This window comes from Serratia sp. OLAL2 (assembly GCF_002752475.1).
Lineage (GTDB): Bacteria > Pseudomonadota > Gammaproteobacteria > Enterobacterales > Enterobacteriaceae > Serratia > Serratia bockelmannii.
In genome coordinates this window covers 57672-115342 of the sequence record NZ_MSTL01000007.1, presented here as the reverse complement: position 1 = coordinate 115342, position 57671 = coordinate 57672, and the positions used below count along the sequence as shown (strand labels likewise).

The following is a 57671-nucleotide window of genomic DNA, read 5'->3' as shown; positions in this document are numbered from 1 at the left end:
AAAACGCACGCGGTGGCCGAAGCTGGCGACCGATCGGTAGCTATTGTAATCAATCTTGTACATCGTAAAGTCCCTCTCTCGTTTGATTTCACTGAGCGGCCCCTCATCATGACAGGCCGCCCCGCACAGGTGAACCCTTGGCTCACCCTTTTTGTTTTAGCTAATTGCTAAATCATGCGCAAGTGTTTTTTAGCAAAATCGTTATTTACCTTTTTGCTAAAGAGTGCGATCATTGCACGATGGAAACTAAAGAAATCAGGCGCAACAATCTGCGCGAATTGATGGCCCGCTACGCCCGGCAAGGCGTCAACCAGAATGAATTCGCCACGCTGGTTGAGTCTTCCGCGCCAACGCTGAGCCAAATCATCGGGGAGAAATCCTCCCGCAATCTTGGCGACAATCTGGCCAGGCGGATCGAGGCCAAGCTGAATTTGCCCAAGGGCTGGTTCGACGTGTTTCATGAAAAGCAGCTGGTGCGCCCGTTTGACAACGTGGCGGCGGAGTCGGACTTCCAGCCCGCCCGTTTAAAACCGGTGGTATGGGAAGATACCGAACAGGACAAGGAAGAGTTTGTGGAGATCCCGCTGCTGGATATTGATTTTTCCGCCGGCGACGGCTGCTACGAAATCGTCGATCGCGAGGAGTTTTCGCTGATCTTCCGCCGTTACTATCTGCACAAGATGGGGGTGGCGGTCAACGCCGCGCGCATTATCCGCATCTCCGGCTCCAGCATGGAACCGCGTCTGCAGGATGGCGACGTGGTCGGCATCAACACCGACGACACGCGCATCCGCGAGGGCAAGACCTACGCCATCCGCCACGGCAATTTGCTGCGGGTGAAGGTGCTGATCGAGCAACCGGACGGCGGCGTCATCATCCGCTCCCTCAACCGTGAAGAGTACCAGGACGAGCATCTCAGCTATCAGCAGCGCAAGGAGCAACTGGTGGTGCTCGGCCGCGTCTTCTGGTCCTCTTCGTCCTGGTAGCAGAGCAACCTCGGGCGCCCGCTGCGCCCGGCGGTTATTTGAAGTCCACCACCATCTGCTGCTGGATAGACAACCCGCGAGTCGACTGCACGCAACCGGCGATGTAGTCGGTGAAGCGCGGCGGTTTCGGCATGCCCAGCTTGAGGATCTTCTCGTTGCTGAAACGCACGTTGAGCATGGCGAACGAGCCGTACAGGCGCATCGCCTTCAGCATCAGCCGCTCGTTGCACGGGCCGAAAATGTCTTTCAGCTGACGGCGCATTTTCACCAACGCGTCATACGTCACCTGCGCATACTCATCGCCCACCGGCGCTTTTTCCAGCGCTGCCGCCATGGCGCGGTCGATTTCGGCAAAGCTGACGCTGCGCTCTTCACCGGCGGAGATGTGATAAACGTCGTTCTCCAGCGTTTCGCTGTTCATCAGCATCACCAGCGCATCCGCACAGTAGTCCACCGGGATCACGTCGATATTGTCCTGCAGCGAGCACATAAACTTGCGCAGCATCAGCGCCATGCCAAACACCCAGAAAATGCTGCTGGAAGGCTGGCAGCCCAGGCGGGTGTGGCCCACGACAATCGACGGACGAGCGATGGTCAGCGGCATTTGCGGGCAGCGTTGGCGCATCAGCTGTTCGATGGTGGATTTGGAACGCGTATATTCCACCAGATGCTCGGCATCTTCCTCAAATTCGCCGCTCTCCGCCACCAGCGAACCCGGTTCCGGGGAACAGGACATGGCGGTACCAACATGCAGAAAGCGTTTTAATCCCGGCACCTGCGCCATTCTTTCGGCAAAGGCCAGGGTGCCTTCTACGTTTACCTTCCAAATGAGCGGGTTATTACCAAATGAAGCAACGGCCGCACAGTTAATAACGTGCGTGACATTGTTAATACGTGCGTCAGTTAAAAATTCGGCCGGCTCGGAAAGGTCGCCCAACAATATATTTTCTATCGTAATTTTAGACAGCAGATTCGCGTCGATATTAAACTTTTCCATATTCGTGCGAATACGGGCCAATCCTTGCTGCGCATCATCGGCGCGCACCAGTAAAAGATAATTAATGGACTGATTTTCAATCAATAATTTTTCAAGAACTGCACCACCGAGAAAGCCGGTAGCGCCGGTTAACAGTAGCGTTTTCATCATTGTCACCCACATTGGTATTGAATGTGGGAGATTGTATCTGCGGATATTTAAACAAATATTAAATAGAATTACGGCGCCCAGAATCACTTCTCTTAATATTATCTTAAGGAATCTTTTGAAACATCCATCGTGGCTTTAGTAACAAAAGAAGCGCGTAGATTGGATGATTAATCTCTGCCGTTTAAATACCATTGATGTAGTGCCTGATTTAATTTAACGGTCAATGTTATTTCTCTTCTCGTCCGTGGAGGACCTATGACCTATAACCAAAAAATCTGGTTGGGGGTTTTACTGCTGTGCACCCTGTTTTGGGGGGCGGTGATAAGCGGCGCCTGTTCGCTGTATAACCGGGCAGATCGCCTCAATGCGCACCAGGCGCAGAGCGAGTTCGCCGCGCGCCACAGTCTGGCCCCCAGCTCGAAGCAAAGCGCGCAGGCGTCCACCTCCCCTCGGAATGGGTAGGGACAAGACCCGCTAACGATCCTATTATACCCTAAGGTTAACAGGGAGATAACGATGGTTCGAAAGCTGGATAGCTTACCGCAGGCGCAACGCGAGAAAATAGAAGCCGATTTGCTGGCCATCAGCGTGATCTACAACGAGCGCTACGGCATCGCTTCGACCCAGGCGGAAACAGAACGACAGATCCCCGACCACCTGCTCCCCTACTTTCACCAGCGGCTGGATTTCTATCGCCGTGCGTAATTGCGCGCATTTCGCTAACCGCCGCTTGGCATCGCTCCCTACGCCGTTACAATAGAGGCATATTGTATCCGCCACTGAAGAGACGCGATTTTGAGCAGCAAGGCACCGGCCACATTTTATATCCACGATTACGAGACCTTCGGCAAGAGCCCGTCGCTGGACCGCCCGGCGCAGTTCGCCGGCGTGCGCACCGATATGGATTTCAACATTATCGAAGAGCCGCTGGTCATCTACTGCGCCCCGGCCGATGACTACCTGCCGGAACCCGAGGCGGTGATGATCACCGGCATCACGCCGCAGGTGGCGCGTGCCAAAGGGGTTAACGAGGCCGAGTTCACCCGCCAAATCCATCAGGCCTTCAGCGTGGCCGGCACCTGCATTCTCGGTTACAACAACATCCGCTTCGATGACGAAGTGAGCCGCAATATCTTCTATCGCAACTTCTACGATCCCTACGCCTACAGCTGGCAAAACGGCAACTCGCGCTGGGATCTGCTGGATGTGATGCGCGCCTGCTACGCTCTGCGCCCGGACGGCATCGTTTGGCCGGAAAACGAAGACGGTTTCCCCAGCTTCCGCCTGGAACATCTGACGCGCGCCAACGGCGTCGAGCACTCGCAGGCTCACGACGCGATGTCGGACGTTTACGCCACCATCGCCATGGCCAAGCTGGTCAAACAGGCACAGCCGCGGCTGTTCGATTTCCTGCTGCAGCACCGCAACAAGCACAAGCTGAACGCCCTGATCGACGTCGCCGACATGACGCCGTTGGTGCACGTCTCCGGCATGTTCGGCGCGGCGCGCGGCAATACCAGCTGGGTGTCGCCGCTGGCCTGGCACCCGGACAACAAGAACGCGGTGATCATGTGCGATCTGGCCGGCGACATGACGCCGCTGTTGACGCTGAGCGCCGAGCAGCTGCGTGAACGGCTGTATACCCGCCGTGACGATCTGGCGCCGGATCAGGCACCGGTGCCGATCAAGCTGGTGCACATCAACAAATGCCCGGTGCTGGCGCCGGCCAAAACCCTGCTGCCGGAGAATGCCGAGCGGCTGGGCATCGATCGTCAGGCGTGTCTGCAAAATCTGCAGCTGCTGAAACAGCATCCGGAAGTGCGCGAGAAAGTGGTCGCGCTGTTCGCCGAAGCCGAGCCGTTCAAAGGCGCCGACGACGTCGACGCCCGCTTGTACGACGGTTTCTTCAGCGACGCCGACAAGGCGGCGATGAGGATTATCCAGCAGACCAAACCGCAGAACCTGCCGGCGCTGGATCTGGCCTTCAGCGACGGCCGCATGAAAGAGCTGCTGTTCCGCTTCCGCGCGCGCAACTACCCGAATACGCTGGACGACGCCGAGCAGCGTCGCTGGCTGCAACACCGCCAGGAAGCGCTCAGCGCAGAGCGCGTGCAGAGTTACCTGCTGCAGCTCGAATCGCTGTATAACCTGCACGAAGGCGACAAAGAGAAAACCGCCCTGTTGAAAGCGCTGTTCGATTACGGCAAAGAGTTGGTGGGATAAACCCCGCAGCAAGCAGAAAAGGAAAAGGCCGCGAAAGCGGCCTTTTTTGTGGCTGAGGAGACGGCTCGCGCTTAGGCGGCGTCTTCGCTCGCTTGCGGCACCGGCAGACGGAAGCTGCGGGTGACGAAGGCCAGGTAGATCAAACCGATGGCCGCCCAAACCAGGCCCAGCGTCATCGAGCTGGCTTCCAGGTTGATCCACAGCGCGCCGACGGTCAGTGCGCCCATCACCGGCAGGATCAGGTAGTTAAATGTGTCCTTCACGGTGCGGTTCATCTTGTCGCGAATATAGAACTGCGAGATCACCGACAGGTTAACGAAGGTGAAGGCCACCAGCGCACCGAAGTTGATCAGCGCGGTCGCGGTCACCAGGTCAAACGACACCGCGGACAACGCGATGGCGCCTACCAGCAGCACGTTCAGCGCCGGGGTACGCCACTTCGGATGCACATAGCCGAAGAAGCGAGTCGGGAACACGCCGTCGCGGCCCATCACGTACATCAGACGCGAAACGCCCGCGTGCGCCGCCATGCCCGACGCCAATACCGTCACGCAGGAGAACACCAGGATCACCGACTGGAAGAACTTGCCCGCCACGTACAGCATGATTTCAGGCTGTGAGGCGTCCGGATCCTTGAAGCGCGAGATGTCCGGGAAGTACAGCTGCACGAAGTAAGACACCACGATAAAGATGATGCCGCCGATCAGCGCCGTCAGGAAGATGGCTTTCGGGATCACTTTTTCCGCGTCTTTGGTCTCTTCGGACAGCGAGCTGATGCCGTCGAAGCCCAGGAACGAGAAGCACAGGATGGTCGCGCCGGTAATCATCGGCACCACGTGGGCGTTATCGGACCAGAACGGGCGGCTGCTGACCAGCGTACCAGCGCCTTCGCCGTGGTAAATGCCGTTGATCACCAGGCCGAGGAACACGATCATGATCGCCACCTGCACCACCACGATGATGGAGTTCAGGTTAGCCACCAGCTTGATGCCGCGCAGGTTGAAAATCGTCATCAAGCCGACCAGCACCGCCACGAAGATCCAGGACGGTACGCCCGGGAAGATCGCTTCCAGGTAAATCTTGGCCAGCAAAATGTTGATCATCGGCATGAACAGGTAGTCCAGCAGCGATGACCAGCCCACCATAAAGCCGACGTGCGGGCTGATGGCTTTCTGGGCGTAGGTGTAGGCGGAACCGGCGGAAGGGAATTTCTTCACCAGCTTGCCATAGCTCAGGGCGGTAAACAGGATCGCCAGCAGAGCGAAGGCGTACGCGGTCGCGACGTGACCATCGGTCAAACCGGATACGATGCCGAAGGTATCGAAAATGGTCATTGGCTGCAGGTAAGCCAAGCCCATCATCACTACCGGAACTAATGTCAGGGTTTTACGCAGCTGAGTGCGCTGAGCCGGAGCGGCGTTGATGGTGTTATCGGACATTGTTCAGCCCCCCCTTACCTTGAGCCTTGCGGATGGCGGACACGCCAAGACTTAAGGTTGCGGGGAAACTTCGCAACGAGCGACTTAATTCTAAAAGAAGGGGGTTGTAAGCTGGATAACGGGTCGAGGTAACCTCGGCTGCTCCATAGTCGCTGCGGCCACAGCGGAAACCGGCGGGCACCGGCGCTAAAGTGAAAAATTGCCCCATCTTTCTAATCCTCATGAGTCACGACCATAAAGTTTTGTTTGATCGTGCACGAAACTATTTATCTATCCGGATCGGTGTCCGGCCTCGCTTGGTGTATGAAACGCTACGTTGGTAAAACATAATGCAAAAAAAATAACCGACGCTTTCAAAACGTCGGCTATCTGCATTTGAGATATTTTGCACCAGAATGCCTCCGAATGACAAGATCCGGAAACCCTCAAATACAAATTCTTTTTGTCGATCGCACGGAAAACCAGCCCGGCAGGCGAATTATTCCGCTGCCGGCAGGCCAGTCACCCGCACATACCTCTTACTTTATACGCCCATTCAGGCATTTTTCAACATCCAGTCGATCTCGGTTTCCGTCACCCGCCGTTCAAACTGCAGCAGTTCGTCGGTCTTGCAGGCGTGATACACCTGGGTGAAACGCTCGCCCAGATAGTGCGTCAGCGCGTGCTGATGTTCAAACTCGTACAGCGCGTCGCTCTGGCGGATCGGCAGCGGCAGCCCTTCCTGCTCCAGCCCGTTGCCGGTCACCGGCTCAGGCAACGGCAGTAGGTTGTCCAGCCCGTACAGCATGCCGGCCAGGATCGCCGCCATCACCAGATAAGGATTGGCATCGGCGCCGGCCACGCGGTACTCCACCCGGTGGTTCTCCGGTTCGCCGCAGGGAATGCGCAGCGCCACGGTGCGGTTGTTGTGGCCCCAGGCGGCCTGGATCGGCACATACATCCCCGGCTGGAAGCGCCGGTAGGCGTTGACGTTCGGCGCCAGCAGCGCCATCGACGCCGGCATCAGGGTGATCATCCCGGCCAATGCCTGTTTCAAGAGCGGCGAATCCTCGCCTTCGGCGTCGGCAAACAGGTTGTTGCCCGCACTATCCTGCATGCTGACATGCACGTGCATGCCGCTGCCGGCGTAATCCTCATAGGGTTTGGCCATAAAGGTGGCGTGCATGTCGTGGTTCTCGGCGACCAGCCGCACCAGCCGCTTCAGCGCCAGCGCGTGGTCGCAGGCCAGCAGGATGTCGTCGGTATGACGCAGGTTGACCTCGAACTGCCCCGGCGACGCCTCCGCCACCGCGCCGTCCGCCGGCAGCCCCTGCAGCTTCGCCAGCGCGTCGATATCGTTCAGCACCTCGGCGAAATGGTTCAGGTTATCGACGGAGTACACCTGGCTTTGGGTGTTGCGTTCCTGAGTGCCGGGCGCACACGGCGGCTGCAGATCGCCTTCCGCGTCGCGCAGCCTATCGATGAGATAAAACTCCAGCTCTACCGCTGCCACCGGAAACAAACCGCGCTGTCGCAGCGCCTGCCACACGCGGTTCAGCACATTGCGGGGTTCAACGTCAAAGGGAGTGCCATCTTCATCCAACATGGTGAGCAGCACCTGGCCGATGTGCTCCGGATCGGCGGCTGACGGCGTCAGCGAACCGGGCACCGGCAGGCAAATGCGGTCCGGTTCGCCGAGCTCCTGCCCAAGGCCGGTCTCCTCCACCACGTTGCCAAGGATGTCCATGGCGAACACCGACGCGGGGAAGTAGCTGCCTTTTTCCAGTTTTTTTAACCCAGAGACGGGTATGCGTTTGCCGCGGAAGGAACCATTAAGATCGGTGAGAAGGATATCGACATACTGCGTGGCGGGATGGCGTTCCAAATAATGAGCAACCTCATTTTGGAACGCGCTACTTCGCCTCTCTTCATGATGCTGTGCAAAATGTTCAACTGCTGCGCTATTGGTTTGCATACGTCACCCGCCATTATGCTATGAAGGCGCGTTGGCGCCCGTCCACCGTTCGATTCAACACATGATTGGATTTCTCGTCAGGCCGCGCCGCTGCCGGGCGCTCAAAATAACATCCACAATATGAAACATAGTATTAACAGAATGGGTTTGCAAATGTTACAATCCTGTTTGATTATTCGCCATCGGCTGCTAAATTGATAAAATATTGACCGAAAAGGCCTTACTGCCATTTTCACGTCAACTATTTTGTCCAACGCACCAAGAGTGAACATGGGCAATATATTTTCCAAACCCACCCTAACTACCGATATCATGCAGTATCGTTATCGACCAGACAGGCACCCGATAGCGATCTTCATTTCTGCCTGTCGCCCTTACCAGAAGGAAGTACCGCTATGAGCGAAGTCAGCTTGGCACCGGGCAAACGCCTGTCGCAGATCCGTCAGCAATTGGGTTTGTCACAGCGCCGGGTCGCCGAACTGTCCGGGTTAACCCACAGTGCGATCAGCACCATCGAACAGGACAAGGTCAGCCCGGCCATCAGCACGCTGCAAAAGCTGCTGAAGGTGTATGGCCTGTCGCTGTCTGAATTCTTTGCCGAACCGGAAGCCGCCGACGAACCGCGCGTGGTGATCGACGCCGAAGATCTGATTGAGATCGGCAGCCAGGGGGTGTCGATGAAGCTGGTGCACAACGGCAGCCCGACGCGCAACCTGGCGATGATGCTGGAAACCTACCAGCCCGGCACCACCACCGGTGAAAAGATCAAGCACCAGGGCGAAGAGATAGGCACCCTGCTGGAGGGCGAGATCGTGCTGACCATCAACGGCCAGAGCTACTGCCTGACCGCCGGCCAGAGTTACGCCATCAACACCGGCATCCCACACAGCTTCAGCAATACTTCGGCGCGCATCTGCCGCATCGTCAGCGCACATACCCCCACCACCTTCTGACCGCTTATCGCTCCGGCGCAGCCTGACAGGGTTGCGCCCCCTGCCTCTCGACGTTTTTCATCGTCGTTATGCCATTTTGTTGGTTGCCAACGGCGCAATCTGTGTTACAACAGAGCAAAACAGCCATCTAAACATCTAAACGGCCTTACTACCCTATGTCAACCGCAACGCCTTCACGCCTCGAGATGCGCAATATCTCGATCGCCTTCGCCGGCTTCAACGCGCTGCAGGACGTGGACTTCACGCTGCAGGGCGGTTCAATCCATGCGCTGGTCGGCGCCAACGGCGCGGGCAAGTCGACGCTGATGGCGATCCTCTCCGGCGCCCACGATCACTACCGCGGCGAGATCCTGATCGACGGCCGGGCAGTGGAAATTCATTCCCCGCTGCAGGCGCGCCGCCACGGCATCCACGTGGTACAGCAAGAGGTCGACGTCGCGCTGATCCCCACGCTGTCGGTGGCGGAGAACATCATGCTGGACTGGCTGAACGAGCCGGGCCACTGGCTGAACTGGGCGGAGCTGCACCGCCGCGCCGCGCAGCTGCTGCAGCAATGGGCGCTGCCGCTCAACCCGCGCAGACGCCTGGCGGACTGCACGCTGGCGGAAAAACAGCAGGTGCTGCTGGCGCGCGCGCTGTCGCACCGCTGCCGTTTTTTGGTGCTCGATGAACCGACCGCGCCGCTCGATCGCGCCGAGAGCAAGCGCCTGTTCAACGTGGTGTGCCGCCTGCAATCCGAAGGCATCGGCATCGTGTTCATTTCTCACCGCATCCACGAACTGAGCGACATTTGCGATCGGCTGACGGTGCTGCGCGACGGGCGGCGCGTCAGCGAAGACGCCATGCGCGGGCTGAGCGGCGAACAGATCGTCGAGAAAATGCTCGGCCATCGGCTGGACGACATTTTCCCGCCGCCGCGCCCGCCGCACGCTGGGCGTAAGCTGCTGCAGGTGGAGGGCTTGCGCGATCGCCATAAGCTGCGCGACGTTTCGCTGCGGCTGCATGAAGGAGAGATCCTCGGCATCGCCGGGCTGGCCGGAGCGGGCAAAACCGAACTGTGCAAGGCATTGTTCGGCGCCAGCACCGTGCAGCTCGAGCGCGGCGAACTGCGCGGGCAGCCCTGGGCGCCACGCGCGCCGCACCTGTCGGTCGAACAAGGATTGGCGCTGGTGCCGGAAGAGCGCCGCAAAGAGGGCATTTTCATCGATGAGGCGATCCCGATGAACCTGAGCGTCAGCGCCGACGACAGCTTCTCACGCTGGAGCCTGTTCAGCCGGCGGCAAGAGCTGCGCTGGGCGCGCGAGATCATGCAGCGTCTGAACATTCGCGCCTCCGGCCCGCAACAGCGGCTGGCGCGCCTGTCCGGCGGCAATCAGCAAAAAGTGGCGATCGGCAAGTGGCTGCGCGGCAACGCCGAGGTGCTGATCTTCGATGAGCCGACCAAGGGCGTGGACATCAAGGCCAAGCAGGAGCTGTTCAGCCTGATCGACGGCCTGGCTCACGCCGGCAAAGGCGTGATTTACGCCTCGGGCGAGTTCGCCGAGCTGATTGGCCTGTGCGATCGCATCTGCGTGCTGTGGGACGGCCGCATCGTGGCGGAGTTGAATGCCGCCGACATCGACGAAGAAGCCTTATTGCTCTATTCCACCGGAGGAACCCCTGCGTGAGTAAAGAATTTGCCTTGCGGCCTGCGCTGCCCTGGCGCCAACAGCTGTTTGATTTCCTCTACAAGTGGGGCATGCTGCTGACCGTCGCGGCGCTGATCGCCCTGTTTGGCCTGGCGTCGGACAACTTTCTCGATGCCAACAACATCATCAATATCCTGCGTTCGATCGCCATCGTGACGGTGATCGCCATCGGCGTCTCTATCTCGCTGTCGGTCGGCGGTTTCGATCTGTCGGTCGGCTCGACCGCCTCGCTGGCCAACGCGCTGGTGATTTCACTGTTCGTCTGGCACGGGTTCGGCACCACCGGCGCCATCGTGGTGACGCTGCTGCTGTGCACGCTGGTCGGCCTGTTCAACGCCCTGCTGATCGTGGTGCTCAAAATCCCCGACATGCTGGCGACGCTGGCCAGCCTGTTCGTGATCCAGGGCGTGGCGATGACCTACAGCTACGGCGGCTCCATCACCCAAAACATGGTGCTGCCGAATGGCGACATGGCGGAAGGCCTGATCCCAGAGGTGTTTTCCGCCCTCGGCCAGGTGCCGGTGATCGTGCTGATCATGTTGGCGGTCACCGTGGCGGTACAGCTGTTCCTCTCGTTGACCAAGCACGGCCGCCGGATGTACGCCATCGGCGGCAACCCCGAGGCTGCGCGTCTGTCGGGTATCCGCACCGTACGTTACAGGGTTGCCGCTTACGTCATTTCTTCCTGGCTGGCGGCGCTTGGCGGCATCTTGCTGGCGTCACGTATCGGCTCTTCGCAGGTCAATGCCGGCGGCGGCTATCTGATGGACGCGGTGGCGGCGGCCTATATCGGTTTCTCGCTGGCGGGCTCCGGCAAACCCAATGCGCTCGGCACCCTGATCGGCGCAGTGATCCTCGGCGTGCTGCAAAACGGCCTGGTGATGCTGTCGGTGCCCTACTACGCCATGGATATTATCAAAGGCCTGGTGCTGGCGCTGGCGCTGGCCATCACCTACATCCAGAAACGCTGATCCTCCCCGGCGCACGCCCGCTGCGCCGCTTTTCCCTTTAATTCATCCGGTTACCCTTTCCCGTCAGTAGAACAAGCATACAAATGATATGAATTATCATTATCGTTTACATTCAGTAAAAAATCCTTACAATACCCTCACGCAACGCTGACGAAGCGAAGTATTTCTCAGCGAACGATGAATAATTTCAATAGAAATTCAATTGGTTAATTACTTTCACTTCAATCCAGGAAAGGTTCACCTCATGGAAACGCCACGTTACAGCAAGCTCGCCGCTCTGGTGATTGCCTCACTCAGCGCCACCGCCGCACTGGCCGCGCCGCAGGACGACAACCAGGACACCATGGTCGTCACCGCCTCCGGCTTCCAGCAAAAAATTCAGGACTCCGCCGCGTCCATCTCGGTGATCCCGCGCCAGCAGATCGAAGACAAGGCCTATCGCGACGTGACCGACGCGCTGAAAGACGTGCCTGGCGTGGTGGTCACCGGCGGCGCCAGCAGCAGCGACATCAGCATCCGCGGCATGTCCTCCAAGTACACGCTGATCCTGGTGGACGGCAAGCGCGTTGACACCCGCGGAACCCGTCCGAACAGCGACAACGCCGGCATCGAACAGGGCTGGCTGCCGCCGATGGAAGCCATCGAGCGCATCGAAGTGGTGCGCGGCCCGATGTCTTCGCTGTACGGTTCCGACGCCATGGGCGGCGTGATCAACGTCATCACCCGCAAGACTTCCCGCACCGAGTGGAAAGGCTCGCTGCACGGCGACGCCACCCTTCAGGAAAACCGCGATTCCGGCGATCTGTTCCAGACCAACGCCTACGCCTCCGGCCCGCTGATTGAAGGCCTGCTCGGCGTGCGGGTCAACGGCCTGCTGTCGCGCCGCGCCGAAGATAAAATCACCAACGGTTATAACGAACAGCGCATGCGCAGCGGCACCGCGGTGTTCACCCTGACGCCGGACGAGAAGAACGAATTCGACTTCGAAATCGGCCGCTCGCTGCAGGATCGTAACAGCCATTTGGGCAAGTCGCGCAGCCCCACCATGACAGGTGATAACCTTGAGCGACACGAACGAACCAACTATGCGTTAACCCATAACGGATATTATGACTTCGGTAATACCACCAGCTACATCCAGCGCGAGGAAACCAAAAATCCAGGGCGCCAAATGAAGATGAATAACACCATCTTCAACACCCAGAACCAAATCGAACTCGGCAATCATATGCTGAATGTCGGCGGACAATATCGCTACGAAGAGCTGCATGACAGCGAACCGCCTGTCAAACCTATCGACAAACTGACGCGCTGGAGCTGGGCATTGTTCGCCGAAGACGAATGGGCAATGACCAATGACTTCAGCCTGACCAGCGGCATTCGTTTCGATAAAGACCAAAACTATGGCAATCACTGGACACCTCGCATGTACGGCGTCTGGCACTTGACCGAACAGTGGACGCTAAAAGGCGGCGTTTCCGCCGGCTACCGTTCGCCGGATCTGCGCCAATCCTCCGCAGGCTGGAACCAGATTACCGGCAGAGGCACCGGCATCATTCGCGGCAATCCGGATCTGAAGCCGGAAAAAAGCCTGAGTGAAGAGATCGGGCTGATGTGGGATAGCCTCGAGGGTATCAACGCGGGTGTAACCGTATTTAATACTGATTTTAAAGATAAAATCACCGAAGTACGCACCTGCGATATCAAGCAAGGCGATAAGGAATGCCTTGCCGGCAATACCAGCTATAACTTTATCAGCGATCGCGTCAACGTCGACAAAGCCAATATGCGCGGCGTAGAAGCCACCTTCGGCTGGCAGATCAACAAAGACTGGAAATGGAACACCAACTACACCTACACCGCTTCCGAGCAGAAGAGCGGCGAGTTCCAGGGCAAGGCGCTCAACCAGATGCCGAAGCATATGCTCAACACCGTGCTGGACTGGCAGGCCACGCAGGACCTCAGCCTGTGGTCGCGCGTTAACTTCCGCAGCCGCACCTCAGACTACCTGAGCCGCACGTCGATGGAGACCAGCACGCCGTCCTACACCTTTGTCGATGCGGGCCTGAGCTATCAGGCGGCGAAAAACCTGCAGTTGACCGGCGGGGTTTACAACATCCTCGACAAAACCGTGGATTACGATCACTACCGCACCACGCTGGACGGCCGCCGTTACACCGTCGGCATGACCTACAACTTCTGATGCCCCTGGGCGCGCGCTGCGCGCCCTTTTCATTCCATCACCGTGAGGAAGCTCCATGAGATTACGCCGCTCCCCCCTGATGATCGCCCTGCTGGCCGCGATGGCGCTGGCGGGTTGCCACAGCAAAACCGATACGCCGATAGCCGCTACTCCGGCCACCGTCAACGTCCAGCACCTGAACGGCAGCACCGAGGTGAAGAAGCACCCGCAGCGCATCGTGGTGCTGGATTACGCGTCTCTGGAAACGCTGCAGCTGCTGGGCGTCGAACCGCTGGCGCTGCCCGGCAACCGCAAGAACTTGCCGGATAGCCTGAAGCGCTATCAGGATGACAAATACCTCAATGCCGGCACCCTGTTCGAACCGGATATGGCCGTGCTGCGCGCCGCCAAGCCGGACCTGATCCTGATCGCCGGCCGGGCGTCCAAAGCCTATGACGAGCTGAACGCGCTGGCACCGACGTTGAACATGTCCGTCGATCAGCAGGATCAGTTGGGCAGCCTGAAACAGCGCACCCTGCAGCTGGGCGAGCTGTTCGATAAGCAGCAACAGGCGCAGGCGGCGATCGATAAGCTGGATGCGCAGATCGCCGCAGTCAAACCACAGGCCACCCAGGCCGGGCGAGGGCTGGTGGTGCTGTTCTCCGGCGGCAAGATCAGCGCTTACGCGCCCAAGAGCCGTTTCAGCTTCGTCTATGACGCCCTCGGCTTCTCGTCCGCGCTGCAGTCCGACGAAAAAGACGTGCGCGGCAACAAGCTGACGCCTGAGCAGGTCGCCAAACTGAATCCGGACTGGCTGTTCGTCATCGACAGAGACGCCGCGACCGGGCGGCCGAACGCGGTGGCACCGCAGAAAATCCTCACCGGCACCGCGCTGAAGAAAACCACGGCGGTGAAAAAAGGCCAGGTGGTCTACCTGCCGGCAGCCGAGGTGTATCTGTCCGGCGGCATCGTCACCGCCCAGCACGTCGTCGAACGCGTAAGCGAGGCGCTGAACCGCGCTGCGCGATAAAAAAGCCCGGCGATGCCGGGCTTTTTCTTGGATTAAATCGTCGGCTGGTTCACCAGACCGTCTATCAGCACCTGCGGCGTGCCCTGCGAACAACGCTCGATGCGCCCGCGCACGCCGTAGACCCGCGCCAGGCTCTGCGGCGTAATCACCTGATCCGGCGCGCCATCGGCGATCAGATCGCCATCCTGCAGCATCAGCACGTGGTCGCCGTGACGCAGCGCGATGTTGATGTCATGCACCACCACTACCGTCACGATATTGCGCTTGCGGGTTTCGCGGCGCACCAAATCCATCACGTGGAACTGGTAGTTGAGATCGAGCGCGCTCAGCGGCTCATCCAGCAGCAGCAGCGACGGCTGACGGATCAGCGACTGCGCCAATCCCACCAGCTGTTTCTGGCCGCCGGACAGCTGATCGAGATAACTCAACGCCAGATGGGCGATGCCCAGCTGTTCCAGCAAAGCCATCACTTCCGCTTCGCTGCCGGCGTTGCTGCGGCCGCCCGAGGCGCGCTGCGCCACGATGATCGACTCCAGCACATGCAGGTGCACCCCGGCAGGCAGCGACTGCGGCAGGTACACCACTTTCTCCGCCCGACGGGCGAACGGCATCTGCATCAGATCGCCGTCGTCCAGCCACAGCTTGCCCTGCGCCGGGTTCAGCCCGGCCAGCGAGCGCAGCAGCGTCGATTTGCCGCTGCCATTCGGCCCCAGCAGCACGGTGATTTGCCCGCGCGGCAGCATCGGCACCGAGAGATTGTCGATCACCTGGCGTTTCGGGTAGCCCGCCGAGAAGTTTTCTATCCGTAAACCCTGGCTCATACGTTCCCCCGGTGGCGCAGAATAATGCTCAGGAAGAACGGCACCCCGACCAGCGACGTGACGATGCCCACCGGAATGATCACGCCGGGCACCAGGTTTTTCGACGCCACCGAGGCCATCGACAACACCAGCGCGCCAATCAGCGCACTGGCCGGCAGGTAGAAACGGTGATCTTCGCCGAAGATCATGCGGGCGATGTGCGGCGCCACCAGGCCGATAAAGCCGATCGGCCCGACGAACGCCACCGCCAGCGCCGAAAGCATGCTGATGCGCAGCAGCGTGGTCAAACGCAGACGACGCACGTCGATACCGAAGCTCACCGCCCGGTCTTCCCCCAGACGCAGCGCGGTCAGTTTCCACGAGCTCATCATCGACAGCGGCAGCAGCACGGCGAACACCCCGAACAGAATGCCCAGTTTGTCCCACGAGGCGCGCGCCAGGCTGCCCATGGTCCAGAACACCAGCCCCTGCAGCGTGTCCTCGCTGGCGATGAATTGCATCATCGAGACCAGCGCGTTGAAGGTAAACACCAGCGCGATGCCGAACAGCACCACGCCGGAGGTGGCGACCCGCGTCCAGCGCGTGATGCCGTCGAGCATCAGCGCAGCGAACAGCGCGAAGATAAAGGCGTTGGCGGAGATGAACCACTGGTCGGGAATCCCCGGAATGCCGATGCCAAGCACGATCGCCAGCGCGGCGCCAAAGGCCGCGGCGGAAGAGACCCCGAGGGTAAAGGGGCTGGCCAGCGGGTTATTCAGGATGGTCTGCATCTCCGCCCCGGCCAGGCCGAGCGCAAAGCCCACCACCACCGCCATCAGCGCGTAAGGCAATCGGATGTCCCAGACGATCACCCGCGTGCCGGCATCGGCCGCGGCGGGGTCAAGCAGCGTGTGCCATAAGGACGACAGCGACAGGCCGGACGGCCCCATGGTGAAATCCAGCAGCAGCGAGCCCAGGATCGCCAGTGCCAACACGCCCATCATCATCAGGCGATGGCGAAGAATATGCTGATAACGCCCCATCACGCCGGCGTTGGGTTGCCCCTTGGCGTCAGTCATGGGATCGGTGGATACGCTCATTCGTTAAGATACCTGTTACAACCATCATGACAGCGGCGCGAAGGCGTCCGCCGTGAACCGGAAAGTGTGCGGCAGCAGCCTGCGCGCAGCCGTCCACAATAAAGCAAACGATAATACTTATCAATCATATCAATCGGTGAAAACAGCGTTATCGAAATGTAACAATTTGTTTTTACACGCCATTTTTCAAACCACCACGCTTACCCCCGCCAGCGGCCAGTAGGTTCATTATTCTGAAAGTGATCCCTGATCCGACCAGACTCTGACAAATAACGGCAAAACCACATAGAATCCAAAGCCACAGCACCGCGCGTGCAAAAAACCTTCAGGCCGCCGCAAGAGCGGCCTTATTGACGAGGCTGTAATGAGAAGTCCATCTCCGGCGACAACGCCCAAACGCCCGGCGCTGCTGAACTGGCTGTTATACAGCCCGCTGCAGGCCGATGACGAGCCGTTTCAACGCCAGCTGCGTCTCACGCTGACGCCCTCTCCTCTCACTCCCTGGCTGAATGCCGCAGGGCCGGTCGCGCTGTTGGTGGGGTACGCCTGGCTGAACCGACCGCTGGTCGGTATCGGCCTGCTGCTGCTGTTGCTGCTGTTGACCGCCGGGCGAGCCTGGCTGGCGCGCCGGCGTCAACCCGCCTGGCCGGACGCCATGCTGGTGACGGTGTTGCTGTGGACGCTGCTGGTCGGCGCCAGCGCCGCGCTGGCGATGCTGTCGGGCCGCTTCGTTTTAATACTTTTCGCCGGCCTCACCATCACCGCTCTGGCCTGCTGGCTGATGCAGCGCCACGCCGCCGCGCCACGCTTCGCGCTGCTTGAGGTGATCGCGCTGACGCTGCCTTACCTGCTGGCGGCACCGCTGTCGCGCGTGCAAAATCTGTTTGTCCTGGCGGACCTCGCGCCGCTGTGGCTGGTGCTGGCCCATGGCATGATCGCACGCTACCACCGCCAACTGGTGCAGCACGTCACGCTGGCCTGGGAGAAGCAGCAGGCGTCGCACCGCGATCGCCTGACCGGCTTCCTCAACCGCGCGGGCGGCGAGGTGGTGATGCGTAGCATCTGCCGCCCCGCAGCGGCACAGACGATCTCCCACCTGTTCATTCTTGAGTTCGGTCCGCTGGCGGCGCTCTACCAAAGCCACGGCGTCCAGATCGGCGACGACGTACTGCGCACCGTCGGCGAGCGTCTCAAGACGCTGATCCGCCCGAGCGACTACGTCTGCCGCTATACCGGCGGCCTGTTTTTGATTCTGGTGCACGATCTGCCCTACGGCGCGGAAAGCGAATTCCTGGCGCGCATCGTGCCGCCGCTGGAGGCACCTTACGATTTTGGCGCGTTCGGCGAGGTGAACATGCAGCTCAACGCTGGCATTGTGGCACTGACGCAGCATTATGCGACGGTGGAAGATTTGATGAGTTCGGCGCAGCAGGCGCTGGCGGAAGCCAAAGGCGGGAAAAAGTAAAGCCAAACGCGGCGGGAACCCCCGCCGCGTATCACTCACCGAAAATTACTTCACGTCCATCTTCGGGAATTCCATTTCGCTGTACTTCACGACACGGGTGCCTTGCGACAGCTTGTAACCGAACCAGATCAGCAGGAACAGTGGAATGCCGATGTAGGTCGCGGTCACGCCGTACCAGTCGATCTTATCTTGCAGGAAGGCCTGGTAGTTCTGGCCCAGGGTAATGATCAGGCACAGCACGAAGGCGAAGATCGGCCCCAGTGGGAAGAACCCGGAACGGTACGGCAAATCGTTCAGATCGCGCCCCTGCAGCATGTAACCGCGACGGAAACGGTAGTGGCTGATAGCGATGCCCAACCAGGCGATGAAACCGGTCATGCCCGAGGTATTGAGCAGCCACAGGTAAACCGATTGGTTGCCGAACATTGACGTCAGGAAGCACAGGCCAGCCACCACGCAGGTCGCATACAGCGCGTTACGCGGCACGCCGCCTTTCGACAGCTTGGCGAAAATCCGCGGCGCCTTGCCTTCCGACGCCAGGGTGTACAACATGCGGGTCGATGCGTACATGCCCGAGTTACCGGCCGACAGCACCGCCGTCAGGATCACCGCGTTCATCACCGCCGCCGCCGACAACAGCCCGGCGTGCTGGAACACCAGGGTGAACGGGCTGACGCTGATGTCTTTCACGTCGTTGCGCAGCAGGCTCGGATCGGTGTACGGAATGATCAGGCTGATGATCAGAATGGCGAAGATATAGAACAGCAGGATACGCCAGAACACCTGACGCACTGCGCGTGGGATGTTTTTACCCGGATTCTCCGATTCGCCGGCCGCGATACCGATGAGCTCGGTGCCCTGGAACGAGAAGCCGACGATCATGGCCACGCCGATCATCGCCGAGAAGCCGCCGGCAAACGGCGCGTCTCCTACCGTCCAGTTCTGCCAGCCGGCATGCTCGCCGCCCTTCAGAATGCCGACGATCATCAGCACACCGACGGCGATGAAGATAATCACCGTGCTGACCTTGATTAACGCGAACCAGTATTCCGCCTCGCCGAACCCTTTCACCGAAATGTAGTTCAGCAGGAACATCAGACCGAGGAACAAGGCGCTCCAGATCCAACCTGGGGTGTCCGGGAACCAGTAGTTCATCACCAACTGCGAGGCCACCAGGTCAACGGCGATGGTCACCGCCCAGTTGTACCAGTAGTTCCAGCCCAGCGCGAAGCCGAAGCCTTCTTCCACGTATTTGGCGCCGTAAGTGGAGAATGAACCGGAGACCGGCATAAAGGCCGCCAGTTCGCCCAAGCTGGTCATCAGGAAGTACACCATCAAACCGATCAGAGCGTAAGACAGCAGCGCCCCGCCGGGGCCTGCCTGAGAAACCGTGGCCCCCGAGGCCACAAACAGGCCGGTGCCGATGGAGCCGCCGATGGCGATCATGGTCAAATGCCGGGCTTTCAGCTCGCGGCGCAATCCGGGTGCTTGCTGCCCCGATGTTTTTATATCCTGCTGAGCCATTCGTACCCTATCTGCTCTTTGAAAAAATGAGGGCGGATTGTAACAAATACCCGCCGGTGAACTAGCAACATTGCACTGATATAAGATAGCTTCATAATTCAGAGGCAATTATTAGCCGCGGCCCTTATGGCCTTACTTACTCTCATTAATGTGAGCGCGCGCAGGTTTTTATGCTTTCTTCGGCCTGCGCAGCAGCAGAGGACGTGACGCGCTGTCGATTACAGCGCGCAATAGCTGAGAAAACGCTGCAAGGCGTTGGAAATGTGCTTTTGCCGATGGCGGATCAGGTACAGGGTGCGCCGCAGCGGCGGCAGCGGCACCGGCAGTTCTACCAGTGCGCCGCTGGCCAGCTGTTCTGCCACCACGCGCCGCGACAGGCAGCTGATGCCGATACCGTGCCGCACCGCGTGCTTGATCGCCTCCGAGTTGCCGAGTTCCATCACCAGCTGGAAGTGCGGCAGGTGCGCCAACAGCAGATGATCCAGCACCTCGCGGGTGCCCGAACCACGCTCGCGCAGGATCCAAGGCGCATTGGCCAGCGCCTCCAGCGTCGGCGGTTGGTGGGTCAAGGGATTGTCCGGCGCGGCAAACACCACCAGCTCGTCCTCCAGCCACGGCTGCGTCACCAGCTCCGGCATATGGCAAGGCCCTTCGATCAGCCCCAGATCGACGCGAAAATCCGCCACCGCCACGATCACGTCCTGGCTGTTGCCGACGTTCAGCTCCAGCGGCGTGGCCGGAAAGTCCCGGCGGTAACGGGCGATCATCTCCGGCAGCATGTAGTTGCCGATGGTGCTGCTGGCGGCGATGCGCAGCGCCCCGCCATCATGGCGAAACAGCTGCTCGATCTCCCCCGCCTGCTCCAGCAGCGCCAGCGCCTTGGGATACAGCAACCGGCCGTGCTCGTTGATCACCAGCCGTTTGCCGACGCGATCGAACAGCTGCACCCCCAGCTGCCCCTCCAGATCCGCCAGCGCCGCGCTGACCGCCGATTGCGACAGCGCCAGCACCACCGAGGCCTGAGTGGTCGAACCGCTTTTCAGCACTTCGGTGAAAACTTCCAGTTGACGCAACGTGATATGCATAGCCGTCCCGGTATTGAAAGAAGGTTCTGCCAGAGAACCCAACATGGTGATGTGGGCAGCCCGGCCAGGCTACCCTGTTTGCGGCCAGATCGGCGCGCTATTTGCCCAACGCGACCAGCTGCGCCGCCGCGGCCAGCACCGGCTCGCGCGGCGTGCCGGCTTCGTCCCGCAGTATCAATTGCAGCATCGCCACCAGGTGATCGCGGTCGATCGCCTTGTTTTCTTCAATCAACCGCCGCACCGCGCGCCCCACTTCCTGATCTACCTGCTCTCTGCGTTGATCGTCGGTATCCATCGCCTGCTCCTGTGAGTTGGAAAGTTGACGGCGGCTCGCCGCTCCTCCACACCCTAGCCGCAATGCGGCGTTATGCCAATGCCTGATCCCATACCACTTATTCAGATAGGTTATAAATATATAATCAATTTCTCTTTTATTCAGCCCAAACGTACTCTTAGCAGCAAGAAACAGACTGAAGGACTGACTTTTATGGCGACTGATACCACTCACACCTATCCCGAGCGACGCTTTCCGCTGTTTGGCCTGCCACGGCTGGTGCCGGGGCTGGCGCTGACCGGCGCGCTCACCGCGCTGGCCGTCTGGGCCGGCGATATTCCCTGGGTGGCGGAGCTGGGGCTGGGGGCGCTGACGCTGGCGATCCTGCTCGGCATTCTGGTGGGCAACACGCTGTATCCCCGCTGGCAAACCGTTTGTCACAGCGGCGTACAGCTGGCCAAACAGCGGCTGCTGCGTCTGGGCATTATCCTTTACGGCTTCCGGCTGACCTTTCAGCAGATCGCCGACGTCGGCGCCAGCGGCATCATCATCGACGCACTGACCCTGATCACCACTTTCCTGCTGGCCTGCTGGCTCGGCAAGAAAGTGTTCGGCATCGACAGCCAGACCGCGATACTGATCGGCGCCGGTAGCAGCATTTGCGGCGCGGCGGCGGTGATGGCCACCGAGCCGGTGCTGAAGGCCGATTCCAGCAAAGTGGCGGTAGCGGTCTCGACCGTGGTGGTATTCGGCACCCTGGCTATTTTCGTTTATCCCTGGCTGTATCAGTTGAATGAACACTTCCAGTGGCTGCCGTTCAGCCAGGAAACCTTCGGCATTTACGCCGGCTCCACCATCCACGAAGTGGCTCAGGTGGTCGCCGCCGGGCACGCCATCGGGCCGGACGCCGAAAATGCGGCGGTGATCGCCAAGATGATCCGCGTGATGATGCTGGCGCCGTTCCTGCTGCTGCTGTCGGGCTACATCAGCCGCGGCAGCGCAGGCAAGGCGGAAAAATCCGCCATCACCATTCCGTGGTTCGCCGTGCTGTTTATCGCGGTCGCCGGGCTGAACTCCTTCAACCTGCTGCCGGCCGCGCTGGTGCGCCATCTGATCACCGCCGATACCTGGATGCTGGCGATGGCGATGGCGGCGCTGGGGTTGACCACCCACATCAGCGCCGTGCGCCAGGCCGGGATGAAACCGATTCTGCTGGCGACGCTGCTGTTCGTCTGGCTGCTGGTCGGCGGCGGCGCGATAAACCAACTGGTGCAACACCTGCTGTAATCCCCCTCGGCGGTCCGCTTCGGCGGGCCGCCGCTTTTCGCCATTCAATCCGCCCGCCATCAATGCCATAATGTCACCGATAACACAGGAGAATGAAGATGAAGTTTGTCGGTGCACATGTCAGCGCGTCAGGCGGCGTGGATCAGGCGGTTATCCGCGCGCACGAATTGGAGGCGACCGCGTTCGCCCTGTTCACCAAAAATCAGCGTCAATGGAAGGCCGCACCGCTGGCCGCCGACGTGATCGATAAGTTCAAGAGCGCATGTGCCCAGTACGGCTTCGGGCCGGGGCAGATCCTGCCGCACGACAGCTACCTGATCAATCTGGGCCACCCGGTGGCCGAGGCGTTGGAAAAATCGCGCGAGGCGTTTATCGACGAACTGCAGCGCTGCGAACAGCTGGGGCTGACGCTGCTGAACTTCCATCCCGGCAGCCACCTGCTGCAAATCGATGAAGGCAAGTGCCTGGCGCGCATCGCCGAATCGATCAATATCGCGCTGGATAAAACCGCTGGCGTGACGGCCGTGATCGAGAACACCGCCGGCCAGGGCAGCAACCTGGGCTTCAAATTCGAACATCTGGCGGCGATCATCGACGGCGTGGAAGATAAGAGCCGCGTCGGCGTTTGCATCGACACCTGCCACGCCTTCGCCGCCGGGTACGATCTGCGTACCGAAGAAGACTGCGAGCACACCTTCAAGCAGTTGGGCGACATCGTCGGCTTCAACTACCTGCGCGGCATGCACCTGAATGACGCCAAGAGCGAGTTCAACAGCCGCGTCGACCGCCACCACAGCCTGGGGGAAGGCAACATCGGCAAAACGGTGTTCAGCTACATCATGCGCGATCCGCGCTTCGACAATATTCCGCTGATTCTGGAAACGGTAAACCCGGATATCTGGGCGGAAGAGATCGCCTGGCTGAAAGCACAGCAGTAACCCTCCCTTGGCCGCTCGCCTATGCGCGAGCGGTTTCCCCCACCGTGTGCTCTGCCGCCAGCATGGCGCCGAACTGACACAGCGTTTCTTCATCCAGGCCCGCCGCCCTAAACACCGCGGTGGTAAAGCTGACCGGCGCCGAGCCTGGTGCCGTAATGACACGGTCATCCACGACGGCGGCGGCGCTCGCAACGTAATGGCGCTGCCCGCTGTAGCCCTCAACATTGCCCGTCAAGAACTCGGCAGCGTTGGAGGTATGCGCCCTGCCGTTCAACAGGCCAGCCCGCGCCAACGCCAACGTCCCGCCGCAAATGCCCGCCAGAGTCGCGCCGCGTTGAGACTGCTCGTTGAGCAACGCGCGGATATCCGGCGCCCGTTCGGTTTCCCACAGGGTGCCGCCGACCACCACCAGCACCTCGGGGCGCCAATCCGCCAGTTCGGCCACGCTTTTTTCAACCTCGACCGTCAGCCCGCCCTGTGAGCGAAGCGTTCCGGCCTGCGGCGCAAAAAACGCCACCTCCAGCCCATAAAACGGGCCGCCAACGCCGGCAATCAGCGCGTATTCCCAATCGGCGAAACCGGGTGTGAGTACGATCGCCACTTTTTTAGCCACGGATGAATCTCCTTGAGTCATTGCTTGTTCGCAGGAACAAAGTCGCGCTATCAGCTTAGAAAGCGTTGTGGTTTCTGACCAGGGGTAAATCGTGCTAACTGCCTAAGGCACAAACAAAAACGCGCAGCTCGGGGCTGCGCGTTTTGCGGTATCGCGAGGCTTACGCCGCGGCGGTAACCGGTACTTCAGCACGTTTCAGCAGGGCATAAGCTACGCCCGCCAGCAGCGTACCGGCGGCGATCGCCACCAGGTACAGCAACACCGGCGAAATCGCGCCCGGGATCAGCAGCACGAACAGCCCGCCGTGCGGTGCCATCAGTTTGGCGCCGAAGGCCATCGACAGCGCGCCGGTCAGCGCCCCGCCGGCGATGCAGCACGGCAACACGCGCATCGGGTCGCGGGCGGCGAACGGAATCGCCCCTTCGGTGATGAAGCACAGCCCCAGCACCAACGCCGCCTTGCCGCCTTCCTGTTCGGATTTCGGGAACTTGCGGCGCGCCAGCAGCGTCGCCAGACCCATCGCCAGCGGTGGCACCATGCCCGCCGCCATGATCGCCGCCATCGGCGCATACACCGAAGAGCTGAGCAGCGCCACGCCGAACGCGTAGGCCGCTTTGTTCACCGGGCCGCCCATGTCGGTACACATCATGCCGCCGAGGATTGCCCCCAGCAGTACGGCGTTGGCGGTGCCCAGCGATTGCAGCCAATGGGTCAGACCTTCCATGATTTTCGCCACCGGCGTGCCGACCACGTAAATCATGATGAGGCCGGTGATCAGGCTGGCGACCAGCGGAATGATCAAGATGGGCTTCAGCGCTTCCATACTTTGCGGCAGGCGCAGCTTGCTGCTGATCCCCTTGGCGACATAACCCGCCAGGAAGCCGGCGATGATGCCGCCGAGGAACCCGGCGCCGGTGCTCACCGCCAACATGCCGCCGATCAGGCCCGGCGTCAGGCCCGGACGATCCGCGATGGAGAAGGCGATGAAACCGGCCAACACCGGCACCATCAGCGCAAAGGCGGAGCCGCCGCCGATCTGCATCAGCGCCGCCGCCAACGTGCCTTTGACTTCAAACGCCTTGATGCCGAACACGAACGACAGCGCGATGCACAGACCGCCGGCCACCACCATCGGCAGCATGTAGGACACGCCGGTCAGCAGGTGGCGATACGGGCCGCTGCCCTCTTTCTTTTTCGCCGCCGGCGCCGCGCTACCGCGCTGCTGCGGCTGGAACACCTCCGCCTCGGCCTGCGCCTTGTCCAGTTCCTGCGCGGTTTTCTTCAGCGCCAGACCGGTGGAAGTACGATACATCGGCTTACCGGCAAACTTGTCCAGATCCACTTCGATGTCCGCCGCGACGATCACCAGATCCGCCGCCGCCACTTCTTCCGGGGTGATGGCGTTGCCGGCGCCGACGGAACCGCGCGTTTCCACCTTCACCCACCAGCCGCGTTTCTTGGCTTCACTTTCAATGGCTTCGGCCGCCATAAAGGTATGCGCCACGCCGGTTGGGCAAGCGGTGATCGCCACGATGCGTTTTTGCCCATTGGCTTTCACCGGTGCCGCCGCCTGCGGCACCTGATAGGTTTCAGCTTCGGCCTTGGCACGCGCCAGAAAAGCGTCCGGTTCCCGCACCGCCTGTTCGACATCGCCCACATACACCAATTTGCCGTTCAGCCCGGCGTCAGCAGGAGCAGCCTGCCCCGCCACCACCACCAGTTCGGCGTCCTGCAGTGACTCGACCAGCGTCAGGCCAGTTTTGGCCGCGGCGGCCTCCAGCATGCGTTTCGCCAGGTGGCCACGGGCCTGCCCCAGCGAACTGTCTACCATCAGCAGCGTTTTCATTCTGCCTCCTGCTATTGATTGAAAGGTTTCAGATCGACGCGCGCCATCATCGCGGCCAACTGGGGACGATCGGTCACGCCGACGTTGCTTTGGCTGACCGCCAGCGCCGCTACCGCCGTGGCCAGACGCAGAGTGTGTTCGCTGGATTCGCGCATCAGCAGGCCGTAAATCAGGCCGCCGACCATCGAATCGCCGGCACCCACGGTGCTGACCACCTCACAGGACGGCGGTTTGGCGATCCAGGCGCCGGAGGCGTTAACCCACAGCGCGCCTTCCGCGCCGAGGGAGATGACCACGTGGGCGATGCCCTGTTCACGCAGCGCATGCGCGGCCTCGACCACGTCCGCCAGCGTCGGCAGCGGGCGACCGGCCCAGATTTCCAGCTCGCGGCGGTTCGGCTTCACCAGCCACGGCGAGGCCTTCAGCCCGGCGACCAGCGCTTCGCGGCTGCTGTCGAAAATGATGCACGGGCACTTGGCGCGCAGCTGGGTCATCCAGTCGGTAAAGGCGTCGGGATCGACACCGGCCGGCAGACTGCCGCTCACCGCCACCATGTCGAACTGGCCCAGCCAGCTCAGCGAGTCGCTGACGAAGCGATCCCAGTCCTGTGATGTCACTTCAAAGCCGGAGAAGTTGAAATCGGTCACCTCGCCGTCTTTTTCCGTCAGCTTGACGTTGATGCGGGTGCGGCCCGGCACCACCTGAAAGCGATTGGCGATCCCCAGATCGCTGAACAGCAGTTGGAAACCGTCCTGATTGTCTTTGCCCAGAAAGCCGCCGACGGTGACGTCGATGCCTAAATCCTTCAACACTTTGGCGACGTTAATGCCCTTACCGGCGGCGTGCAGGCCGGCGGTTTTTACCCGGTTGACTTCCCCGCGCTCGATCTGCGGGCAGAAACCCACCAGATCGTACGCCGGGTTCAGGGTGATTGTTGCTACTCTTCTGCTCATGCTGCGCCCTCGCCCAGTCCTTCATTAATCGCTTCGCCAATCGCCTTCAGCGCGGCTTCAGCATCTTCTCCATTGGCGGTAAAGCGCAGGTGATGCCCTTTCTTCACGCCCAACGCCACCACCTTCATCAGGCTGCGCCCGTTGGCCGGCTTGCCGCTGCCGTCCAGGTTGGTGACGGTGATGTCACTGTTAAAACTTTTGATCACGTTGACCAGCGCCGTGCCCGGCCGCGCGTGCAGGCCATGCTCGTTGCGGATCACGAATTCGGCGCTCAGCACGCTGCTCTCTTCCGCCACGTCGCTGGTCAGCAGCGCCAGCACCCCGGCGGCATCCGCCTTCAGCAAGCGTTCAGCTTTGTTGGCCAGCAGCAGATCGCTGAGGTAGTTGAGCACCGCCAGCGGCTGCGCGTCGGCGACCGACACCGTCAGCAGCAGCGCCACCGGCTCGCCGTCTTCCACGAAAGCCTGCGCCGGGCGGCTGACGGTGGCCGCGCTGGCCAGGTTGCCTTCAACGCTGTCGCTCAGCCAAATGCCCTGCCCCAGATTCAGCGGCCTGCGGGTGATGACATCGCTGACGAACTGCGCGTTGACCGCCCCGATTTTTTGCAGACGGCCGGCGTTCAGCGCCTGCAGCGTCATCAGGCTGTCGGCCGCGACGTCGAGCGCAATCAGCGAAACGTCGAACTGGAATTCAGCGCTCTGCTGTTCGCCCATCAACAGGCTGCGCAGCTCTTCCGCGGAGGTGGTTTTCGCCAGCCGCTCCGCCACGCTGTCATCACTCAGCACGTGGGTGAGCTGACGCAGCAGTGCCAAATGCTCGTCGGAACGGGCGGCGATGCCGATCGCCACATAGGCGGTCTGGCCTTCCCCCCACGCGATGCCCTGCGGGAACTGGAACACCTGCACGCCGGTTTTCAACACCAGATCGCGGGTATCGGTGGTGCCGTGCGGAATGGCGATGCCGTTGCCCAGATAGGTGGACGTCTGCAGTTCGCGCTGCAGCATGCCGTCCACGTAACCGGCGCTGACGCAGCCGGCTTCGGTCAGCGCGGCGGCCACCTGACGGATGGCCCCCTGCTTATCGGCGGCAGCGGCGCCCAGATGAATGTCTTGCGGTGACAACTGGAACATGATTCTCCTCTCCTGCTGAATTGAATCGTTTCAGCTTTATTGAGAAAAAGGAGCGTTACCCGCTGCCCACAAGCGGTCGGATAACGCTGAAACGTTTCAAGGAGTGTGTAAGCAGCGCAAGATGAAAGCAAGCTTTCTCCCTTTCGCCATTGCAGATTTTTGAGCTTACGCACACTTTCATCGGCGCATTGGTCAGCGCCGGGGCAAAATGACATACTGTGCTGAAACTTTGCTGACGGAGAAAAGCATGAATGTAGTGACGGGCGTCGGGGTGATCATCGTCAACCCGCAAGGCGAGATTTTGCTGGGCAAACGCTGCGGCTCCCACGCGCCCTTTTGGTCGATCCCCGGCGGGCATCTGGATGCCGGTGAAACCTTCGAGCAGTGCGCCCAGCGCGAAATTGCCGAAGAAACCGGGTTGATCATCGATCCGCCGCGCTTCGTTGGCGTCAGCAACAATCTGCAAACCTGGCACGCCGAAGGCAAACACACCGTGTCTATCTGCCTGCAGGTGGATCACCCCGGCGGCGAAGCGGAGCTGAAAGAACCCGAAAAATGCGCCGAATGGCGTTGGTGCGCGCCAGACTCTCTGCCGGAACCCCATTTCGAAGCCAGCCGCACAGCGATCCGCCTGTGGCTGAGCGGCCAGGCCTATCTGCCCACGGCCTGACCCATCGCGAGCGCGTGCTGCGCCGCCCCACCGCTATATAAATTAGAATATAACGCTATTTTTTGCGATATAAACCATTTTTTTGACTACGGATAACCCCATGGGGTTAACCCTCTTCTATTATTACCCCTGCAATCGACGTGGCATTCTGACCTCCGGTCGGTGGCATTTTGGCAAGATTTTATTTTAAATTCATAATTATAAGCGGGTTTACCATGAGCAAAAAACTGACTGGCTTTGAAAAAAAGCGCCGGTGGGGATGGTTATGGCTTTTGCTGCTGGGGATTATCCTCGGCGCGGCGCTGTTGGCCGGGACTGCCACCGTATTCCATAAAACCAGCGATACCGCCTTCTGCGTTTCCTGCCACACCATGCAACAACCGCTGGCCGAATATCAGGGCAGCGTCCACTTCCAAAACACCAAGGGCATCCGCGCCGAGTGCGCCGACTGCCACGTCCCCCATCAGCCGATCGATTACCTGTGGACCAAGATCCGCGCGGTAAAAGACATCTACGGCGAGATGGTCGGCACCATCGATACGCCGGAAAAATACGAAGCGCACAAGCTGGCGATGGCGCAGTCGGTCTGGAAGACGCTGAAAGAAAACGATTCGGCCACCTGCCGTTCCTGCCACAGCTACGACGCCATGGACATCACCGCCCAGCGCCCTGAGGCGCGCCTGCAGCACCCGGTGGCGATCAAACAGGGCGAAACCTGCATCGACTGCCATAAAGGCGTGGCCCACATCCTGCCGGACATGAGCGGCGAAACCCAGGCTGGCGCCGCCGAGCTGGCCAAGGCCGCAGCGCTGACCGCACCGGGCGCCACCACCCTCTACACCATCGCCACCGAACCGTTCTTCCTCAGCGCAGACGACAGCCATAATGCCGGCAACCTGATGCCGTCCACCGAAGTGCAGGTGGTGAAACAGGAGGGCGACAAGGTGCTGGCCACCGTGAGCGGCTGGCAGCAAGACGGGGTCAGCGAAGTGTTCTACGCCGCGCAGGGCAAGCGCATCCTCAGCGTGCTGCTGGGTGAAGACGCGCGCAAACAGCTGAAGACCGCGTCCACCCAGACCGATGCGGAAACCGGCCTGGTCTGGCATCAGGTCTCTCTGCAGGTGTGGCTGCCGCGCAAGCAGCTGATCGACGATCAGCAAAAAATCTGGCGCTACGCCGCGGACATGATGTCGGCCAACTGCACCGGCTGTCACGGGCTGACCGCGCTCGATCGCTTCAACGCCAACCAATGGATCGGCGTCATCAAAGGCATGGCACCGCGCACCTCGCTGACGCAGGAACAGCTGCGCGTGCTGACACAATACGTACAAAAACACGCCAGCGACATGCCACCTGCCGCACCGGCCAAGCTTTAAGGGAGAAGCGCAATGAGCAACCAACAACCGTTAACCATGAGCCGCCGCCGCTTTCTGACCGGCGCCGCCGCGCTGACCGCCGCCCCGCTGCTGGCGGGCTTATGGCCCAAAGCGGCACTGGCGCAGGCCATCAGCGAAGCGCTGCCGCAGTTCATCGTCTTGCGTCAGGCGCAAAAAGGCATCCTGACCGGCGCCCACTGGGGCGCGTTTGAGGCCATCGTGCAGGACGGCAAGATGGTCGGCGTGCAGCCGGTGCAGGACGATCCGTATCCCAATGAGCTGATCACCATGGCGCCTTATCAGGTGCACGCCGAGAACCGCATCAAATACCCGATGGTGCGTAAAAGCTGGCTGGAAGGCGGCCCCGGCAGCCGTACCGAGCTGCGCGGCCGCGACGAGTGGGTGCGCGTCAGCTGGGATAAAGCGACCGAGCTGGTGTGCAATGAGATCACCCGCCTGCAGAAAGATCACGGCCCGCAGTCGATCTACGCCGGTTCCTACGGCTGGAAAAGCGTCGGCATGCTGCACAACAGCCGCACGCTGCTGCAGCGCCTGATGAACCTGACCGGCGGCTTCCTCGGCTACGCCGGCGACTACTCCACCGGCGCGGCGCAGGTGATCATGTCGCACGTGGTCGGCTCGATGGAGGTCTACGAACAGCAGACCGCCTGGCCGAACGTGATCGAAAACAGCGAGCTGGTGATCCTGTGGGGCTGCAACCCGATGGTCACGCTGAAAAACAGCTGGAACGTGCCGGATCACGTCGGCCAGACCGGTTTCGAAGCGCTGAAGAAAAAAGGCACCCGGGTGATCAGCATCGATCCGGTGCACAACGACAGCGCCAAGTTCGTCAATGCGCAGTGGATCGCCCCGCGCCCTTACACCGACGGCGCCATGCTGATCGGCATCGCCCACACGCTGCTGACCGAGAAGCTGCATAACCCGGACTTCCTGAAAACCTACACCGTCGGCTTCGACAAGTTCCAGGCCTACCTGCTGGGCGAGAGCGACGGCGTGGCGAAAACCGCCGAATGGGCGGCCGACATCAGCGGCGTCGATGCCGACACGCTGCGCGCGCTGGCGCGCGAGATGGCGAAGAGCCGCACCATGATCATGGGCGGCTGGGGCATTCAGCGCCAGCACCACGGCGAACAGCAGCACTGGCTGCTGGTGACGGTGGCGGCGATGCTCGGCCAAATCGGCCTGCCGGGCGGCGGCTTCGGCTTCAGCTACCACTATTCGTCCGGCGGCAGCCCAACCGCCAAGGGTGGCATCATCGCCGGCATCTCCGCCGGCAATGCGCCAAAAAACTCGCCGGCGCCGATCCCGGTGGCGCGCATCGCCGAATGCCTGAGCAACCCGGGCAAAACCATCGACTTCAACGGCGCCAAGGTCACCTACCCCGAGGTGAAAATGGTGTATGTGGCGGGCGGTAACACCTTCCACCAGCATCAGGACACCAATAACCTGGTCAAAGCCTGGCAGCGGCCGGACACCATCGTGGTCAACGAACCTTATTGGACCGCCACCGCCAAGCATGCCGATATCGTGCTGCCGGCCACCACCAGCTACGAGCGCAACGATCTGGAGATGGGGGGTGACTATTCGCAGCTCTATGTGTTCCCGATGCATCAATGCGTGCCGCCGCAGCACGAATCGCGCAGTGACTTCGACATCTTCTCGGCGATGGCGGCCAGGCTGGGCGTGCAGGAGGCCTTTACCGAGGGCAAGGATGAAACCCAGTGGCTGAAAGGCATGTATGACGACATGAAAAACCAGGCGCGCGCCGCGCGGGTGGCGCTGCCGCCGTTCGACATGTTCTGGCAATCCAATAACTACGTGCGTTTCCCGGTGCCCGAGGCCAATAAGCAGTGGGTGCGCTTCGCCGATTATCGTGACAACCCGCTGCTGAACCCGCTGGGCACGCCGTCGGGCAAGATCGAGATCTACTCCGACGCGATCGCCAAAATGCATTATGCGGATTGCCCCGGCATCCCGACCTGGATGCCGCCGCACGAGTGGTATCGCGGGCCCGAAGCGGCCAAGTATCCGCTGTCGCTCAATACCGCGCACCCGACCAACCGGCTGCACTCTCAGCTCGACAACACGCCGCTGCGCGAGAAATACGCGGTAGCGGATCGTGAAGCGATCCTGATCCACCCGCAGGACGCGCAGCCGCGCGGCATCAGTGGCGGCGATCTGGTACGGGCGTACAACGATCGCGGCCAGATCCTGGTGGGCGCGGTGGTCAGCGAAGACGTGCGGCCCGGCGTGGTGCGCATCAGCGAAGGCGCCTGGTTCGATCCGGCCGATCCGGCGCAGCCCGGCTCGCTGTGCAAGAACGGTAACGTCAACTGCCTGACCTTCGACATCGGCTCTTCCAGCCTGGCGCAGGGCAACTGCGGGCAGATGGCGCAGCTGCAGATCGAGAAATATCAGGGGCCGGCGCTGAAAAATACCGCGCACGCGGTGCCGCAAGGCGCCTGATTTACCGGCAAGCAAGGGGGCGCAACGCGCCCCTTTTTTCTCGTCGCCGCGCGACATATCCGTTTACCCTTCGCCGCAAAGGAGCGGTTTGCGTTTCATTTCAACGGGCGTATGATGCGCGCGACCTTCCTTTTTCGACGAATTCTCAACCACCATGCCGACTTCATCCGCAGTAACGCGACGCGCGCCCGATCTCACTTCGCTGGCCTTTTTGGCGGTGGCGTTCCTGACCGGCATCGCCGGTGCGTTGCAAACCCCGACGCTGAGCCTGTTTTTGGAAACCGAAGTCAAGGTGCGGCCGGCGCTGGTTGGGCTGTTCTTTACCGGCAGCGCGGTGATCGGCATTCTGGTCAGCCAGTTTCTCGCCGGCCGCTCGGATAAAAAAGGCGACCGCAAATCACTGATCTTCCTCTGCTGTATGCTGGGGGCGCTGGGGTTCACGCTGTTCGCCTGGAGCCGCAACTATTACCTGCTGCTGCTCGTCGGCGTGCTGCTCACCAGCTTCGGCTCCACCGCTAACCCGCAAATGTTCGCTCTGGCGCGCGAACACGCCGATCGCACCGGCCGCGAGGCGGTCATGTTCACCTCCATCATGCGCGCCCAGGTCTCGCTCGCCTGGGTCATTGGCCCGCCGATCGCCTTCGCGCTGGCGCTGGGCTTCGGCTTCAAGGCCATGTATCTGGCGGGCGCGGCGGCCTTTGTGCTGTGCGGCCTGCTGGTGTGGAAACGGCTGCCTTCCATGCCGAAAACTGCCGCGGCGAGTGCGCCCCTGGCCGCACCGCGCCAGCATCGCCGCGATGCGCTACTGCTGTTTGGCGCCAGCACTTTGATGTGGACCGCCAACAGCATGTACCTGATCAACATGCCGCTGTATATGGTGCACGAACTGCGGCTGCCGGAGCGGCTGGTCGGCGTGCTGATGGGCACCGCCGCCGGGCTGGAAATCCCGATCATGCTGATCGCCGGTCTGGTGGCGAAACGCTGCGGCAAGCGTTGTTTGATGCTAGGTGCTGCCGTCGCCGGCGTATTATTCTATTGCAGCCTGCTGTTTATCACCGGCAGTGTCCAACTCATCGCCCTGCAGCTGCTGAATGCGGCGTTTATCGGCGTGTTGGCGGGGATCGGCATGCTCTACTTCCAGGATTTGATGCCCGGCCAGGCCGGCACGGCCACCACGCTGTTCACCAACACCATTCGGGTCGGCTGGGTCATTGCCGGCGCCATCGCCGGTGCGGTGGCGGAAATCTGGAACTACCATGCGGTATTTTACGCCGCGCTGGCGATGGCGGCAGGTGCGACGCTGTGTCTGTGGAAGCTGAGGGAAGTTTAGGGCGCGGTGTCCGCTTCCAGCCTGGCGAGGTAGATCAGCGCCTGATCGCGGTGATCGTGGCACATATCGCGGCTCGGCTGCAGGCTGCCGCACACTTTCGGCCGCAGCGGCGAATGAAACAGGCCGCAGCGCAGCTGTTCATCCAGATGAATGCAGCGGGTATTGGCGGGCTTACCGTTCGGCATGCCGGGGATCGGGCTGGATATTGACGGCGCGATACAGCAGGCGCCGCAGTCGCTGCGACAGTCCATCAGCGCTACTCCTGGTGGGCTGGGGAAAAGAAGCGCGACAATAGCAGCCGCGCGCGGTGGCCGCCAGCAGAATCCCTGCGCCCCTGCGATCTTTACACTCGTCCCGCAACCGTCTTACCCCGCCTGATTCGCCGCCTGATTCGCCGCCTGATTCGCCGCCTGATTCGCCGCCTGATTCGCCGCCTGGCGAGTAAACGCCCAAAAAGCCGCAATTTAAAGACAAAAACGCGTGAAACGTGCAATCCCCCCGCTTTACATGCGCCATGCACCAATGTACCATTGAGCTAGTACAAAAGAACTTCTTCCATCAGGAGCACGCATGTCTACGGACACCATCCAGAAGCTGGCCCGCCCTTCCGTCCTCGGCGGCGCGATGATCATTGCCGGAACCGCCGTTGGCGCCGGCATGTTTTCCATTCCGATCGTCACTTCCGGTGTCTGGTTCAGCGGCTCCGTCGCGCTGCTGGTGTATACCTGGGCCTGCATGTTGCTTTCCGGCCTGATGATCCTCGAAGCCACGCTGCACTACCCGAGCGGCGCCAGCTTCAACACCATGGTCAAGGATCTGCTGGGCAAAGGCTGGAACGCCGTGAACGGCCTGTCGGTGGCGTTCGTGCTGTACATCCTGACCTACGCCTATATCTCCGCGGGCGGTTCGATCATCGCGCATACGCTGGAGGGCATCGTCGGCGTCGGCCAGACCACCGCCGGCCTGGTCTTCGCACTGGTCGTGGCGTTTATCGTCTGGCTCTCCACCCGCGCGGTCGACCGCCTGAGCACCATTCTGATCGGCGGCATGGTGATCACCTTCGTGATGTCCGTGGGCGACATGTTCACCCACGTGCAGCCCGCGGTGCTGTTCAACACCGACGATGACCAGGCCAGCTATCTGCCTTACGCCCTGGCGGCGCTGCCTTACCTGCTGACCTCGTTCGGCTACCACGGCAACATTCCCGGGCTGGTGAAGTACTACCACAAGGACAGCAGCTCCGTGGTGCGCAGCCTGGTGTACGGCACCCTGCTGGCATTGGCTATCTACATCCTGTGGCAGTATGTGATTCAGGGCAATATCGCGCGCGATGCCTTTAAGCAGGTGATCGCCGAAGGCGGCAATATCGGCAGCCTGCTCAAGCAAATGGGCAACGTCTCCAGCAGCCAGACCGTCAGCCAACTGCTGAACGCCTTCTCCTATATGGCGCTGGCCAGCTCGTTCCTCGGCGTGTCGCTGGGCCTGTTCGACTACCTGGCGGACTTCTGCAAGTTTAAGGACGACGCCGTCGGGCGCAGCAAGACCGCGCTGGTGACCTTTGTGCCGCCGACCCTGGCCGCGCTGCTGTTCCCGAACGGTTTTCTGTACGCCATCGGCTTTGCCGGGCTGGCGGCCACCATCTGGGCGGTGATCGTGCCGGCGCTGATGGCGCGTGCCAGCCGCCGCCGCTATCCGCAGGCGGGTTACCGCGCACCGGGCGGTAACGGCGTGATCCTGTTCGTCATCCTGTTCGGCTTGATCAACGCCGCCGCGCATATTCTGTCGCTTTTCGGCCTGCTGCCGGTCTTCCACTAATCCCCGACGGGAGGGCGGCCGCCCTCCCTTTCCCGCACTGTTTTTGCGCCGGGCTATTGCCTGAAATCGGTGGCGCGAGTACCTTGTCGCAACTTCTCTAATACTCTTCATTGCGGATGAATTGAAATGGCAAGAGCTAACGAAATTAAACGCGGCATGGCGATCAGCTACAACGGCAAGCTGCTGCTGGTAAAAGATATCGACGTGCAGAGCCCGAGCGCCCGCGGCGCCAGCACCCTGTACAAAATGCGCTTCTCCGACGTGCGCACCGGCCTGAAAGTGGAAGAACGCTTCAAGGGCGACGATATCCTGGACACCATTTCCCTGTCGCGCCGCAAGGTGAACTTCTCCTATATCGACGGCGAAGAATACGTGTTTATGGATGACGAAGATTACACGCCGTACATCTTCAAGAAAGACCAGATCGAAGACGAGCTGCTGTTCATTCCGGAAGGCGGCCTGCCGGGCATGCAGGTGCTGACGCTGGATGGCCAGGTGCTGGCGCTGGAGCTGCCGCAGACCGTAGATATGGAAATCGTCGAGACCGCGCCGGGCATCAAAGGCGCCTCCGCCAGCGCCCGCAACAAACCAGCCACCATGGCGACCGGTCTGGTGATCCACGTGCCGGAATACCTCAGCGCCGGCGACAAAATTCGCATTCATATCGCCGAACGCCGCTACATGAGCCGCGCTGACTAGTCGCGCCAGCGGGGCCGAGTCTCGGCCCCGTTTCATTTTCCGCTACGGCAATTCCGGGAAAAAGCGCCGCTTGAGCGCCAGCTCGACGCCGCGCAGCTCCGCCAGCCCTTTCAACCGCCCGATGGCCGAATAGCCCGGATTGGTTTTCTTTTTCAAATCGTCCAGCATCTGATGCCCATGATCGGGGCGCATCGGGATCGGCCGCCGATCGCCGGCCCGTTGCCGACGCAGCTCTTCGGTCAGGATCGCTTCGATCACCGCCACCATGTCCACATCGCCCTGCAGGTGCGCCCCCTCGTGGAAGCTTTTCGGGTTCTCCTCGCGGCAGGTGGCGCGCAGGTGGGTGAAGTGAATGCGATCGCCGAAGGTTTCAATCATCCGCACCAGATCGTTGTCGGCGCGCACGCCGTAGGAACCGGTGCACAGGGTGAAGCCGTTATGAATGCTGTCGACGGTCTGCTTCAGCCACTGCATGTCTTCAATCGTGGAGACGATGCGCGGCAGGCCGAGGATCGGCCGCGGCGGATCGTCGGGATGCACCGCCAGCCGGATGCCGGCCTCTTCCGCCACCGGCACGATGGCGCGCAGAAAGACCGCCATGTTTTCGCGCAATTGCGCCTTGTCGATGCCGTCGTATTCCGCCAGGCGGCGGCGGAACTGATCCAGCGTATAGCCTTCTTCCGCTCCCGGCAGGCCAGCGATGATATTGCCGGTCAGCGTGGCTTTCTCCTCCTCGCTCATGGCGGCGAAATAGGCTGCCGCCTGACTGCGCTCTTGCGGCGTATAGTCCACCTCGGCGCCGGCGCGCTGCAGGATATGCAACTCGAACGCGGCGAAGGCGATCTGATCGAAACGCAGCGCCTTGGCGCCGTCCGGCAGCAAATAGGCCAGATCGGTACGCGTCCAGTCGAGGATCGGCATGAAGTTGTAGCAGACGGTATCGATGCCGCAGGCCGCCAGGTTGCGCAGCGTCTGCTGGTAATGGGCGATATGCCGCTGCCAGTCGCCGCTGTGGGTTTTGATCTCCTCATGCACCGGCACGCTCTCCACCACCGACCACACCAGCCCCTTTTCCGCCAATAGCGCCTGCCGCGCGCGGATTTCGTCGATCGGCCAGACTTCGCCGTTCGCGATATGATGCAGCGCCGTCACGACTCCGGTCGCCCCGGCCTGACGCACATCATCCAAAGAGACCGGATCGTTCGGGCCATACCAACGCCATGTTTGTTCCATGTTTTGTCCTTATGCCTGTCTCGCATCGCGATGCTGTTATACCAGTTTAACGTAGATGTCAGTTATCTTTAAGGTACTCTTTCGCAACGCGCTGTCAAAAGTGAACCGCGCATTGGTTGATCCACTTCACGATTTTGGCTTATTTTGGACTGACCAATTCCTTTAACCTGTCGACAGACCTACACTGGTCGCAGTTTTTTATCGCCAGCGCCATCCTGCCCATACGGCGGCAAACTGGTCCGCTAACTTGATGCAAGTGGCCCGCCAGCTGTCCTACACGCTTTGGAGATGAGATGAAAACGATCGCCAACACCCCGCTACCGGGCACCGTCCGGCAACCGAACTATGATCGCCGTGCCCTGCGCAGCCGTATCGTGCACCTGGGTTTCGGCGCGTTTCACCGCGCACATCAAGCGCTGCTGACGGATCGGGTATTGAACGCCCAGGGCGGCGACTGGGGCATTTGCGAAATCAGCCTGTCTGGCGGCGTGCCGCTGTTTGAGGCGCTGCGGCAGCAGGATCATCTGTACAGCGTGCTGGAGAAAGGCGCGGACGGCCATCAGGCCATTGTGATCGGCGCGGTGCATGAAAGCCTGCACCGCAAGCTGGAGGGCATCGCCGCAGTGCTGGAGAAGCTGGCAGAGCCGCAGGTGGCAATCGTCTCGATGACCATCACCGAAAAAGGCTACTGCATCGAGCCCGGCAACGGGCAACTGGATTGGCAGCATCCGGGGATCGTCGCCGATCTGGCGGCGCCGCATCAGCCGCAGACCGTGCCCGGCATTGTGGTAGAGGCGCTGCGGCTGCGGCGCGAACGCGGCCTGCCCGCCTTTTCCCTGCTCTCCTGCGACAATATTCCGGAGAACGGCCACGTGCTGCGTCGGGCGGTGCTCGATCTGGCGCAGGCGCGGGATCCGTCGCTCGCCGATTGGATCGTCGCCGCCGCCACCTTCCCCTGCACCATGGTGGACCGCATCGTGCCGGCCGCCACGCCGACCACGCTGGATGAGATCGCCGCCGCGCTGGGCGGCGTGCGCGACGAATGCGCCATCGCCTGCGAGCCCTTCATTCAATGGGTGGTGGAAGACAACTTCGTCGCCGGACGCCCGGCGTGGGAGCTGGCCGGCGCCCAGTTGGTCAGCGATGTGCTGCCGTTTGAACACATGAAGCTGCGCATGCTGAACGGCAGCCACTCGTTCCTGGCTTATCTCGGCTACCTGGGCGGCTACCGCTATATCAACGAGTGCATGGCGGATGAGCACTACCGTCGCGCCGCCCTGCGATTGATGCTGGACGAACAGGCCCCGACGCTGAGCGTCACCGGCATCAGTCTGGCCGACTACGCCGCACAGCTTATCGCGCGCTTCAGCAATCCGGCGCTGCAACACCTCACCTGGCAGATCGCCATGGACGGTTCGCAGAAGCTACCGCAGCGTCTGCTGGACGCCGTGCGCTGGCATCTGCGGCACGGCGGCGACTATAGCGGGCTGGCGCTGGGCGTGGCGGGCTGGATGCGTTACATCGGCGGCGTCGATGACGCCGGACAGCCGATCGACATTCGCGATCCGCTGGCAGACGTGCTGCAACAGACTGTCGCCGCCACGCCGGACGATCGGCGGCGCGTAACGGCGCTGCTGGCGCTCAAACCGGTGTTCGGCGAAGCGCTGGCGACGCATGGGGGGTTTACCGACGCAGTGACGCAAGCCTATTTGTCACTGCGCGATCGCGGTGCGCGTGAAACGGTAAAGCATTGGGTGATGCGGTGAGGAGCCTGCAAGACCGAGAATAACCATGCCGGCGTAACGTTACGCCGGCATGGCGGAACGACTTAACGATAAACGACCGTCATAACAGCAAGTTTCTTCTGTTGGTCTACCCACTTCATTTCGGTTGTGCCAAGATTCAGCGGAAGTTCTTTGCGTGTAGTATCAAAACCTGACAACGCTTGCTGGGCCTGATAATGCTGGCCGTTGCGGTAACATTGCGTATTCGCCTTAGAATCTGCAATCTTGACCGTGCAAGGACTTTCAACGATAGAGCCGACGAAGCGAATTACCCCGCCGGCCACTCCTGCCTGACTCACTGCCGTCCATGAAAACAACATTCCTACGATCAAAAATAACCGAAAGGTATTCATGGCAACCTCATTTTTAGTTAAGCCAATTTAACCATAGAGGATCTTGTTAGGAATAATCGCAAGGAAAGGGACAGGATTTGATCGTTAATCGCGTCATTAACAATGTAAAAACAAGCTACTAACAAAAGTTAACCGTATCTAATACAGGGTTTTATCTAAGAATTTTCTTGCAAAGAAAGGTGGATTTTATCGGTTGAAAAGCGCAGGGTGACATGCAAAATTTGCGAGATAGAGCACAAATTAAATCGCGGTCGTTTCACCGATACGGCTGCGTAACTCATTTATTAAGCAGGTTAATTTTTGCGCCAGGAATGATTAATGACCAAAACCAATTTGATTACCGGTTTCCTCGGCAGCGGTAAAACCACCACTATCCGCCATTTGCTGGCTCATAAACCCGAACATGAACGCTGGGCGGTATTGGTCAATGAATTCGGCGAGATCGGCATCGACGGCGCGCTGCTGGCGGACAGCGGCGCGGTGCTCAAAGAGATCCCCGGCGGTTGCATGTGCTGCGTCAACGGCCTGCCGATGCAGGTGGGCTTGAATATGCTGTTGCAACAGGCCAAACCGGACCGGCTGCTGATCGAGCCGACCGGGCTAGGACACCCGAAGCAAATCCTGTCACTGCTGACCCAGGAGAGCTATGCCGGCTGGATCGATCTGCAGGCCACGCTGTGCCTGCTGGATGCCCGCCAGCTTAGCCAACCCCGCTACCGCGACAACGAAAATTTCCGCGATCAGCTGGCCGCGGCCGACGTTATTCTGGCCAGCAAAAACGACACCTATCAACCGCAAGACAGACTGGCGCTGGAAGCCTGGAGGGCGCAAGATTCGCTGCAGCGGCCCTGCTACGCCATCGCGCAAGGCGAAGCAGATGTCGCGCTGTTGTCACTTCCTCGCACAAATCGTACAGAATTGCCGGACGCGCAGCATCATCATGGTCAGGCGAAAAAGCAGGGGCTGGCGGCGCTGCGGCTGCCGGAACACGCCCGTTGGCGGCGAGCGCTGAACGAAGGGCAAGGCTTCACCAGCTGCGGCTGGATTTTTGACGGCGACACCCGGTTCGATACCGTCGGTTTCATGGAGTGGGTGCGGCTGGCGCCGGTCGAACGAATCAAAGGCGTGGTGCGCATCCCCGAAGGCACATTGCTGATCAATCGCCAGGGGCAGGATCTCAACATCGAAACCCGCCCGCTCGCACCGCTCGACAGCCGAATTGAACTGATCCACAGCGAAAATGCCGATTGGAACGCCCTGCAATCCGCCTTGTTTAAGATTCGTTTAAGTTAAACCCCGTACCGTTGCCCCCCGGTTGTCGCAGGGCAACCGGGTTTTGTTTCGTTTTCATTTTTCCAACAGGTTTATGTCATGACACGCCGCAATTTACCCTTCATTCTCTTCTTCAATTTACTGGGCGTTGCGCTGTTTCTGTCCTGGTTCCTGCCGGCCAATCACGGCGGCTGGTTTACCCTGGATTCGGCGATCTTCTTCTTCTTTAACCGCCATCTGGCCACCGACCCGGCGTTTTTGCACCTGGTCGCCATCACCAACAACCGCGCGTTCGACGCGATCTCGCTGCTCGCCATGGGGCTGCTGTATCTGTACTTTTATCTGAAGCAGGACGCCGCCGGCCGCCGCCGTCTGGTGATCACCGGCGTGGTGATGCTGCTGACCGCCGTGGTGCTGAACCAGCTTGGCCATCTGCTGCCGGTGAAGCATCCGAGCCCCACCCTGACCTTTGACAATATCAATCGCGTCAGCGAACTGACCGGCATCCCCACTAAGGACGCTTCCGGCGACAGCTTCCCCGGCGACCACGGCATGATGCTGATTATTTTTTCCTGCTTTATGCTGCGCTATTTCGGCCGCGGCGCCTTTGCCATCGCCCTGCTGATTACGCTGGTCTTCTCATTGCCACGCGTGATGATTGGCGCCCACTGGTTTACCGATATCGCCGTCGGCTCGCTGTCCGTGGTGCTGGTTGGTGCCAGCTGGGTGCTGATGACGCCTTGCAGCGACTGGATCGTCGATCGGTTGAACCGCCTGTTGCCCGGCAAGCACCGTCCCAGCCAACCATAATATGCATTTATGACTCATACCGGGAGGTGCCCGCCTCCCGGCCTTTCCCCCTTCGCCGAGCGCAAAATGTCGCCACCAGTCGTTAACGCTTTTGCAACCTGATTTCACGCCAGATTCATACATCGGACAATTGGCGTTTTTTATATGAAGATTTACATTATGTTACATCACAAATTCATATAAAAAAGACGGGAAAAAGGCTCGCAATCCCCTATTTGTTCCGGTAATCTCAGATGCGTTTGTGCCTGGTTTAAGTCGAATCAGTATGGAATCCGATAAAAATGTGCGTTCTCGCACGTTTTCAACGGTAACTGGTTGTCGATGCAACAGGTGCGGACTAGGCTCGTTCCGTTTGGCATTTTTCAGGTAGCGACTTTCGTCGTTAAGGACTTCAAGGGAAAACAACAACAATGGTCAAATCTCAACCGTTTCTGAGATATTTTTTGCGGGTAGTCCCTGCAATTGCCGCTGCGGTTATGCTGTCAGCGTGCAGCTCGACTCACACTTCGAACTTGAATAACGCACAAACTGAGATGCGTGCAGTTAATGACAAAGACGGTCTTTTACTGCAAGCCTCTCAGGATGAATTCGAAGCGATGGTCCGCAACGTTGACGTCAAGTCAAAGATTATGGATCAGTACGCGGACTGGAAAGGCGTTCGCTACCGCTTAGGCGGTGACACCAAGCGCGGCATCGATTGCTCGGCGTTTGTACAGCGCACCTTCCGCGAACAGTTCGGTATGGATTTACCGCGTTCTACCTATGAACAGGAAGATCTCGGCAAGAAAATCCAGCGCACCAAGCTGCGCGCCGGCGATTTAGTGCTGTTCCGCGCCGGTTCTACCGGGCGCCATGTCGGCATCTATTTAGGTAACGATCAGTTCGTTCACGCTTCTACCAGCAGTGGCGTCATGATTTCCAAGCTGACCGATAACTATTGGAATAAACGTTATCGAGAAGCACGCCGAGTGTTGACCAACGGCTGACGGCGCAACGCCCTGAAGATCCTGAATACCAAACGAGCGATAAGCGCCGCCTACGGGCGGCGTTTTTTTTGGCTGTCGAATGGGTATCATCAAGATTGATCCCTGCCTTATCGTCACCGTTCCCCACTTAACACTGCCGCACGTCGTTATTTTGATAAACTGTTGGCAGGAAATCGCGCCGTCGAGGAAAAACTCGCCTATTATCGTCAGATGACGGCAACGGCGCCCCGGCGTTATTTAAAACGTTTCCGCTTAAAATAGGCGCATTATATTTCTGTCGGCGACGCCGCGTATTTAAACGGCGCCGCCGGTTGGTTCGGGATAAAAAGTCAAAAATGAAAAAAAAGCCGTTGGCACAATCCATTAACCGGCTGTGCGACACCCCTGACGCCCGGTTGCAGAGGACTCGGTTATGGGCTTGAAAAGAGCTTTTGCCCGCAGCGTGTCTCACCGACAGCGCAGCCTGGCTAAAAGCGGTGTCGCTGCCCTGGTATTTTTTACGCTCTTCACTGCGGTCACGCTTTCTTTGATCAACCACCAGCGCACGCAATATCAACACAAGGTCGAAGCGCGTACGCAAAAATTCACGCTGGGTTATATCTCGCACCTGACGGCAGTGATGCAGCAAATGATGCCGCTACTGGACAAGCCTTGCCTCTCCAGCCAGTCGGATATTACCTACCAAGCGGCCTTTACCAGCGGCGTGCGCACCTTCCTGTTGGTAAAAGGCGGCTACGCCTATTGCTCTTCCGCCACCGGTGACATGATGTTGCCGATGAAAAATCTCTACCAGGAAATCGACTGGGATCTGCCTTTGGATCTGAAGCTGCAGCAGGGCACGCCGATCGTACCGAACAAACCGGCGGTGGCGGTTTGGCTGCGGCATCCCGGCGAAAAGGCCACCGGCATCCTCGCTACGCTGGACATCGATCTGATGCCCTATTTACTGTTCACCTCGCATGACGAACAGGCGCCGGGCATCGCCATCGTGATGGGCAACCGCGCCCTGACCACCTTCAGCCCGAACCTGATGCCGGTCGATCAACTGCCGAAAGGCAAGGCGGATACCCTGACGATGCCCAATCTGCCGCTGACCATCCTGTTCTACAACGAGAAACTGACGCCCAATGACATTCGCCTGACGCTGCTGGGCAGCCTGGTGCTGTCACTGATGATTGGCGTGCTCTGCTACTATATGCTGCTGTTGCGGCAAAGCCCGGAGCGTGCGCTGCTGCGCGGCATCAAGCGCAACGAGTTCTTTATCGAATACCAGCCGGTGTTCCATACCGACAGCAACAGCATTGGTGGGCTGGAAGCGCTGATCCGCTGGCAGCATCCGCTCGAGGGCCGCATCCCGCCCGATGTCTTTATCCCCTACGCCGAAAGCAACGGGCTGATCGTGCCGCTTACCCGCCATCTGTTCAGGCTGATCGCCGAAGATGCGCCGCAGCTCGCCAAAGCGCTGCCACGGGGAGGCAAAGTCGGTCTCAATATTTCCCCCGCCCACCTTAGCGCGCCGTCGTTCCATCAGGACGTGTATGAACTACTGACGCAGCTGCCGGGCGATTACTTTACGCTGGTGTTTGAAATCACCGAACGCGGCATGGTGGAAGAAGAGAGCGCGCTGGCGGAGTTCGACTGGCTGCACAAACAGGGTATCGAGATCGCGGTGGACGATTTCGGCACCGGGCACAGCGCGTTGATCTATCTTGAGCGCTTCACCATGGATTACCTGAAGATCGATCGCGGCTTCGTCAACACCATCGGCCAGGATACGGTCACCGCGCCGGTGCTGGATGCGGTGATCTCGCTGGCGAAAAAGCTGAAAATGCTGACGGTGGCCGAGGGCGTGGAAACCGCCGAGCAGATGCAGTTCCTGCAAGAACACGGCGTCAACTTCATGCAGGGCTACTACTTCAGCAAGCCGCTGAGCATCGATGATTTCGTCGCTTACTGCAATGCTAATCAGGTCTTTGATTATCAGGAAAAAAATAGTTAATCTTTAGGCAACTTTACCCTGCGCCCACCCGAAGAATGTTATGCTGGGCGCAGGTTGTACCTTATTCCACAGCAGGAGCTTACCGTCCGATGTCCGTGCGCATTTTCGCTGCTCTGGTGCTCTCGGCACTGAGTTTCGGTCTGCAGGCCGAAGCCCTCAACGAAAGCTACGCTTTCGCCCTGCTCGGTGAACCGAAATACGCCACCGACTTCAGCCATTTCGACTACGTCAACCCGGCGGCGCCCAAAGGCGGCGACGTACGGCTGGCGGCCATCGGCACCTACGACAACTTCAACCGTTTCGCTACCCGCGGCGTACCCGGCGAGCGCACGATGGAGCTGTACGATACGCTGTTCACCAACTCCGACGACGAACCCGGCAGCTATTACCCGTTGATTGCCGAATCGGCCCGTTTCCCAGCCGACATGCGCTGGATGGAATTGGATATCAACGCCCGCGCCCGCTTCCAGGACGGCAGCCCGATCACCGCCGCCGACGTGGCCTTTACTTTCAATAAATTCATGACCGAAGGCGTACCGCAGTTTCGCTCCTTTTACAAAGGCGTCACGGTCAAGGCCATTTCCCGGCTGACGGTGCGCATCGAGCTGCCTAAGGCAAATCGCGATCAAATCCTCAGCCTGCTCAGCCTGCGCGTATTGCCGGAAAGCTTCTGGAAAAACCATAAGCTCAACGAACCGCTCAGCACCCCGCCGCTCGCCAGCGGCCCGTACAAAATCGGCGATTACCGCCTCGGCCAGTACATCACCTATCAGCGGGTGCGCGACTACTGGGCCGCCAACCTACCGGTGAATCGCGGCCGCTATAACTTCGACAGCATTCGCTACGATTATTACCTGGACGATAAAGTGGCGCTGGAAGCCTTCAAGGCCGGCGCTTATGATTTCCGCATCGAGCCGTCGCCCAAGAGCTGGGCCACCCAGTATCAGGGCGGTAATTTCGCGCGCAACTACATCATCAAACAGGACGAAACCAATCAGGCGGCACAGAATACCCGCTGGCTGGCGTTTAACCTGCAAAAACCGCTGTTCGCCGATCGTCGGGTACGGGAAGCGATCGGCCTGGCTTTCGACTTCAACTGGATGAACAAAGCGCTGTATTACAACGCCTATCAGCGCGCCGACAGCTATTTCCAAAATACCGCCTACGCCGCCCGCGGCTACCCGGACGCCGCTGAACTGGCCTTGCTGGCGCCGCTCAAAGGCCAGATACCGCCAGAGGTGTTTACCAGCATCTACCAACCGCCCTCCTCCGATGGCAGCGGCAACGATCGGCAAAACCTGCTGAAGGCGACCCAACTGCTGAAAGAAGCCGGTTGGGTGGTCAAAAATCAAAAGTTAGTCAACGCGAAAACCGGCCAGCCGTTCACCTTTGAATTGATGCTGCTGAGCGGCAGCAACTTCCAATATGTGCTGCCGTTCCGCCACAACCTGCAGCGGTTGGGCATCGAAATGCAAATCCGCGAGATTGACGCCTCGCAGTACACCCGCCGTCTGCGCGAGCGCGATTTCGACATGATGTCGACGGTGTATATGGCAATGCCGTTCCCCAGCGCCAACTTGCAAATCATTTGGGATTCGCAGTACATCGATTCCAGCTATAACACCCCCGGCGTCAAGGACCCGGCGGTTGACAGCCTGGTCAGGCAAATCGCCGCCCATCAGGGCGATGAAAAAGCCCTGTTGCCGCTCGGCCGCGCGCTGGACCGGGTGCTGACCTGGAACAACTACATGCTGCCGATGTGGTACTCCAACCACGATCGCTATGCCTATTGGGACAAATTCTCCACGCCGTCGATCCGCCCGGCCTATGCGATCGGCTTCGACAACTGGTGGTACGACGTCAACAAGGCGGCGCGCTTACCGGCTCAGCGGCAATAAGGAGTCGGAATGGCGGCCTATCTGATACGCAGACTGTTATTGGTGATCCCCACGCTGTGGGCGATCATCACCATCAACTTTTTTATCGTGCAAATCGCGCCCGGTGGCCCGGTGGATCAGGCCATCGCCGCCATCGAGCTGGGGCACGGCAGCGGTTTTGGCAGCGGCGGTGTCGGCGAAGGCCTGGGCCATGCCCGGACGGGCATCGCGGCAGGCGACGGCCAATATCGCGGTTCGCGCGGCCTGGATCCGGAGGTGATCGCCGAGATCACCCAACGGTACGGCTTCGACAAACCGCTGCACGAACGCTACTTCACCATGCTGTGGAACTATATGCGCTTCGACTTCGGCGACAGCCTGTTTCGCGGCGCTTCGGTGATGCAACTGATTAGCCAGAGCCTGCCGGTCTCCATCACGCTGGGCCTTTGGAGCACGCTGATCATCTATCTGGTGTCGATCCCGCTCGGCATCCGCAAGGCCGTCCACAACGGCAGCGCATTCGATACTTGGAGCAGCACGCTGATCATCATCGGCTACGCCATTCCGGCTTTCCTGTTCGCTATCCTGATGATCGTGCTGTTCGCCGGCGGCAGCTACCTCGACTGGTTCCCGCTGCGCGGCCTGGTGTCCAGCAACTTCGACACTCTCTCGTGGCCGGCGAAGATCGCCGACTACCTGTGGCACATCACATTGCCGGTGCTGGCGACGGTGATCGGCGGCTTCGCCACCCTGACCATGCTGACCAAAAACGCGTTCCTTGATGAGATCCGCAAGCAGTACGTCACCACCGCCCGCGCCAAAGGGCTGGACGAAAAAAAGATCCTGTACCGCCACGTGTTCCGCAACGCCATGCTGCTGGTGATCGCCGGTTTTCCGGCCACCTTCATCAGCATGTTCTTTACCGGATCGCTGCTGATTGAGGTGATGTTCTCGCTCAACGGTCTGGGGCTGCTGGGCTACGACGCCACGCTGCAGCGCGACTACCCGGTGATGTTCGGCACGCTGTATATCTTCACCCTGATCGGCCTGCTGTTGAACATCCTCAGCGATGTCACCTACACCCTGGTCGATCCGCGCATTGACTTCGAGGCCCGCCAATGAGCCGCCTAAGCCCGATCAACCAGGCGCGCTGGGCGCGTTTTCGCCGCAACCGCCGCGGCTACTGGTCGCTGTGGATCTTTCTGGTGCTGTTCACCCTGAGCCTGGCCGCCGATCTGATCGCCAACGACAAACCGCTGTTGGTGCGTTATGAAGGCCGCTTGTACCTGCCGTTTATGATTAGCTACAGCGAAACCGCCTTCGGCGGCGAGCTGAACACCGAGGCCGACTATCAGGATCCGTTCGTCCAGCGGCAGATCGAACGGCACGGCTGGGCGGTTTGGGCGCCGATCCGTTTCAGCTACGACACCATCAACTTCGCCACCGAGGTGCCCTTCCCCTCGCCGCCTTCGCGCCATAACCTGCTGGGCACCGACAGCAACGGCGGCGACGTGCTGGCTCGGGTGCTGTATGGTTTTCGCATTTCGATGCTGTTCGGCCTGGCGTTGACGCTGTTTTCCAGCCTGATCGGCGTGTGCGTCGGCGCGACCCAGGGGTATTACGGCGGGCGTTTCGACCTGTGGGGGCAGCGATTTATCGAAGTGTGGTCGGGCATGCCGACGCTGTTTCTGATCATCCTGTTGTCGAGCATCGTCCAGCCCAATTTCTGGTGGCTGCTCGGCATCACCATCCTGTTCGGCTGGATGAGCCTGGTGGGCGTAGTGCGCGCCGAATTCTTGCGCACCCGCAACTTTGACTACATCCGCGCCGCGCGCGCCATGGGCGTGCCGGATCGCGTGATCATGTCCCGCCATATGCTGCCTAACGCCACGGTGGCGACGCTGACCTTCCTGCCGTTTATCCTTTGCGGCTCGATCACCACCCTGACGTCGCTCGATTTCCTCGGCTTCGGGCTGCCGATAGGCTCGCCGTCGCTCGGCGAATTGCTGCTGCAAGGCAAAAACAATCTGCAGGCGCCGTGGCTCGGCATCACCGCCTTCTTGGTATTGGCAGTGCTGCTGTCGTTATTAATCTTTATCGGCGAAGCGGTGCGCGACGCCTTTGACCCCAGCAAGGCGCATTGATATGGCCACTCCTTTGCTCGCAATTCAAGATCTCAGCATCGCCTTCCGCCAGGGCGACACCGTCACGCCGGTGGTCAACGAACTCTCGCTGCAAATCGCGCCGGCGGAAACGCTGGCGCTGGTAGGGGAATCCGGCTCCGGCAAAAGCGTCACCGCCCTGTCGATACTGCGCCTGCTGCCCGCGCCGCCGGTGGTTTACCCTGCCGGCGATATCCTGTTCAACGGCGACTCGTTGCTGCATGCGCCGGAAGCGGCGCTGCGCAAGGTGCGCGGCAATCAGATCGCGATGATCTTTCAGGAGCCGATGGTGTCGCTTAACCCACTGCACACCATCGAAAAACAGCTGGCGGAAGTGTTGATGCTGCACCGCGGCCTGCGGCGCGAAGCCGCGCGCGCAGAGATCGTCGAGTGCCTGGAACGCGTCGGCATCCGTCAGGCCAAGAGCCGGCTGCAGGATTACCCGCATCAGCTGTCCGGCGGCGAACGCCAGCGGGTGATGATCGCCATGGCGGTGTTGACCCGCCCAAAACTGCTGATCGCCGACGAACCCACCACCGCGCTCGACGTTACTATCCAGGCGCAGATCCTGACGCTGCTGCAAGAACTGAAGCAGGAGATGGGCATGGGGTTGCTGTTTATCACCCATAATCTGAATATCGTGCGCCGCCTGGCGGATAACGTGGCGGTAATGCGTCAGGGGCGCTGCGTAGAGCAAAACTCCCGCACGCAGCTGTTCAGCCGGCCGCAACATCCTTACACGCAGCAGCTGCTGGCCGCCGAGGACGTCGGTGAACCGCTGCCGCTGCCTGCCGCAGCCAACGGGCGCCCCGGCGACGAGCGGCCGCTGCTCAAGGTGGAAGATCTGCAGGTGCGCTTCCCTATTCGACGCGGCCTGCTGCGCCGCACGGTGGATTATCACTATGCGTTGAAGTCATTGAGTTTCGAGCTGCGCGCCGGGGAAAGCGTGGGGCTGGTGGGAGAATCCGGCTCGGGCAAAAGCACCACCGGGCTGGCGCTGCTGCGCCTGCTGGCCTCTCAGGGCGCCATCTGGTTCGACGGCGAACCGCTGCACCCGCTCACGATGAAGCAGATGCTGCCCTACCGCAGCCGAATGCAAATCGTCTTCCAGGATCCCTATTCCGCCCTGAACCCGCGCCTGAACGTACAGCAGATCATCGCCGAAGGGCTGGAAGTGCACCAGCGGCTTACCGCCGAGCAACGGGAACAGCGCGTGATCGCGGTGTTGCAGGAGGTCGGGCTGGACCCGCAGTTGCGCCACCGCTATCCCACCGAGTTTTCCGGTGGCCAGCGCCAGCGTATCGCCATCGCGCGTGCACTGATCCTGCAGCCACAGTTGCTGATCCTCGACGAGCCGACCTCTTCGCTGGATAAATCGGTGCAGGCGCAGATCCTGACGCTGCTGAAATCGCTGCAGCAACGCCACCGGCTGGCTTATCTGTTCATCAGCCATGACCTGCAGGTGGTGCGTTCGCTATGCCACCAGGTCATCGTGTTGCGACAGGGAGAAGTGGTTGAACAGGGAGACTGCCGGGTGATTTTCGCGGCGCCCGCCGCCGACTATACCCGTCAACTGCTGCAGTTGGCGGACTAGCGGCGAATTTAGAAAGGGTATTGCGCGCTGAGCGGTTCGGCGATCGCGGCGCCGACGTTTTTCAGGCGGCACATGGTGGCGCTCTCGTCGCTGCGCTGCACGAACAGGCAAGGTTCCCCTTCCCATTCAACAATCGCGCAGTCGACCTGAATCTCCTGCAGCGACAGATTGAGCTGTTGCATGACCTGCCAGGCCTCGGCCCCTTCATGGCTGAGTAACTTCAGACCAATCAGGTTGTTATCTTCGTCTATTCCGTTAAACGGAATCGGTTCGACCTTCACGCCGGTGAAACCAGATAGCCAACGATAACTTTGCGGCAAGCGATGCACTACCGAAAGTTGGATACTTTCCACATGAAATCCCTAGATTGAAAAGGTGAAACACTTTTACCTGACAGGGTTACTAAGTTATAGCCGTTGACTCCCGACTCTGCCGCGCACAAATGTTATTTAAATGTAAATTTTGCCGCTAGCCATTAACCTGACCCCGTGCTTGCCGATGCCGTGCCATTTTTTGGCGCGCCGTGCGGTGTTATTTCACGGCATTTTGCGACTCAGCTCGCATTTTTGCGTTATATGTAACCCTTTCCCGCAGCGATCTCAACTCTTTTTTCTTGCAATGCGACTACTTTTCCGTCGCCATATTTTTACAATGAAGAAACATTTAGCCCACCACGTTAGCGCAACTGTCTCTTCTAATAGCTTGATTTATATCAATCCTAATACAAACCGCTCACGCTGTTCAGCCGACAGAGCGCCGCGCCTCCCGGGGAATATTGGGCGGCACGATGGCGGAATTTTTTAACAAAAAGCACACAGAGGGGAAAACGACCAATTAATTAGCTTGCGTATATTTAGCAACAAATTTTTCATTGCCAGTTGCACCCTGAAATGGCAAGGCGCAACCCTAAGGCGATGCGGGGCAAAACGCCCCGAATCGGGAGAACGTCAGGCTGCGCGATCGCGCGGCCGGCTGGCGTAAACATAGAACAGCACCGCCACGATGCTGCACAGCGCCATCGAGGTGACCATGGGCCAGGCGCTTTTGCCCGGCGCCATCGACAGCACCGCTCCCACCAGCGCACCGATGCTGAAGCGCAACGTACCGGCCAAGGAAGAAGCCGTGCCCGCCATATGCGGGAAATCATCCAAGATCACCGCCATGGCGTTGGAGGAGATCATCGCGATGCACCCCAGATAGACCGCAACGCCGATCACCAGCGCCCAGAAACCCAGACCGACAGCGCTCACCGCCAGCAGCCACAGCCCCATCGCCAGCTGTACCAGCAGCCCCAGCTTGAACATCTTGACCGCGCCGAACCGCCGCACGTTGCGGCTGTTGATCAGCGTCGTCAGGAACAGGAAGACGATGTTCAGCGCAAAATAGTAGCCGAAATGCTGCGGCGAAACGTGGTTCAATTCGATGTAGACGAACGGCCCGGCGCTGAGGAACGAGAACATGCCGGCGAACGAGAAGGCGCTGGCCAGCATGTAGCTCAGCACCCGTTTGTGGCGGAACAACGAACCGAAGTTGCCCAGCGTGGTGCGCAGGTGGAACCGCTGTCGCCGTTCTTTCGGCAGCGTCTCCTTGATGAACAGGGCCACCAGCAGTGAACCGATCAACGCCGCGGCGCCCATGGTCCAGAAGATGGCGTGCCAACTGAACCACAGCAGCAGCGCCCCGCCGATCATCGGCGCCAGCAGCGGCGCGATGGTCATCACCAGAATGACGAACGACATCATGCGCGAGAACTCGTCCTTGGTGAACATGTCGCGCATCAAGGCGTTGATCACTACGCTGGCGGCGGCGGCGGCCAAACCGTGCAGGAAACGCAGCCCGATCAGCTGATCGATCGATTGCGCCATGGCGCAGGCGCAGCCGGCGATGGCGAAGATCAGCGTACCCCACAGGATCACCGGCTTGCGGCCGATGCTGTCCGACATCGGCCCATAGAACAGCTGCCCGAAGGCAAAGCCGAGCATATAGGCGCTGAGCGTCATCTGCACGCTGCCGGACTCGACGCCAAACTGGGCGGCGATCACCGGCATACTGGGCAGGTACATGTCGATGGCCAACGGCATCAACATGGACAACAGGCCCAGAATGAAAATCAAACCGAGATGAGAGGTTCGGTTCTGTTGCACGTTCCACGACTCCTTAATCGGCCGCAATCGATGATCGGTTATCAGTCCTGCAGGTGCGGCGCGCCCACGCTGGCGATCTCTTCTTCGGTCAGTGGGCGGTATTCACCCGGCGCCAGATCGTCATCCAGCACGATGGCGCCGATGCGCTCGCGGTGCAACTCGATCACCCGATTGCCGACGGCAGCGAACATCCGCTTCACCTGGTGGTAGCGCCCTTCGCTGAGGGTCAAGCGCACCACGTGCTCGTCGACCTGCTCCAGCGTCGCCGGCCGCGTCAGATCTTTCTCGTTGTGCAGTTGCACCCCTTCGGCGAAACGCTGCGCGGTGTCTTCCGCCAGCGGGTGCTCCAGCGTCACCAAATAGGTTTTCTCACAGTGGTGGCGTGGCGACGTGACGCGGTGCGACCACTGGCCGTCGTCGGTCATCAGCACCAGCCCGGTGGTGTCGATATCCAACCGCCCGGCGGCGTGCAGCTTGTACGCGACCGGCTCATCGAGGAAGTACAGCACCGTCGGATGATCGGGATCGTCGGTGGAACAGACGTAACCCTGCGGTTTGTTGAGCATGAAATAGCGCGGGCCGTTCTGCTGCTGCAGCGGATTGCCGTCGAACGCCACTTCTTGCTCCGGGGTCAGTTTGACAGCCCCGCTCTTCACCACCTCACCGTCCACGGTGACGCGTTTAGCCCGAAGTTCGCGCGCAACCAGCGCACGGCTAATGCCTAACTGCTGAGATAAAAACTTGTCCAATCGCATGGGATCTGCTTTGCCTGTCGTTGTTATGATCGCATTGATCGTATTGCCAAAATATGACGCCCGCCGTTGCACCGGGTGCAAATGGCAGGTTCAGGGGGGAAATCGCGTGGGGGAACAGCGATTGCTGTCACACGAGTATAGCGGTACAACGCGTTGCCCGACAGGGGTAATTTTCACGCTTCTCGCACCGCGCGCGCGCAGAAGGCATAATAATAGAAATTTTTCGGCCGCCCGGCACGTAAAATGTCACGGTTTCTGTGGGAACAGAGGTGACAAAACCGGTTCCCGGCGGCCCATTCCAACCTACGGCGTTCATTTATGGCCTTTACCCTACGCCCCTACCAACTGGAAGCGGTCGAAGCCACCATCAACCATTTCCGGCGGCACCCCGAACCGGCGCTGATCGTGCTGCCGACCGGTGCCGGCAAAAGCCTGGTGATCGCCGAGCTGGCGAAGCGCGCCCGCGGGCGGGTGTTGGTGCTGGCGCACGTCAAGGAACTGGTGGCGCAAAACCACGCCAAATACTGCGCCTACGGCCTGGAAGCGGATATCTTCGCCGCCGGCCTGCAGCAGAAAGAGAGCGCCGGCAAGGTGGTGTTCGGCAGCGTACAGTCCGTCGCGCGCAACCTGCCGCTGTTCGACGGCGCCTTTTCGCTGCTGATCGTCGATGAATGCCACCGCATCAGCGACGACGACGACAGCCAGTACCAGCAAATCATCCAGCATTTACAGAAAACCAACCCGCAGCTGCGGCTGCTGGGGCTGACCGCCACGCCTTACCGACTGGGCAAGGGCTGGATTTACCAGTATCACTACCATGGCTTCACCCGCGGCGACGGCGCCAGTCTGTTTCGCGACTGCATCTACGAGCTGCCGCTGCGCTACATGATTAAGAACGGCTTCCTGGTGCCGCCTGAGCGGCTGGATATGCCGATCGTGCAATATGACTTCAGCCGGCTGGAGGCCAGGAGCAACGGCCTGTTCAGCGAAGCGGATCTGAACCGCGAGCTGAAGCGGCAAAACCGCGTCACGCCGCACATCATCAGCCAGATCGTGGAGTACGCAGAGGATCGCAAAGGCGTGATGATCTTCGCCGCCACCGTCGAACACGCCCGCGAGATCCACGGCCTGTTGCCGAACGGCGAAGCCGCGCTGGTCAGCGCCGAAACGCCGCCCGCCGAGCGCGATGCGCTGATCGACGCGTTCAAACAGCAGCGGCTGCGCTATCTGGTCAACGTCGCGGTATTGACCACCGGTTTCGACGCGCCGCACGTCGATCTGATCGCGATCCTGCGCCCCACCGAGTCCGTCAGCCTGTACCAGCAGATCGTCGGGCGCGGGCTGCGTTTGGCGCCCGACAAAAAGGATTGCCTGATCCTCGACTACGCCGGCAACCCGCACGATCTGTTCACGCCGGAAGTCGGCGTCAGCAAGCCGCACGGCGACAGCCAGCCGGTGCAGGTATTCTGCCCGGCCTGCGGCTTCGCCAACCTGTTCTGGGGCAAGTGCACCGAGAACGGCGATATCATCGAGCACTACGGCCGCCGCTGCCAGGGCTGGCTGGAGGACGACGACGGCCACCGCGAGCAGTGCGATTACCGCTTCCGGTTCAAGAGTTGCCCGCACTGCGGCGCGGAGAACGATATCGCCGCACGCCGCTGCCATCAATGTCAGGAAGTGTTGGTCGATCCCGATGACATGCTGAAGGCGGCGCTGAAGCTGAAAGACGCGCTGGTGCTGCGCTGCGGCGGCATGGAACTGCAGAGCGGCCGCGACGACAAGGGCGAATGGCTGAAGGCCACCTATTACGACGAGGACGGCACCAGCACCAGCGAGCGCTTCCGCCTGCAGACGCCGGCGCAGCGCAAAGCGTTCGAGATGCTGTTCCTGCGCCCGCATCAGCGCGCGCCGGGCGTGCCGTTCGCCTGGCACACCGCCGCCGACGTGCTGGCGCAACAGCAGGCGCTGCGCCATCCGGATTTCGTGGTGGCGCGCAAGCGCGGGCAGTTTTGGCAGGTGCGTGAGAAAGTGTTCGATTATCAAGGCCGTTTCCGCCGCGCCAATCAGTTGGCCTGAGCGAACTGTCCCCAACCTGGGCAGGTTTTCGTTGCCCTGCGGGCGGCTTTCCGTTAAAATGCCGCGCGCTTTACCTGGGCCTGCCCAGCGTTAAAGCGGGTTTCCGAACTTGCTACTTGGGTCGCCTGTAGCAGGGTAAATTTTCTTTTAAGAGAAAAAACAATGTTCACTATCAATGTAGAAGTACGTAAAGACCAGGGTAAAGGTGCGAGCCGCCGCCTGCGTGCAGCAAACAAATTCCCAGCTATCGTTTACGGTGGCAAAGAAGCTGCAGTTTCCATCGAATTGGACCATGATTCTGTTAAGAACATGGAAGCTAAACCAGAATTCTACAGCGAAGCAGTAACTCTGGTTATCGACGGTAAAGAAACCAAAGTTAAGGTTCAGGCTGTACAGCGTCACCCGTTCAAGCCAAAACTGGCTCACATCGACTTCGTTCGCGTTTAATCGCTACGTTTTCGAACCTTTCGGGACGCCGAAATAAAGAACGCCGCAATTGCGGCGTTTTTTATTGTCTGCGATTCGGCACGCTTACTTGCCGCTGCCGGTCCGGCGCTGCAGCTGATCGCGCAGGTTCGGCGGCGTGCCTCTGATGGTCAGCGTGTCAGTGGCCGCATCCCAGAAAATGCGTTCGCCCAGCAGCATGGCGTCGAAGTTCAGGCTGATGCCGCCGCCGCTGCCGGCAAATTTGGTCAGTTGGCGCAGCGTGCCGCGATCCGCCGGGAAGCTCTCTTCCAGCTCATACCCTTGCTCGCTGGAGAACTGCATGAAGTCTTTCTCGCCGAGCGGCGACAGCTCCTGCGACAAGGCCTGCAGTTCAATCTCTTCGCCGGCCTGCAGCTGTTCGTTGCAGTAGCTGTACACCTGCTGGCGCACCGACTGGCGCTCGTTCTTGTCCAGCTGCGCATCGGCGCAGTAGTCGTCTACCGCCTGCAGCAGCCCGCGGTTTTGCGCCTTGGTGTCCAACCCTTCGGACGCCGCCAGGAAATCCATGAAGAAGTCGGCGACCTTACGGCCTACGCGCCCGCGCAGGAAGGTCAGATAGCGGGTCGATTCCGGGTTGGTTTCCCATTCGGTCAGATCGATGCGCGCGACGATATCGGCGTTGTTGATGTCCAGATAGTGCGTGGTGTTGATATCCAGCTCTTCGTTGACGCGCATGCTGTTACGGCTGTTCAGCACCGCGATCAGCAGGTACTCCACCGCCAGATAACGGTATTGGCCGAACAGCACCACGCCGCCTTCGGCAAACGGATACTTCGCCAGTTCGTCGCGCAGGCGGCCGGTCGCCGCGCGGCTGAAGGCCAGAAAGTCCTTATCGTCCTTGCGGCAGGTGCGCAGCGCTTCCGCCAGCTCGCTACCTTCGTTGAACAGGCCTAAGGCCTTGCTCTTGGCGCTGTAGACGCGATGCAGTTCCGTCATCATTTCTTCCACCGCCGCGTTGGTAGGAAGCAAGGAATCGCGCAGCACCACGTCCAGCGTTTGCTCGTCGCGTTTCACCAACTGATGCAAAGCGATCTGGTCGATATCCAGACTCATGGTAAATCCTCCTGTTCTTTAGGCGCGTATTCAAACACTGAAGGCCCCGACCTGCAATACTAAAAACCGCGGCAAACCGGAAAGGCGCTGCGAGGAGCAGCCCCGCCACGGGCGCCCCCTTCCCCAAATGACAGGAAGTGATAAAAGAGCGGAAAATCACTGCCCTATACGGTAAGATAGGGCACTTTGCAGATTACTAAGCGCAATTTTATGCCACAATCATCCCGTTACAGTGACGAACACGTTGAACAACTGCTCTCAGAGCTGGTCAATGTTCTGGAAAAACACCATACCCCCACCGATCTTTCCCTGATGGTGCTGGGCAACATGGTCACTAATTTGATCAACACCAGCGTTGCCCCCGCGCAGCGGAAAACCCTGGCAAGATCGTTCGCGGAAGCCCTGCAGGCTTCTGTCCGTGAAGACAAAGCACATTAATATTGACTTATGGTGACAAACCGTCAGCGTTATCGTGAAAAAGTCTCCCAGATGATCAGCTGGGGGCACTGGTTCGCCTTATTCAACATCCTGCTCGCCCTTGGGCTGGGCAGCCGCTACCTGTTTGTTACCGACTGGCCCGCATCCCTGCTGGGCCGGGTCTATGCCTTTGTCAGCCTGCTGGGGCATTTCAGCTTTATCGTGTTCGCCGGCTATTTGCTGGTGATCTTCCCGCTCACCTTCGTGGTGATGTCGCAGCGGCTGCTGCGATTTATTTCCGCCGCGCTGGCCACCATCGGGCTCACGCTGTTGCTGGTCGACAGCGAAGTGTTCTCCCATTTCCACCTGCACCTCAATCCGGTGGTGTGGGATCTGGTGGTCAACCCGGACCAGAGTGAGCTGTCGCGCGACTGGCAGCTGATGTTTATCTGCGTGCCCGTGATCTTCCTGGTGGAGATGTTGTTCGGCACTTGGAGCTGGCAGAAGCTGCGCAGCCTGAACCGCCGCCGCTTCGGCAAACCGCTGGCGGCGCTGTTTATCAGCGCCTTTTTCGCGTCGCACCTGATTTACATTTGGGCTGACGCCAACTTCTATCGCCCGATCACCATGCAGCGAGCCAATCTGCCGCTCTCGTACCCGATGACCGCGCGCAAGTTCCTCGAAAAACACGGCCTGCTCGACCAG

Annotated in this window: 51 protein-coding genes (2 of these 51 cut by a window edge); 31 read left to right on the top strand and 20 right to left on the bottom strand. The window is 60.1% G+C overall.

Translation table 11 applies throughout. The annotated features are described in order from the left end of the window. Positions 1–63, bottom strand: the 5' end (the start) of a protein-coding gene (locus BVU99_RS07505; protein WP_025303521.1) for an N-acetylmuramoyl-L-alanine amidase. Its footprint begins 705 nt before the window's first position; only the first 63 of its 768 coding nucleotides appear in the window; its start codon is at positions 61–63; the stop codon falls past the left edge of the window. A 176-nt stretch (positions 64–239) separates the two neighbouring features. Between BVU99_RS07505 and BVU99_RS07500 the strand changes: the two genes are divergently transcribed. Then, positions 240–986, top strand: a complete 747-nt coding sequence (locus tag BVU99_RS07500) for a helix-turn-helix transcriptional regulator (protein WP_033643785.1) — start codon at positions 240–242, stop codon at positions 984–986. Positions 987–1020: 34 nt separating this feature from the next. Here BVU99_RS07500 and BVU99_RS07495 read toward each other — a convergent pair whose 3' ends face one another. Continuing rightward, positions 1021–2130: an SDR family oxidoreductase gene (locus BVU99_RS07495; RefSeq protein ID WP_025303522.1), complete on the bottom strand. Its 1110-nt coding sequence runs from the start codon at positions 2128–2130 to the stop codon at positions 1021–1023. Between the two features lie 258 nt (positions 2131–2388). On the opposite strand from BVU99_RS07495, the gene BVU99_RS07490 reads away from it, so the two are divergent. From BVU99_RS07490 to sbcB, 3 genes are all read left to right on the top strand, one after another. Continuing rightward, positions 2389–2595, top strand: coding sequence for a hypothetical protein (locus BVU99_RS07490; RefSeq protein ID WP_043136378.1), 207 nt, complete (start codon positions 2389–2391; stop codon positions 2593–2595). Positions 2596–2649: 54 nt separating this feature from the next. Continuing rightward, positions 2650–2838 carry a DNA polymerase III subunit theta gene (locus BVU99_RS07485; protein ID WP_025303524.1) on the top strand — a complete coding sequence of 63 codons (189 nt, stop codon included), beginning with the start codon at positions 2650–2652 and terminating at the stop codon, positions 2836–2838. Positions 2839–2928: 90 nt separating this feature from the next. Continuing rightward, on the top strand, positions 2929–4356 hold the full coding sequence (gene sbcB, locus BVU99_RS07480) for an exodeoxyribonuclease I (protein ID WP_099817480.1): 1428 nt from the start codon (positions 2929–2931) through the stop codon (positions 4354–4356). A 71-nt stretch (positions 4357–4427) separates the two neighbouring features. Here the strand turns inward: sbcB and BVU99_RS07475 are convergent, their stop codons facing one another. Together BVU99_RS07475 and BVU99_RS07465 are read right to left on the bottom strand one after the other, a co-directional pair. Then, a complete protein-coding gene (locus tag BVU99_RS07475; RefSeq protein WP_025303526.1) occupies positions 4428–5795 on the bottom strand; it encodes an APC family permease in 1368 nt (455 codons plus the stop codon). Positions 5796–6330: 535 nt separating this feature from the next. Next, positions 6331–7749, bottom strand: coding sequence for a glutamine synthetase family protein (locus BVU99_RS07465; RefSeq protein ID WP_025303527.1), 1419 nt, complete (start codon positions 7747–7749; stop codon positions 6331–6333). Positions 7750–8144: 395 nt separating this feature from the next. Between BVU99_RS07465 and puuR the strand changes: the two genes are divergently transcribed. The 5 genes from puuR to BVU99_RS07440 all read left to right on the top strand — a co-directional run bounded on the left by puuR (position 8145) and on the right by BVU99_RS07440 (position 14573). Beyond that, entirely contained in the window at positions 8145–8702 is a 558-nt protein-coding gene (gene puuR / locus BVU99_RS07460) for an HTH-type transcriptional regulator PuuR (RefSeq protein WP_025303528.1), read from the top strand. A 155-nt stretch (positions 8703–8857) separates the two neighbouring features. Further along, positions 8858–10369: a sugar ABC transporter ATP-binding protein gene (locus BVU99_RS07455; protein ID WP_099817479.1), complete on the top strand. Its 1512-nt coding sequence runs from the start codon at positions 8858–8860 to the stop codon at positions 10367–10369. Beyond that, entirely contained in the window at positions 10366–11361 is a 996-nt protein-coding gene (locus tag BVU99_RS07450) for an ABC transporter permease (RefSeq protein WP_099817478.1), read from the top strand. The genes BVU99_RS07455 and BVU99_RS07450 overlap by 4 nt, the downstream gene beginning before the upstream one ends. 244 nt (positions 11362–11605) lie before the next feature. Continuing rightward, entirely contained in the window at positions 11606–13564 is a 1959-nt protein-coding gene (locus tag BVU99_RS07445) for a ligand-gated channel protein (RefSeq protein WP_099817477.1), read from the top strand. Between the two features lie 55 nt (positions 13565–13619). Further along, a complete protein-coding gene (locus tag BVU99_RS07440; RefSeq protein ID WP_099817476.1) occupies positions 13620–14573 on the top strand; it encodes a siderophore ABC transporter substrate-binding protein in 954 nt (317 codons plus the stop codon). A 32-nt stretch (positions 14574–14605) separates the two neighbouring features. Here BVU99_RS07440 and BVU99_RS07435 read toward each other — a convergent pair whose 3' ends face one another. Beyond that, positions 14606–15394 carry an ABC transporter ATP-binding protein gene (locus BVU99_RS07435; RefSeq protein WP_004935663.1) on the bottom strand — a complete coding sequence of 263 codons (789 nt, stop codon included), beginning with the start codon at positions 15392–15394 and terminating at the stop codon, positions 14606–14608. Then, positions 15391–16473, bottom strand: a complete 1083-nt coding sequence (locus BVU99_RS07430; protein ID WP_025303533.1) for an iron ABC transporter permease — start codon at positions 16471–16473, stop codon at positions 15391–15393. Before BVU99_RS07430 ends, BVU99_RS07435 begins: the two co-directional genes overlap by 4 nt. A 364-nt stretch (positions 16474–16837) precedes the next feature. On the opposite strand from BVU99_RS07430, the gene BVU99_RS07425 reads away from it, so the two are divergent. Then, positions 16838–17938, top strand: coding sequence for a GGDEF domain-containing protein (locus BVU99_RS07425; RefSeq protein WP_049294860.1), 1101 nt, complete (start codon positions 16838–16840; stop codon positions 17936–17938). 45 nt (positions 17939–17983) lie between these two features. On the opposite strand, the gene BVU99_RS07420 is transcribed toward BVU99_RS07425, so the two are convergent. The 3 genes from BVU99_RS07420 to BVU99_RS07410 form a co-directional block, all read right to left on the bottom strand. After that, entirely contained in the window at positions 17984–19462 is a 1479-nt protein-coding gene (locus tag BVU99_RS07420; RefSeq protein ID WP_025303535.1) for an amino acid permease, read from the bottom strand. 218 nt (positions 19463–19680) lie between these two features. Continuing rightward, complete coding sequence (gene yieE, locus BVU99_RS07415) at positions 19681–20547, bottom strand: DNA-binding transcriptional regulator YeiE (protein WP_025303536.1); 867 nt, start codon at positions 20545–20547, stop codon at positions 19681–19683. Positions 20548–20644: 97 nt separating this feature from the next. Continuing rightward, positions 20645–20842: a hypothetical protein gene (locus tag BVU99_RS07410; RefSeq protein ID WP_043136401.1), complete on the bottom strand. Its 198-nt coding sequence runs from the start codon at positions 20840–20842 to the stop codon at positions 20645–20647. A 192-nt stretch (positions 20843–21034) separates the two neighbouring features. Between BVU99_RS07410 and BVU99_RS07405 the strand changes: the two genes are divergently transcribed. Together BVU99_RS07405 and nfo are read left to right on the top strand one after the other, a co-directional pair. Further along, positions 21035–22108, top strand: coding sequence for a YeiH family protein (locus BVU99_RS07405; protein WP_049294862.1), 1074 nt, complete (start codon positions 21035–21037; stop codon positions 22106–22108). Between the two features lie 98 nt (positions 22109–22206). Beyond that, on the top strand, positions 22207–23046 hold the full coding sequence (gene nfo, locus BVU99_RS07400) for a deoxyribonuclease IV (protein ID WP_043136405.1): 840 nt from the start codon (positions 22207–22209) through the stop codon (positions 23044–23046). Positions 23047–23065: 19 nt separating this feature from the next. Here the strand turns inward: nfo and BVU99_RS07395 are convergent, their stop codons facing one another. The 4 genes from BVU99_RS07395 to fruB form a co-directional block, all read right to left on the bottom strand. Further along, a complete protein-coding gene (locus BVU99_RS07395; RefSeq protein ID WP_080287108.1) occupies positions 23066–23659 on the bottom strand; it encodes a DJ-1/PfpI family protein in 594 nt (197 codons plus the stop codon). 160 nt (positions 23660–23819) lie between these two features. Beyond that, positions 23820–25505, bottom strand: a complete 1686-nt coding sequence (gene fruA, locus BVU99_RS07390; RefSeq protein WP_043136414.1) for a PTS fructose transporter subunit IIBC — start codon at positions 25503–25505, stop codon at positions 23820–23822. 11 nt (positions 25506–25516) lie between these two features. Next, a complete protein-coding gene (gene fruK / locus BVU99_RS07385; protein ID WP_043136417.1) occupies positions 25517–26458 on the bottom strand; it encodes a 1-phosphofructokinase in 942 nt (313 codons plus the stop codon). Continuing rightward, positions 26455–27588: a fused PTS fructose transporter subunit IIA/HPr protein gene (gene fruB, locus BVU99_RS07380; RefSeq protein WP_025303543.1), complete on the bottom strand. Its 1134-nt coding sequence runs from the start codon at positions 27586–27588 to the stop codon at positions 26455–26457. The genes fruK and fruB overlap by 4 nt, the downstream gene beginning before the upstream one ends. Before the next feature lie 247 nt (positions 27589–27835). On the opposite strand from fruB, the gene BVU99_RS07375 reads away from it, so the two are divergent. The 4 genes from BVU99_RS07375 (at position 27836) to BVU99_RS07360 (ending at position 33451) form a co-directional block, all read left to right on the top strand. Beyond that, complete coding sequence (locus BVU99_RS07375) at positions 27836–28258, top strand: NUDIX domain-containing protein (RefSeq protein ID WP_043136420.1); 423 nt, start codon at positions 27836–27838, stop codon at positions 28256–28258. 215 nt (positions 28259–28473) lie between these two features. Further along, the gene (locus tag BVU99_RS07370; protein ID WP_043136424.1) at positions 28474–29634 is read left to right on the top strand and encodes a NapC/NirT family cytochrome c; all 1161 of its coding nucleotides are present in this window, start codon (positions 28474–28476) and stop codon (positions 29632–29634) included. A gap of 12 nt (positions 29635–29646) precedes the next feature. Then, a complete protein-coding gene (gene torA, locus BVU99_RS07365; RefSeq protein WP_099817475.1) occupies positions 29647–32121 on the top strand; it encodes a trimethylamine-N-oxide reductase TorA in 2475 nt (824 codons plus the stop codon). Positions 32122–32275: 154 nt separating this feature from the next. After that, complete coding sequence (locus tag BVU99_RS07360) at positions 32276–33451, top strand: sugar efflux transporter (protein WP_099817474.1); 1176 nt, start codon at positions 32276–32278, stop codon at positions 33449–33451. Here BVU99_RS07360 and BVU99_RS07355 read toward each other — a convergent pair. After that, the gene (locus BVU99_RS07355; protein WP_019453627.1) at positions 33448–33702 is read right to left on the bottom strand and encodes a YkgJ family cysteine cluster protein; all 255 of its coding nucleotides are present in this window, start codon (positions 33700–33702) and stop codon (positions 33448–33450) included. The genes BVU99_RS07360 and BVU99_RS07355 overlap by 4 nt on opposite strands. 319 nt (positions 33703–34021) lie before the next feature. Here BVU99_RS07355 and mtr point away from each other — a divergent pair, with 319 nt between their 5' ends. Further along, positions 34022–35266, top strand: coding sequence for a tryptophan permease (mtr, locus tag BVU99_RS07350; protein ID WP_049208510.1), 1245 nt, complete (start codon positions 34022–34024; stop codon positions 35264–35266). Positions 35267–35392: 126 nt separating this feature from the next. Then, positions 35393–35965, top strand: coding sequence for an elongation factor P-like protein YeiP (yeiP, locus tag BVU99_RS07345; protein WP_004935725.1), 573 nt, complete (start codon positions 35393–35395; stop codon positions 35963–35965). A 42-nt stretch (positions 35966–36007) separates the two neighbouring features. Here the strand turns inward: yeiP and uxuA are convergent, their stop codons facing one another. Beyond that, entirely contained in the window at positions 36008–37198 is a 1191-nt protein-coding gene (gene uxuA / locus BVU99_RS07340; RefSeq protein ID WP_099817473.1) for a mannonate dehydratase, read from the bottom strand. 293 nt (positions 37199–37491) lie between these two features. On the opposite strand from uxuA, the gene BVU99_RS07335 reads away from it, so the two are divergent. Continuing rightward, positions 37492–38964: a fructuronate reductase gene (locus BVU99_RS07335; protein WP_099817472.1), complete on the top strand. Its 1473-nt coding sequence runs from the start codon at positions 37492–37494 to the stop codon at positions 38962–38964. A gap of 62 nt (positions 38965–39026) precedes the next feature. Here BVU99_RS07335 and BVU99_RS07330 read toward each other — a convergent pair whose 3' ends face one another. Beyond that, positions 39027–39335 (bottom strand): type 1 fimbrial protein, encoded by a 309-nt coding sequence (locus BVU99_RS07330; RefSeq protein WP_004935734.1) that lies wholly within the window; start codon positions 39333–39335, stop codon positions 39027–39029. 318 nt (positions 39336–39653) lie between these two features. Here BVU99_RS07330 and BVU99_RS07325 point away from each other — a divergent pair, with 318 nt between their 5' ends. The 8 genes from BVU99_RS07325 (at position 39654) to yejF (ending at position 50035) form a co-directional block, all read left to right on the top strand. Beyond that, entirely contained in the window at positions 39654–40628 is a 975-nt protein-coding gene (locus tag BVU99_RS07325) for a GTP-binding protein (RefSeq protein ID WP_025303551.1), read from the top strand. 78 nt (positions 40629–40706) lie between these two features. Continuing rightward, positions 40707–41417, top strand: coding sequence for a phosphatase PAP2 family protein (locus BVU99_RS07320; RefSeq protein WP_025303552.1), 711 nt, complete (start codon positions 40707–40709; stop codon positions 41415–41417). Between the two features lie 410 nt (positions 41418–41827). After that, entirely contained in the window at positions 41828–42403 is a 576-nt protein-coding gene (gene mepS, locus BVU99_RS07310) for a bifunctional murein DD-endopeptidase/murein LD-carboxypeptidase (protein ID WP_025303553.1), read from the top strand. 412 nt (positions 42404–42815) lie between these two features. Next, the gene (locus tag BVU99_RS07305) at positions 42816–44402 is read left to right on the top strand and encodes a cyclic di-GMP phosphodiesterase (protein ID WP_025303554.1); all 1587 of its coding nucleotides are present in this window, start codon (positions 42816–42818) and stop codon (positions 44400–44402) included. A gap of 89 nt (positions 44403–44491) precedes the next feature. Further along, entirely contained in the window at positions 44492–46300 is a 1809-nt protein-coding gene (locus tag BVU99_RS07300; RefSeq protein WP_025303555.1) for an extracellular solute-binding protein, read from the top strand. Positions 46301–46309: 9 nt separating this feature from the next. Further along, positions 46310–47401: a microcin C ABC transporter permease YejB gene (locus tag BVU99_RS07295; protein WP_025303556.1), complete on the top strand. Its 1092-nt coding sequence runs from the start codon at positions 46310–46312 to the stop codon at positions 47399–47401. Further along, on the top strand, positions 47398–48423 hold the full coding sequence (locus tag BVU99_RS07290; protein ID WP_025303557.1) for a microcin C ABC transporter permease: 1026 nt from the start codon (positions 47398–47400) through the stop codon (positions 48421–48423). Before BVU99_RS07295 ends, BVU99_RS07290 begins: the two co-directional genes overlap by 4 nt. A gap of 1 nt (position 48424) precedes the next feature. Then, positions 48425–50035: a microcin C ABC transporter ATP-binding protein YejF gene (gene yejF, locus BVU99_RS07285; RefSeq protein ID WP_099817471.1), complete on the top strand. Its 1611-nt coding sequence runs from the start codon at positions 48425–48427 to the stop codon at positions 50033–50035. 8 nt (positions 50036–50043) lie between these two features. On the opposite strand, the gene BVU99_RS07280 is transcribed toward yejF, so the two are convergent. The 3 genes from BVU99_RS07280 to rsuA all read right to left on the bottom strand — a co-directional run bounded on the left by BVU99_RS07280 (position 50044) and on the right by rsuA (position 52934). Continuing rightward, positions 50044–50388 carry a YejG family protein gene (locus BVU99_RS07280; RefSeq protein ID WP_004935763.1) on the bottom strand — a complete coding sequence of 115 codons (345 nt, stop codon included), beginning with the start codon at positions 50386–50388 and terminating at the stop codon, positions 50044–50046. Positions 50389–50982: 594 nt separating this feature from the next. After that, complete coding sequence (locus BVU99_RS07275) at positions 50983–52179, bottom strand: Bcr/CflA family multidrug efflux MFS transporter (RefSeq protein ID WP_025303559.1); 1197 nt, start codon at positions 52177–52179, stop codon at positions 50983–50985. Positions 52180–52220: 41 nt separating this feature from the next. Then, complete coding sequence (rsuA, locus tag BVU99_RS07270; protein WP_025303560.1) at positions 52221–52934, bottom strand: 16S rRNA pseudouridine(516) synthase RsuA; 714 nt, start codon at positions 52932–52934, stop codon at positions 52221–52223. 318 nt (positions 52935–53252) lie between these two features. Here rsuA and BVU99_RS07265 point away from each other — a divergent pair, with 318 nt between their 5' ends. Further along, positions 53253–55010, top strand: coding sequence for a DEAD/DEAH box helicase (locus tag BVU99_RS07265; protein ID WP_099817470.1), 1758 nt, complete (start codon positions 53253–53255; stop codon positions 55008–55010). 162 nt (positions 55011–55172) lie between these two features. After that, positions 55173–55457 (top strand): 50S ribosomal protein L25, encoded by a 285-nt coding sequence (gene rplY / locus BVU99_RS07260; protein WP_019453645.1) that lies wholly within the window; start codon positions 55173–55175, stop codon positions 55455–55457. A gap of 84 nt (positions 55458–55541) precedes the next feature. On the opposite strand, the gene yejK is transcribed toward rplY, so the two are convergent. Continuing rightward, positions 55542–56549, bottom strand: a complete 1008-nt coding sequence (gene yejK / locus BVU99_RS07255; protein WP_025303563.1) for a nucleoid-associated protein YejK — start codon at positions 56547–56549, stop codon at positions 55542–55544. Positions 56550–56759: 210 nt separating this feature from the next. On the opposite strand from yejK, the gene BVU99_RS07250 reads away from it, so the two are divergent. Together BVU99_RS07250 and yejM are read left to right on the top strand one after the other, a co-directional pair. Then, entirely contained in the window at positions 56760–56987 is a 228-nt protein-coding gene (locus tag BVU99_RS07250; RefSeq protein ID WP_004935782.1) for a YejL family protein, read from the top strand. Between the two features lie 9 nt (positions 56988–56996). Further along, positions 56997–57671 carry the 5' portion of an LPS biosynthesis-modulating metalloenzyme YejM gene (yejM, locus tag BVU99_RS07245; RefSeq protein ID WP_025303564.1) on the top strand. 1107 nt of this gene lie beyond the right edge of the window, so only the first 675 of its 1782 coding nucleotides appear in the window; the start codon lies at positions 56997–56999; the stop codon falls past the right edge of the window.

Bases quoted from the DNA above. Each gene is read 5' to 3' on its own strand.
- BVU99_RS07500 (WP_033643785.1), top strand. From the start codon at position 240: ATGGAAACTAAAGAAATCAGGCGCAACAATCTGCGCGAATTGATGGCC.
- BVU99_RS07495 (WP_025303522.1), bottom strand. From the start codon at position 2,130: ATGAAAACGCTACTGTTAACCGGCGCTACCGGCTTTCTCGGTGGTGCA.
- BVU99_RS07490 (WP_043136378.1), top strand. From the start codon at position 2,389: ATGACCTATAACCAAAAAATCTGGTTGGGGGTTTTACTGCTGTGCACC.
- BVU99_RS07485 (WP_025303524.1), top strand. From the start codon at position 2,650: ATGGTTCGAAAGCTGGATAGCTTACCGCAGGCGCAACGCGAGAAAATA.
- BVU99_RS07475 (WP_025303526.1), bottom strand. From the start codon at position 5,795: ATGTCCGATAACACCATCAACGCCGCTCCGGCTCAGCGCACTCAGCTG.
- BVU99_RS07465 (WP_025303527.1), bottom strand. From the start codon at position 7,749: ATGCAAACCAATAGCGCAGCAGTTGAACATTTTGCACAGCATCATGAA.
- puuR (WP_025303528.1), top strand. From the start codon at position 8,145: ATGAGCGAAGTCAGCTTGGCACCGGGCAAACGCCTGTCGCAGATCCGT.
- BVU99_RS07455 (WP_099817479.1), top strand. From the start codon at position 8,858: ATGTCAACCGCAACGCCTTCACGCCTCGAGATGCGCAATATCTCGATC.
- BVU99_RS07445 (WP_099817477.1), top strand. From the start codon at position 11,606: ATGGAAACGCCACGTTACAGCAAGCTCGCCGCTCTGGTGATTGCCTCA.
- BVU99_RS07440 (WP_099817476.1), top strand. From the start codon at position 13,620: ATGAGATTACGCCGCTCCCCCCTGATGATCGCCCTGCTGGCCGCGATG.
- BVU99_RS07435 (WP_004935663.1), bottom strand. From the start codon at position 15,394: ATGAGCCAGGGTTTACGGATAGAAAACTTCTCGGCGGGCTACCCGAAA.
- BVU99_RS07430 (WP_025303533.1), bottom strand. From the start codon at position 16,473: ATGAGCGTATCCACCGATCCCATGACTGACGCCAAGGGGCAACCCAAC.
- BVU99_RS07425 (WP_049294860.1), top strand. From the start codon at position 16,838: ATGAGAAGTCCATCTCCGGCGACAACGCCCAAACGCCCGGCGCTGCTG.
- BVU99_RS07420 (WP_025303535.1), bottom strand. From the start codon at position 19,462: ATGGCTCAGCAGGATATAAAAACATCGGGGCAGCAAGCACCCGGATTG.
- yieE (WP_025303536.1), bottom strand. From the start codon at position 20,547: ATGCATATCACGTTGCGTCAACTGGAAGTTTTCACCGAAGTGCTGAAA.
- BVU99_RS07410 (WP_043136401.1), bottom strand. From the start codon at position 20,842: ATGGATACCGACGATCAACGCAGAGAGCAGGTAGATCAGGAAGTGGGG.
- BVU99_RS07405 (WP_049294862.1), top strand. From the start codon at position 21,035: ATGGCGACTGATACCACTCACACCTATCCCGAGCGACGCTTTCCGCTG.
- nfo (WP_043136405.1), top strand. From the start codon at position 22,207: ATGAAGTTTGTCGGTGCACATGTCAGCGCGTCAGGCGGCGTGGATCAG.
- fruA (WP_043136414.1), bottom strand. From the start codon at position 25,505: ATGAAAACGCTGCTGATGGTAGACAGTTCGCTGGGGCAGGCCCGTGGC.
- fruK (WP_043136417.1), bottom strand. From the start codon at position 26,458: ATGAGCAGAAGAGTAGCAACAATCACCCTGAACCCGGCGTACGATCTG.
- fruB (WP_025303543.1), bottom strand. From the start codon at position 27,588: ATGTTCCAGTTGTCACCGCAAGACATTCATCTGGGCGCCGCTGCCGCC.
- BVU99_RS07375 (WP_043136420.1), top strand. From the start codon at position 27,836: ATGAATGTAGTGACGGGCGTCGGGGTGATCATCGTCAACCCGCAAGGC.
- BVU99_RS07370 (WP_043136424.1), top strand. From the start codon at position 28,474: ATGAGCAAAAAACTGACTGGCTTTGAAAAAAAGCGCCGGTGGGGATGG.
- torA (WP_099817475.1), top strand. From the start codon at position 29,647: ATGAGCAACCAACAACCGTTAACCATGAGCCGCCGCCGCTTTCTGACC.
- BVU99_RS07360 (WP_099817474.1), top strand. From the start codon at position 32,276: ATGCCGACTTCATCCGCAGTAACGCGACGCGCGCCCGATCTCACTTCG.
- BVU99_RS07355 (WP_019453627.1), bottom strand. From the start codon at position 33,702: ATGGACTGTCGCAGCGACTGCGGCGCCTGCTGTATCGCGCCGTCAATA.
- mtr (WP_049208510.1), top strand. From the start codon at position 34,022: ATGTCTACGGACACCATCCAGAAGCTGGCCCGCCCTTCCGTCCTCGGC.
- yeiP (WP_004935725.1), top strand. From the start codon at position 35,393: ATGGCAAGAGCTAACGAAATTAAACGCGGCATGGCGATCAGCTACAAC.
- uxuA (WP_099817473.1), bottom strand. From the start codon at position 37,198: ATGGAACAAACATGGCGTTGGTATGGCCCGAACGATCCGGTCTCTTTG.
- BVU99_RS07335 (WP_099817472.1), top strand. From the start codon at position 37,492: ATGAAAACGATCGCCAACACCCCGCTACCGGGCACCGTCCGGCAACCG.
- BVU99_RS07330 (WP_004935734.1), bottom strand. From the start codon at position 39,335: ATGAATACCTTTCGGTTATTTTTGATCGTAGGAATGTTGTTTTCATGG.
- BVU99_RS07325 (WP_025303551.1), top strand. From the start codon at position 39,654: ATGACCAAAACCAATTTGATTACCGGTTTCCTCGGCAGCGGTAAAACC.
- BVU99_RS07320 (WP_025303552.1), top strand. From the start codon at position 40,707: ATGACACGCCGCAATTTACCCTTCATTCTCTTCTTCAATTTACTGGGC.
- mepS (WP_025303553.1), top strand. From the start codon at position 41,828: ATGGTCAAATCTCAACCGTTTCTGAGATATTTTTTGCGGGTAGTCCCT.
- BVU99_RS07305 (WP_025303554.1), top strand. From the start codon at position 42,816: ATGGGCTTGAAAAGAGCTTTTGCCCGCAGCGTGTCTCACCGACAGCGC.
- BVU99_RS07300 (WP_025303555.1), top strand. From the start codon at position 44,492: ATGTCCGTGCGCATTTTCGCTGCTCTGGTGCTCTCGGCACTGAGTTTC.
- BVU99_RS07295 (WP_025303556.1), top strand. From the start codon at position 46,310: ATGGCGGCCTATCTGATACGCAGACTGTTATTGGTGATCCCCACGCTG.
- BVU99_RS07290 (WP_025303557.1), top strand. From the start codon at position 47,398: ATGAGCCGCCTAAGCCCGATCAACCAGGCGCGCTGGGCGCGTTTTCGC.
- yejF (WP_099817471.1), top strand. From the start codon at position 48,425: ATGGCCACTCCTTTGCTCGCAATTCAAGATCTCAGCATCGCCTTCCGC.
- rsuA (WP_025303560.1), bottom strand. From the start codon at position 52,934: ATGCGATTGGACAAGTTTTTATCTCAGCAGTTAGGCATTAGCCGTGCG.
- BVU99_RS07265 (WP_099817470.1), top strand. From the start codon at position 53,253: ATGGCCTTTACCCTACGCCCCTACCAACTGGAAGCGGTCGAAGCCACC.
- rplY (WP_019453645.1), top strand. From the start codon at position 55,173: ATGTTCACTATCAATGTAGAAGTACGTAAAGACCAGGGTAAAGGTGCG.
- yejK (WP_025303563.1), bottom strand. From the start codon at position 56,549: ATGAGTCTGGATATCGACCAGATCGCTTTGCATCAGTTGGTGAAACGC.
- BVU99_RS07250 (WP_004935782.1), top strand. From the start codon at position 56,760: ATGCCACAATCATCCCGTTACAGTGACGAACACGTTGAACAACTGCTC.